General features: G+C 51.0%; 55 protein-coding genes (1 of these 55 running past the window's edge). 9 read left to right on the top strand and 46 right to left on the bottom strand.

The genetic code is table 11. The features are described 5' to 3' along the window. The 3 genes in view from gnd to rpiA are tightly spaced (at most 46 nt apart) and all read left to right on the top strand, a layout consistent with a single transcriptional unit that may run on beyond the window. On the top strand, positions 1 to 182 hold the 3' end of the coding sequence (gene gnd / locus LK536_RS41700) for an NADP-dependent phosphogluconate dehydrogenase (RefSeq protein ID WP_227794487.1). It extends 1,249 nt beyond the left edge of the window; only the last 182 of its 1,431 coding nucleotides appear in the window; the start codon falls outside the window, past its left edge; it ends in the stop codon at positions 180 to 182. Further along, positions 172 to 1,575: a glucose-6-phosphate dehydrogenase gene (zwf, locus tag LK536_RS41695; RefSeq protein ID WP_025484196.1), complete on the top strand. Its 1,404-nt coding sequence runs from the start codon at positions 172 to 174 to the stop codon at positions 1,573 to 1,575. The genes gnd and zwf overlap by 11 nt, the downstream gene beginning before the upstream one ends. A gap of 46 nt (positions 1,576 to 1,621) precedes the next feature. Next, entirely contained in the window at positions 1,622 to 2,410 is a 789-nt protein-coding gene (gene rpiA, locus LK536_RS41690; RefSeq protein ID WP_227794488.1) for a ribose-5-phosphate isomerase RpiA, read from the top strand. On the opposite strand, the gene LK536_RS41685 is transcribed toward rpiA, so the two are convergent. After that, on the bottom strand, positions 2,382 to 2,846 hold the full coding sequence (locus LK536_RS41685) for a DNA mismatch endonuclease Vsr (RefSeq protein ID WP_506092139.1): 465 nt from the start codon (positions 2,844 to 2,846) through the stop codon (positions 2,382 to 2,384). The two genes, rpiA and LK536_RS41685, sit on opposite strands and share 29 nt — an antisense overlap. 107 nt (positions 2,847 to 2,953) lie before the next feature. Between LK536_RS41685 and dcm the strand changes: the two genes are divergently transcribed. Continuing rightward, on the top strand, positions 2,954 to 4,216 hold the full coding sequence (gene dcm / locus LK536_RS41680; protein ID WP_227794489.1) for a DNA (cytosine-5-)-methyltransferase: 1,263 nt from the start codon (positions 2,954 to 2,956) through the stop codon (positions 4,214 to 4,216). Between the two features lie 72 nt (positions 4,217 to 4,288). Here dcm and LK536_RS41675 read toward each other — a convergent pair whose 3' ends face one another. From LK536_RS41675 to LK536_RS41665, 3 genes are all read right to left on the bottom strand, one after another. Beyond that, complete coding sequence (locus tag LK536_RS41675; RefSeq protein WP_227794490.1) at positions 4,289 to 5,617, bottom strand: MATE family efflux transporter; 1,329 nt, start codon at positions 5,615 to 5,617, stop codon at positions 4,289 to 4,291. 1 nt (position 5,618) lies between these two features. Then, the gene (locus LK536_RS41670; protein ID WP_227794491.1) at positions 5,619 to 6,341 is read right to left on the bottom strand and encodes a gamma-glutamyl-gamma-aminobutyrate hydrolase family protein; all 723 of its coding nucleotides are present in this window, start codon (positions 6,339 to 6,341) and stop codon (positions 5,619 to 5,621) included. 248 nt (positions 6,342 to 6,589) lie between these two features. Next, a complete protein-coding gene (locus LK536_RS41665) occupies positions 6,590 to 7,351 on the bottom strand; it encodes an arginase family protein (protein ID WP_227794492.1) in 762 nt (253 codons plus the stop codon). 177 nt (positions 7,352 to 7,528) lie between these two features. Here LK536_RS41665 and LK536_RS41660 point away from each other — a divergent pair, with 177 nt between their 5' ends. Beyond that, a complete protein-coding gene (locus LK536_RS41660) occupies positions 7,529 to 8,158 on the top strand; it encodes a flavin reductase family protein (protein WP_227794493.1) in 630 nt (209 codons plus the stop codon). 60 nt (positions 8,159 to 8,218) lie between these two features. Here LK536_RS41660 and LK536_RS41655 read toward each other — a convergent pair whose 3' ends face one another. The 20 genes from LK536_RS41655 to LK536_RS41560 all read right to left on the bottom strand — a co-directional run bounded on the left by LK536_RS41655 (position 8,219) and on the right by LK536_RS41560 (position 31,133). Beyond that, positions 8,219 to 8,938 carry a SanA/YdcF family protein gene (locus LK536_RS41655; RefSeq protein ID WP_227794494.1) on the bottom strand — a complete coding sequence of 240 codons (720 nt, stop codon included), beginning with the start codon at positions 8,936 to 8,938 and terminating at the stop codon, positions 8,219 to 8,221. A gap of 124 nt (positions 8,939 to 9,062) precedes the next feature. Further along, complete coding sequence (locus LK536_RS41650; RefSeq protein ID WP_008724229.1) at positions 9,063 to 9,431, bottom strand: RidA family protein; 369 nt, start codon at positions 9,429 to 9,431, stop codon at positions 9,063 to 9,065. Positions 9,432 to 9,592: 161 nt separating this feature from the next. Next, positions 9,593 to 10,867, bottom strand: coding sequence for a CCA tRNA nucleotidyltransferase (locus tag LK536_RS41645; RefSeq protein WP_227794495.1), 1,275 nt, complete (start codon positions 10,865 to 10,867; stop codon positions 9,593 to 9,595). Between the two features lie 69 nt (positions 10,868 to 10,936). After that, the gene (gene dsdA, locus LK536_RS41640) at positions 10,937 to 12,325 is read right to left on the bottom strand and encodes a D-serine ammonia-lyase (protein ID WP_331471973.1); all 1,389 of its coding nucleotides are present in this window, start codon (positions 12,323 to 12,325) and stop codon (positions 10,937 to 10,939) included. A 53-nt stretch (positions 12,326 to 12,378) separates the two neighbouring features. Then, positions 12,379 to 13,143, bottom strand: a complete 765-nt coding sequence (locus LK536_RS41635) for an alpha/beta hydrolase (protein ID WP_008724224.1) — start codon at positions 13,141 to 13,143, stop codon at positions 12,379 to 12,381. 88 nt (positions 13,144 to 13,231) lie between these two features. Further along, a complete protein-coding gene (locus tag LK536_RS41630; RefSeq protein ID WP_008724223.1) occupies positions 13,232 to 14,683 on the bottom strand; it encodes a Na+/H+ antiporter NhaC family protein in 1,452 nt (483 codons plus the stop codon). 205 nt (positions 14,684 to 14,888) lie between these two features. After that, positions 14,889 to 15,440 (bottom strand): helix-turn-helix domain-containing protein, encoded by a 552-nt coding sequence (locus LK536_RS41625; RefSeq protein ID WP_008724221.1) that lies wholly within the window; start codon positions 15,438 to 15,440, stop codon positions 14,889 to 14,891. A 170-nt stretch (positions 15,441 to 15,610) separates the two neighbouring features. Beyond that, entirely contained in the window at positions 15,611 to 17,332 is a 1,722-nt protein-coding gene (gene ilvD / locus LK536_RS41620; RefSeq protein WP_227794496.1) for a dihydroxy-acid dehydratase, read from the bottom strand. Positions 17,333 to 17,608: 276 nt separating this feature from the next. Further along, complete coding sequence (gene proS, locus LK536_RS41615) at positions 17,609 to 19,048, bottom strand: proline--tRNA ligase (RefSeq protein WP_008724217.1); 1,440 nt, start codon at positions 19,046 to 19,048, stop codon at positions 17,609 to 17,611. A 625-nt stretch (positions 19,049 to 19,673) separates the two neighbouring features. Next, on the bottom strand, positions 19,674 to 20,630 hold the full coding sequence (locus tag LK536_RS41610) for a nucleoside hydrolase (RefSeq protein ID WP_227794497.1): 957 nt from the start codon (positions 20,628 to 20,630) through the stop codon (positions 19,674 to 19,676). 8 nt (positions 20,631 to 20,638) lie between these two features. Beyond that, positions 20,639 to 21,553 carry a nucleoside phosphorylase gene (locus LK536_RS41605; RefSeq protein ID WP_025484207.1) on the bottom strand — a complete coding sequence of 305 codons (915 nt, stop codon included), beginning with the start codon at positions 21,551 to 21,553 and terminating at the stop codon, positions 20,639 to 20,641. A 6-nt stretch (positions 21,554 to 21,559) separates the two neighbouring features. Continuing rightward, entirely contained in the window at positions 21,560 to 22,327 is a 768-nt protein-coding gene (gene deoD / locus LK536_RS41600; protein WP_227794498.1) for a purine-nucleoside phosphorylase, read from the bottom strand. Beyond that, complete coding sequence (locus LK536_RS41595) at positions 22,308 to 23,300, bottom strand: nucleoside hydrolase (RefSeq protein ID WP_051400605.1); 993 nt, start codon at positions 23,298 to 23,300, stop codon at positions 22,308 to 22,310. The genes deoD and LK536_RS41595 overlap by 20 nt, the downstream gene beginning before the upstream one ends. A gap of 5 nt (positions 23,301 to 23,305) precedes the next feature. Beyond that, positions 23,306 to 23,716, bottom strand: a complete 411-nt coding sequence (locus LK536_RS41590) for a secondary thiamine-phosphate synthase enzyme YjbQ (protein ID WP_025484211.1) — start codon at positions 23,714 to 23,716, stop codon at positions 23,306 to 23,308. Between the two features lie 16 nt (positions 23,717 to 23,732). Further along, positions 23,733 to 24,869: an SIS domain-containing protein gene (locus LK536_RS41585; RefSeq protein ID WP_227794499.1), complete on the bottom strand. Its 1,137-nt coding sequence runs from the start codon at positions 24,867 to 24,869 to the stop codon at positions 23,733 to 23,735. Then, complete coding sequence (locus LK536_RS41580; protein WP_227794500.1) at positions 24,866 to 25,837, bottom strand: carbohydrate kinase family protein; 972 nt, start codon at positions 25,835 to 25,837, stop codon at positions 24,866 to 24,868. The genes LK536_RS41585 and LK536_RS41580 overlap by 4 nt, the downstream gene beginning before the upstream one ends. A gap of 20 nt (positions 25,838 to 25,857) precedes the next feature. Next, positions 25,858 to 27,960 (bottom strand): ADP-ribosylglycohydrolase family protein, encoded by a 2,103-nt coding sequence (locus LK536_RS41575; RefSeq protein ID WP_227794501.1) that lies wholly within the window; start codon positions 27,958 to 27,960, stop codon positions 25,858 to 25,860. Positions 27,961 to 27,989: 29 nt separating this feature from the next. Further along, positions 27,990 to 28,823: a carbohydrate ABC transporter permease gene (locus LK536_RS41570; protein ID WP_025484216.1), complete on the bottom strand. Its 834-nt coding sequence runs from the start codon at positions 28,821 to 28,823 to the stop codon at positions 27,990 to 27,992. Between the two features lie 7 nt (positions 28,824 to 28,830). Beyond that, a complete protein-coding gene (locus LK536_RS41565; RefSeq protein ID WP_227794502.1) occupies positions 28,831 to 29,706 on the bottom strand; it encodes a carbohydrate ABC transporter permease in 876 nt (291 codons plus the stop codon). 11 nt (positions 29,707 to 29,717) lie between these two features. Then, entirely contained in the window at positions 29,718 to 31,133 is a 1,416-nt protein-coding gene (locus LK536_RS41560) for an ABC transporter substrate-binding protein (RefSeq protein ID WP_227794503.1), read from the bottom strand. 341 nt (positions 31,134 to 31,474) lie between these two features. On the opposite strand from LK536_RS41560, the gene LK536_RS41555 reads away from it, so the two are divergent. Then, positions 31,475 to 32,497 (top strand): LacI family DNA-binding transcriptional regulator, encoded by a 1,023-nt coding sequence (locus LK536_RS41555; protein ID WP_034576986.1) that lies wholly within the window; start codon positions 31,475 to 31,477, stop codon positions 32,495 to 32,497. A 20-nt stretch (positions 32,498 to 32,517) separates the two neighbouring features. On the opposite strand, the gene LK536_RS41550 is transcribed toward LK536_RS41555, so the two are convergent. Continuing rightward, entirely contained in the window at positions 32,518 to 33,678 is a 1,161-nt protein-coding gene (locus LK536_RS41550; RefSeq protein ID WP_506092138.1) for an AI-2E family transporter, read from the bottom strand. 21 nt (positions 33,679 to 33,699) lie between these two features. Beyond that, a complete protein-coding gene (locus LK536_RS41545) occupies positions 33,700 to 34,404 on the bottom strand; it encodes a FadR/GntR family transcriptional regulator (protein WP_034577000.1) in 705 nt (234 codons plus the stop codon). A gap of 211 nt (positions 34,405 to 34,615) precedes the next feature. Here LK536_RS41545 and LK536_RS41540 point away from each other — a divergent pair, with 211 nt between their 5' ends. Continuing rightward, entirely contained in the window at positions 34,616 to 37,036 is a 2,421-nt protein-coding gene (locus tag LK536_RS41540; protein WP_227794505.1) for an ATP-binding protein, read from the top strand. A gap of 344 nt (positions 37,037 to 37,380) precedes the next feature. Here the strand turns inward: LK536_RS41540 and guaA are convergent, their stop codons facing one another. The 16 genes from guaA to LK536_RS41460 all read right to left on the bottom strand — a co-directional run bounded on the left by guaA (position 37,381) and on the right by LK536_RS41460 (position 54,691). After that, positions 37,381 to 38,679 carry a glutamine-hydrolyzing GMP synthase gene (guaA, locus tag LK536_RS41535; RefSeq protein WP_227794506.1) on the bottom strand — a complete coding sequence of 433 codons (1,299 nt, stop codon included), beginning with the start codon at positions 38,677 to 38,679 and terminating at the stop codon, positions 37,381 to 37,383. 231 nt (positions 38,680 to 38,910) lie between these two features. After that, complete coding sequence (locus LK536_RS41530; protein ID WP_008724181.1) at positions 38,911 to 39,513, bottom strand: cytidylate kinase-like family protein; 603 nt, start codon at positions 39,511 to 39,513, stop codon at positions 38,911 to 38,913. A 364-nt stretch (positions 39,514 to 39,877) separates the two neighbouring features. Continuing rightward, positions 39,878 to 42,487 carry a cation-translocating P-type ATPase gene (locus LK536_RS41525; protein WP_025484225.1) on the bottom strand — a complete coding sequence of 870 codons (2,610 nt, stop codon included), beginning with the start codon at positions 42,485 to 42,487 and terminating at the stop codon, positions 39,878 to 39,880. A 317-nt stretch (positions 42,488 to 42,804) separates the two neighbouring features. Further along, positions 42,805 to 44,223: an ABC transporter substrate-binding protein gene (locus LK536_RS41520; RefSeq protein ID WP_227794507.1), complete on the bottom strand. Its 1,419-nt coding sequence runs from the start codon at positions 44,221 to 44,223 to the stop codon at positions 42,805 to 42,807. Between the two features lie 33 nt (positions 44,224 to 44,256). Further along, positions 44,257 to 45,087 carry a carbohydrate ABC transporter permease gene (locus LK536_RS41515; RefSeq protein WP_025484229.1) on the bottom strand — a complete coding sequence of 277 codons (831 nt, stop codon included), beginning with the start codon at positions 45,085 to 45,087 and terminating at the stop codon, positions 44,257 to 44,259. Positions 45,088 to 45,096: 9 nt separating this feature from the next. Then, entirely contained in the window at positions 45,097 to 45,981 is an 885-nt protein-coding gene (locus tag LK536_RS41510; protein WP_227794508.1) for a carbohydrate ABC transporter permease, read from the bottom strand. Between the two features lie 18 nt (positions 45,982 to 45,999). Beyond that, on the bottom strand, positions 46,000 to 46,992 hold the full coding sequence (locus LK536_RS41505) for a Gfo/Idh/MocA family protein (RefSeq protein WP_227794509.1): 993 nt from the start codon (positions 46,990 to 46,992) through the stop codon (positions 46,000 to 46,002). Positions 46,993 to 47,038: 46 nt separating this feature from the next. Further along, positions 47,039 to 47,860 (bottom strand): sugar phosphate isomerase/epimerase family protein, encoded by an 822-nt coding sequence (locus LK536_RS41500; protein WP_227794510.1) that lies wholly within the window; start codon positions 47,858 to 47,860, stop codon positions 47,039 to 47,041. Positions 47,861 to 47,892: 32 nt separating this feature from the next. Continuing rightward, the gene (locus tag LK536_RS41495) at positions 47,893 to 49,095 is read right to left on the bottom strand and encodes an ROK family transcriptional regulator (protein ID WP_227794511.1); all 1,203 of its coding nucleotides are present in this window, start codon (positions 49,093 to 49,095) and stop codon (positions 47,893 to 47,895) included. Positions 49,096 to 49,268: 173 nt separating this feature from the next. Further along, the gene (locus tag LK536_RS41490) at positions 49,269 to 49,925 is read right to left on the bottom strand and encodes a 5-formyltetrahydrofolate cyclo-ligase (protein WP_227794512.1); all 657 of its coding nucleotides are present in this window, start codon (positions 49,923 to 49,925) and stop codon (positions 49,269 to 49,271) included. A gap of 9 nt (positions 49,926 to 49,934) precedes the next feature. Further along, entirely contained in the window at positions 49,935 to 50,276 is a 342-nt protein-coding gene (locus LK536_RS41485; RefSeq protein ID WP_008724162.1) for an arsenate reductase family protein, read from the bottom strand. A 427-nt stretch (positions 50,277 to 50,703) separates the two neighbouring features. Beyond that, positions 50,704 to 50,760 carry a DUF6783 domain-containing protein gene (locus LK536_RS41480; RefSeq protein ID WP_506092151.1) on the bottom strand — a complete coding sequence of 19 codons (57 nt, stop codon included), beginning with the start codon at positions 50,758 to 50,760 and terminating at the stop codon, positions 50,704 to 50,706. Between the two features lie 90 nt (positions 50,761 to 50,850). Next, complete coding sequence (locus tag LK536_RS41475) at positions 50,851 to 51,513, bottom strand: YczE/YyaS/YitT family protein (RefSeq protein ID WP_008724160.1); 663 nt, start codon at positions 51,511 to 51,513, stop codon at positions 50,851 to 50,853. Between the two features lie 20 nt (positions 51,514 to 51,533). Beyond that, entirely contained in the window at positions 51,534 to 53,261 is a 1,728-nt protein-coding gene (locus LK536_RS41470) for an adenine deaminase C-terminal domain-containing protein (protein ID WP_008724158.1), read from the bottom strand. A gap of 186 nt (positions 53,262 to 53,447) precedes the next feature. After that, complete coding sequence (locus LK536_RS41465) at positions 53,448 to 54,404, bottom strand: LacI family DNA-binding transcriptional regulator (RefSeq protein ID WP_353656134.1); 957 nt, start codon at positions 54,402 to 54,404, stop codon at positions 53,448 to 53,450. Between the two features lie 170 nt (positions 54,405 to 54,574). Next, entirely contained in the window at positions 54,575 to 54,691 is a 117-nt protein-coding gene (locus tag LK536_RS41460) for a hypothetical protein (RefSeq protein ID WP_420315205.1), read from the bottom strand. Between LK536_RS41460 and LK536_RS41455 the strand changes: the two genes are divergently transcribed. Next, positions 54,641 to 54,865 carry a DUF6783 domain-containing protein gene (locus LK536_RS41455; RefSeq protein ID WP_474911605.1) on the top strand — a complete coding sequence of 75 codons (225 nt, stop codon included), beginning with the start codon at positions 54,641 to 54,643 and terminating at the stop codon, positions 54,863 to 54,865. The two genes, LK536_RS41460 and LK536_RS41455, sit on opposite strands and share 51 nt — an antisense overlap. Here the strand turns inward: LK536_RS41455 and LK536_RS41450 are convergent. The 4 genes from LK536_RS41450 to LK536_RS41435 form a co-directional block, all read right to left on the bottom strand. Further along, positions 54,819 to 55,229 carry a VOC family protein gene (locus tag LK536_RS41450; RefSeq protein ID WP_008724152.1) on the bottom strand — a complete coding sequence of 137 codons (411 nt, stop codon included), beginning with the start codon at positions 55,227 to 55,229 and terminating at the stop codon, positions 54,819 to 54,821. The genes LK536_RS41455 and LK536_RS41450 overlap by 47 nt on opposite strands. Positions 55,230 to 55,308: 79 nt before the next feature. After that, a complete protein-coding gene (gene rsmH / locus LK536_RS41445) occupies positions 55,309 to 56,397 on the bottom strand; it encodes a 16S rRNA (cytosine(1402)-N(4))-methyltransferase RsmH (protein WP_331471982.1) in 1,089 nt (362 codons plus the stop codon). A gap of 45 nt (positions 56,398 to 56,442) precedes the next feature. After that, positions 56,443 to 57,057 carry a hypothetical protein gene (locus LK536_RS41440; RefSeq protein ID WP_008724149.1) on the bottom strand — a complete coding sequence of 205 codons (615 nt, stop codon included), beginning with the start codon at positions 57,055 to 57,057 and terminating at the stop codon, positions 56,443 to 56,445. 438 nt (positions 57,058 to 57,495) lie between these two features. After that, positions 57,496 to 57,600: a DUF6783 domain-containing protein gene (locus tag LK536_RS41435; RefSeq protein ID WP_506092150.1), complete on the bottom strand. Its 105-nt coding sequence runs from the start codon at positions 57,598 to 57,600 to the stop codon at positions 57,496 to 57,498. Between LK536_RS41435 and LK536_RS41430 the strand changes: the two genes are divergently transcribed. Next, positions 57,565 to 57,671: DUF6783 domain-containing protein (locus tag LK536_RS41430; protein WP_506092149.1), on the top strand; the 107-nt coding region annotated here is incomplete at its 3' end. The genes LK536_RS41435 and LK536_RS41430 overlap by 36 nt on opposite strands.

The raw sequence follows: 57,671 nt of genomic DNA, 5'->3' as shown, positions 1-57,671 counted from the left end.
TGAACGGGCTGCCCATCCCGGCGCTCTGCAATGCCATCTCCTATCTGGATGAATTCCGCGGAAAGGCCGTGGGAGCCAACCTGATTCAGGCACAGCGCGACTGCTTCGGCGCCCACACCTATGAAAGGACGGACCGGGAAGGCACATTCCATCATGAATGGAGGAAATCAAATGATAATTGACACCAATCTTACCATATTCGGCGGCACCGGGGACCTTACATTCCGTAAGCTCCTCCCCGCCCTGTATACCATGGACCTCACCGGGAAGCTGCCCGGAAACAGCCGGATCGTGATTATCGGCCGCAGGGATTTTGATAATGACAGCTACCGCCAGGCTGCCAGGGAATGGGTGGAGAAAAACTCCCGGCTTCCCTTCCAGGCAGAAAGCTATGGACATTTTTCAGAAAAAATATATTACTACCGGATGAATTTCTCAGAGCTGGGCGAGTACGAAGCCCTGGACAGGTACTACAGGCAGAATGAGATACGCTCCCACCTGTTTTACTTTGCAGTGGCCCCCCGGTTTTTCAGCGTCATCACAAAGGGCCTTAAAATGGTGGGCGGGTCTGAGGAAGGCAAGGTCATCCTGGAAAAGCCCTTTGGCGAAAACCTGGCTTCCGCCACCGTACTTAACAAAGAACTGGAAGCCCATTTCGGTGCGGAACGGATATACCGCATTGACCATTATCTGGGCAAGGAAATGGTCCGCAACATACAGGCCATCCGGTTTGCCAACCCCATCTTTACCGATGTCTGGAACTCCCGGTATATTGAATCCGTGCAGATTTCAGCGCTGGAGGATATGGGCGTGGAGACAAGGGGCGGATACTACGATGCCAGCGGCGCCCTTAAGGATATGGTCCAGAACCACCTGCTTCAGATACTGTCCATCATGGCCATGGAGGAGCCAAAGGAAATGACCCCAAAGGGCCTCCATGATGCCCAGTTGGATGTATTTGACTCCCTGCGCCAGGCAGATGAGGCATCCATCCAGGATATGCTTGTGTTGGGACAGTATGAGGGCTATCAGAAGGAACCCCTTGTCAACCCCAGGTCCCAGACCGAGACATTTGCAGCGCTCCAGCTCTTCATTGACAATAAACGCTGGAAGGGAACGCCATTTTACATCCGTACAGGAAAAAAGACCGGGACACGGGAAATCGAACTGTCGGTCATCTTTCGGAGGCCCTATTCCGGAGTAGAACCCAATGTACTGATTATCAAGATACAGCCCACTGAAGGCGTATACCTTCAGTTTAACATTAAGCGCCCCGGTGATACGGACGATATCATCCCCACGAAAATGGATTTCTGCCAGAACTGCAACCTGGTCCACCAGCTTAACACGCCCGAGGCATATGAACGCCTTATCACCGCGTGCATGGAAGGGGAGCGCTCCTGGTTCTCCCAGTGGGACCAGATTGAACGCTGCTGGAATTACATCAGCCGCCTGAAGGAGCTTTATTCCCATAAGGCCCTGCCCGTTTACCCCTATACCCCGGGGACACCGGGACCGGATGCGTCTGACCGGCTGCTGGAAAAGCACGGACATCAGTGGCTTAATCAGGGGTGAGGAACCGGGTATTGCGGGATGTTAACGAGATGATGGAGGAAGCAGGATGAACAACGAAAATGGATATCATGGAACCGAGGAACAAAAAAAGCTGGCAGCATTAAAAGCTGCCAGTGAGATACAGGACAATATGGTATTGGGATTGGGCACCGGCTCCACCGTGTATTACCTCATTCATAAACTGGCCGAACGCATCCGCGGCGGCCTTCATATCCATGCCGCCGCCACCTCTGCCAGGACAGAGGGACTGGCTGCCCATTACGGCATCCCCCTTATCCCGCTCCATCAGGCGGAACAGATCCACCTTGCCATTGACGGAGTGGACGCCATTGACCCGGACTTCTATTCCATCAAGGGCGGTGGCGGCGCGCTGTTCAGGGAAAAGGTAATTGCCTCAAAAGCCATGCGGGTTATCTGGATCATGGACCAAAGCAAGCTGGTTCCAACGCTGAACGGACTTACGCTGCCAGTGGAGGTGGTGCCCTTTGCAACGGGATTTGTGGAGGAACAGGTACGGGCCATGGGTTTTATATCCAGGCTGCGCCGGAACGGGGATGGCCTGGACGGGAATAACCCGGACAGGGATGATTCGGGCGCCAGCGCATTTCTTACCGATAACGGGAATCATATCCTGGATTTACAGGGGAAGGAAGGCGTGGACTACCGTCTGATGGCTGGAAGGCTTAAAGCTTTGACCGGAGTGGTGGAGACTGGAATATTTGGAAATATCTGTGAAAAAATCATTGTTGGGACAGAGGACGGGGTGATTGTAAAATCCTCTGGAAACCATAGTATCCCTTCACCTCTCATTCAGATATCTTCATGTCAAAAATAGTCTCTTCAATCACCCGCACACATTCATCGGTCCGTTTGAGGATGTCCTTGCCCCAGAAGTGTATGACCGTCCACCCTAAGAACAGCAGCTTCTTGTCGTTCTCGTCATCCCGCTGCTTATTCCGCTCGATTTTCTTAATCCAGAAATCCGGGTTGCTTCCCCTTGACAGCCTTGGCTTAAGGATATCCCAGTCCTTCCCATGGAAAAACTCGCTGTCGCAGAATATGGCCAGCTTGTATTTTGTGATGGCAATATCCGGGGAGCCGGGCAGTTTCTTATAATTCTTCCTGTAACGGTATCCCTTTTCCCACAATGCCTTCCGGAGCTTTATCTCAATGCTCGTATCCTTTCCCCTTATGTGGCTCATATTATCATGACGCTGTTTCCGCTTCACACCTTCATCCATAACATCACCCATTTTACTATTTGGTTCCATTGTACCATATACCGGTTGAAAGATAAAAGGGAGTTTCAAAAGTTTGTCTTGATCTAATTCCCGCAATGTGTTATAATCATAACATTACGAGATAAGGAGCAATTACAATGCAAAAAACGGTCTGTGAATTATTTGCCGGAGTAGGCGGATTCCGGTTGGGGCTGCAGCACTCCTCCCCTCAGTGGGAAACCGTATGGTTTTCCCAATGGGAACCTGGCAGGAAAAAACAATGGGCACATGACTGTTATGTGAAACACTGGGGCGATATAGATGAAAGGACCGGACAGGATATTGCATCCGTTGATAAGACAGCCATACCGGACCATACGCTTTTAGTGGGCGGTTTCCCCTGCCAGAATTACAGCGTGGCCGCATCCAAATCATCCAAGGGCATCGAGGGGGAAAAGGGGGCGTTATGGTGGTCCATCAGGGATACGCTGATTGCAAAGCGTCCTCCCTTTGTACTGCTTGAGAATGTTGACCGTCTTTTAAAGAGTCCTGCCTCCCAGCGGGGCCGGGATTTCGGCGTCATGCTGACCTGCTTTGCACAGTTAGGATACAGCGTTGAGTGGAGGGTTGTCAATGCGGCGGATTACGGCGCTGCCCAAAGGCGCAGACGAATCTTCATATTTGCATGCAATAACAGGACGCGCCATGGGGCAGCCATGGGGCTTTGCACGGCTGAGGACCTGTTGCTGCAAGACGGATTCTTCGCACATGCATTTCCCTGCACCATAGACGGAAGCCTTAGGACGGAACGTATTCCCTTCCATGATTTAAGCAATGTGAATCCCCAGACCCTTTTGACCACAGGCGATGAGGACGGCAACAATGACCTGCTGGACATATCCCGGCAGTTTGCATTTCCCTTTGAAAACTCAGGTTTCATGATGAACGGAATCATCCATACCTGCAGCACGGTCCCGGTTCATGAGCCGCCCACCCCGCTAAGGCAGATTGCGGTACAGGATGCGGACCAGCGTTACTATATCAGTGATGAGTCCATGGGGAAATGGGTGTACTTAAAAGGCGCCAAGAGAATCGACCGGGTCTCCAAATCCGGGCATGCCTATGTATTCTCTGAAGGCCCCATTGCATTCCCGGACCCCCTTGACCGGCCTTCACGCACCATGCTGACCTCTGAGTCATCCTTAAACCGCAGCACACATGTCATAGCCGATCCGGTGACCGGAAGGCTGCGGCTGCTTACCCCGGTTGAAGCCGAACGGCTGCAGGGGTTTGATGATGAATGGACCAATACCGGCATGCCGGAAAAGTTCCGGTATTTCTGTATGGGCAATGCCCTGGTGGTTCCCATGATTGAACGGATGGGTACCGTGTTAAACAAAATCATAGAGGCGGAACCATAGATTCCGCCTCTTTGTCTTATATCCCGCCATGTTTTATTTGTCTGAACCATGTCCCGCCGGCCCATGCTTATCCTACATCTCCCGCCGGACCTTTCTATAATACAGAAATCCAACCAGGTCCGCCAGCACCCATCCAATGGGCACCGCGGCCCAAATCCCGGCCACGCCGATGGCCGGAATGGCAGAAAGCACATAGGCCAGCGCCACCCTGGTTCCCAGTGAAATCACGGTGAGCACCACCGACATCCCAGGCTTCCTCACAGCCCTGTACAGTCCGTACAGCAGGAACAGGCATCCGATTCCGCAGTAAAAGGCGCCCTCTATCCGCAGATACTGTACGCCCACTGCCAGTATGCCGGTCTCCTGGGGCTGTACAAATATGAGCATCAGTTTTTCTGCAAATATCCATACCACCAGGGATATCACGATACAGAATGCAACGGAAACCATGACCGCGCTTTTAATCCCTGCCCTGATCCTGTCCTTTTTCCCTGCGCCGTAATTCTGTGCAATGAAGGTGGAAAACGCATTGCCAAAATCCTGCACCGGCATATATGCAAAGGAATCAATCTTCACCGCGGCCGCAAATGCAGCCATGACCACGGTGCCAAAGCTGTTCACCAGGCCCTGGACCATCAGGATGCCGAAGTTCATGACCGACTGCTGGGCACAGGTCAGGACTGAGAACTGGGATATTTCCCGAAGCACGTCCCTGTCCATTCCCATATCGCTTCCTGCCACCCGGAACTCCGGCATTTTCACATATGTATAGACGGCAATTCCGATTCCCGATACATACTGGGCAATGACGGTTGCCCCGGCCGCCCCGGCAACGCCCCAGTGGAGCACCAGCACAAAGACCAGGTCCAGAACCACGTTTAAGACAGCGGCAATCCCCAGGAACAGCAAGGGCACAAAGGAATTGCCCACGGAGCGCAGCAGCGAGGCAAAAAAGTTGTAGAGGAAAACAGCGATGATTCCCCAGAATATCATCCACAGATATTCCCTCATCATGGAGTATATCTCAGCCGGCACGCACAGCAGGCCCATGATGGGGTCGATGAACAGGAATACCACTCCATTGACCGCCAGCGCCACTGCCGCAATCATCACAAAGGATACGAATATGCTTTTCTTCAGCACCTTTTCATTCTTCTCACCGTACCGGAGCGAGAACACGGCTCCGCTCCCCATGCACAGCCCCAGAAGGATGGATGTGAGAAATGACATCAGCGCATAGGCGGCGCCCACCGCGGCCAGGGCATTGGCCCCCAGATACCTCCCCACGATCAGGGTATCCGCTATATTGTAAAACTGCTGCAGCAGATTGCCCAGGATCATGGGCAATGCGAACCTCAGCATGGTTCCTGTTATACTTCCCTGTGTCAAATCCCTCTGCATCTTAACTGCACCCTTTTATGAACCCTTCGAATATTTTAGCGGCGTCCGTGTCCCCGGCCCCCATGAACTCCGGATGCCACTGGACTGCCTGTATGAATCTTTTATCCGGCGCATAGACGCCTTCAACCAGCCCGTCCTCCGCCGCTGCCATTGCCCTAAGCCCCGGGGCCAGCGCCTTGATTCCCTGATGGTGATAGCTGTTGACCCCCATCTCCGTCCTGCCAAGGACCCGGCGCAGGGGTGTGTCCGGGAGGATATCCACCTGGTGGCATGCCCTGTCATAGGGCGCGCACATATGATGGTCAACCATGCCTGCATTCCCGGCACGGGCACACACGTATTGGGTGGGCAGGTCCTGGTACAGGGTACCGCCCAGGAACACATTCATGATCTGCAGTCCCCGGCAGATGCCGAATACGGCCTTATCCGTCTCCCATGCCATGTCAAATACCCGTTTTTCCAGTTCATCCCTGGCTTTGTTTATCCGGCCGCAAAGCGCGTCCGGTTCCTCCCCATACAGGTGCGGGTCCACATCGTGGCCCCCTGTAAACAGGTACCCGGCGCAGATATCATTTATCTGCCCCAAATCCTCCCCTTCGCACCAGAGCGGGACCATGAGAGGGATTCCTCCCGCCCTGCGTATTCCTTCCATATATCCCGGCACCATCCAGATGCTGTCTTTTTCCTCATCAAACAGAGGCATGACCCCGATTACTGGTTTCATACATATGCCCTCGCTTTCATATCCGGTGTGTCCCCACACTGTTTTATGACACTATATCACAATTTCCCATAAAATGGTAGATTGTTTCAATCCACGCTCGGTATATTGTCGAAGTGCGACTGCATCCTACGTAGATGCGTGGTTGACCTCATGGCAGTGGGGGATACCGATTACTCTCCGCCCACCACTGCCGTTAAGTTTGTTTTTGGCAATTCATCTCGCCACCTTAGAGGATGGGAGAATCCTTGCTAATATTTGTTGAATAAGCGATGCACCAGTACCCCGTTGGTCCTGTCATTGATGGAACAATCCCCGGCGCCATCCTCTTCCCGTTCCATTCCCTCAGGATTTTCCCCGCACACATCCACTCCAATCACGCGCCTGCAGGAAGCAGCCGCATCCATACAGGCCAGCACTGCCTGAAGGTCCCCGCTGCCCTGGTCCCAGTTGGTCCTGGCATGATCCGGTCCCAGCATGTCCTTGTCCACGGAAATGTACAGGGGAAGGCCGGAATCCCCCAGCCGTTCCCGCCAGCCATCCCCGTCCCCTGTCAGTTCTTCCGGCACACACGTAACCCGTCCCCCATACTCCCCCGCCCGGATCTCATCCGCGGCGTCTGCCGAAGGCCCTGCCAGCCACACATGCCGGATTGCGGGATTACTGTCCAGGGCGTCCTTAATCCAGCTGCCGCAGGACAGGATATCCCCGAACATGGGGGGCTGCATGTCCGTATGATGGTCCAGCACCAGCAGTTCAAACTCCTCCTCTATCTTCTCCATCCATATCTTGCTTACATAATGGTAGTTCCCGGAATCCAGGAAATGGATTCCCTCCGGCCCCAATTCCCTGATTGCTTCCCTGATTGCATTTTCCCCTTCCTCATCACAGTAGCAGTTGGTGCCCTCAATCTCCTTACAGTCCACCCACACATGTCCATAATCTTTATAGAACCCTTCCGCTTCGTACACGCCGGAAAAATTCATGATAACCAGAATCCTGCTGTCCTTCATCTCTAATCCTGTCCTATGTAAATCTTTTTATAATAATAGTAATTATTATTGATTTTATATAATTTATATGCTACAATACATTCATAATACATATTATCAAAGGAACGTGGTAAAATCAAACTATAGCGGATGGAATAAGGAATACGCATCCCATTGAGAACAGGAGGGTTATATTTTATGGATTCAAAAGCATTTTTCAAACTAAACTATGGTGTCTACATCGTATCCAGCAGCGCGGACGGAAAGGACGGCGGCTGTGTCATCAACACCATGGCCCAGGTCACTTCCTCGCCTGCAAGGCTTTCCATTGCACTGAACAAGAACAATCATACATTAAAACTGATTGAGACATCCGGCACATTTTCCGGGGTGGTCTTATCAGATGATGTGGAAATGGACCTGATTAAGCGGTTCGGTTTCCAGAGCGGCAGGGATGTGAACAAGTACGACGGCCTGCCCCAGGGACGTGACGGCCTTCATAACCCATATCCCACCCAGGGCGTCTGCGCCCGTTTTGCCTGCCGGGTCATCTCCACCCTGGATGTGGGAACCCATGTGATCATAATCGGCGAGGTAGAGGAAGCAGAAGTCATGGATGAGAAGACTCCCGGCCTCACCTATTCCGATTACCATGTAAAGAAAAACGGGTCCACACCGCCAAACGCGCCTTCCTACCAGGAAAATGCAGGCAGGACCGTGGGTTACCGGTGCAGCGTATGCGGCTACATCCTGGAATCCGATACCCTGCCCGATGATTTCATCTGTCCCGTGTGCGGCAAGGATGCCAGCTACTTTGTAAAGCTTTAATCCATGCCCCTTCCATCCCGTGTCCGGCCTTCATCATGGCCGGGCACCTTTTTAATGTCCTTACTTCCCGGATTCCGAAGCATTCTTCCCCCGGTTCTCCTCCCTGTCATTGGTCACATTGCCATCACCGCTTACAGGAATCGCATCCCCAAGATAAGTGGGCTTGGGCATCACGACGGTATAGAGCATGTCCTTGGGGCGGGCCAGCAGCTCCCGCAGGTCCCGCATCTTCTGACCGCCGTAGGTCCTGGGGTCCGAGGCCACGCCATATGCCTCCATGCCCATGGCCTGGGCCACATAAAGGGCGCGGTACATATGGTAGCGCTGGGTCACGATCACAATTTTCTTCACCTGGAAAATGTCCCTGGCCCGGTACATGCTCTCATAGGTGGAAAAGCCTGCATGGTCCATGAAAATGTTCTCGGAGGGCACTCCCCTGTCAATGGCAAACTGCTTCATCAGGTTCACTTCATCATAATTCACCTTGCCATGGTCACCACTCATGAGGAGCCGGTCAGAGACATCCTCCTTATAAAGACTGATTCCCTGGACCAGACGGTCATTCAGCATCCCTGAGGGACTGCCGTCCGGCCTGACGCCGCAGCCCAGCACCATGATGCAGTCCACGTCCTCAAAGGCCTGGGCTTCCTCCGCGGATACAATGTATTTTTCCTCTTTCCTGATGATATAAAGGTTCACCAGGAACAGGACCAGGCATCCTGCCAGCGCCAAAACCAGAAAAACCCTGACTGCTTTTCCCACAATCTTCTTTTTCTTCATACCGCAAGCCTCCTTATCAGCCGTCATGTCAGTTTACCAGTTCCTCTTCTTAATATGAACAAAGCCGCACTTCCCGTGCATGACTACAGGAAAATGCGGCTTTATGGATCTGTCAGTTCATCCCTTATTTAACAGCGATTGCTTCGATTTCACACAGCACGCCCTTTGGAAGGGTCTTGACTGCAACACAGCTTCTGGCTGGCTTGGAAGTGAAATACTTGGCATACACTTCGTTAAATGTGGCAAAGTCACCCATGTCTGCCAGGAAGCAGGTGGTCTTAAATACCTTGTCATAGCCGCTGCCTGCTGCTTCCAGGATAGCGCCCACATTCTTGCAGCTCTGCTCAGCCTGTGCTGCGATTCCTTCCGGAACATTGCCGTCCGCTGGGTTTACAGGAATCTGTCCGGATGTGTATACTACTCCGTTTACTTCAAATCCCTGGGAATATGGTCCAATTGCGCCTGGTGCTTTTTCTGTACTGATTACGTTCATTTTAAATCCTCCTTCAGTTTAGGGGAAATGCCCGTACTTTCATATATTCCCCATAATATTATTTTTCATTCTCCGCGATTACGCGAACCCCAGAATCATTATATCTAATTATTGAAAATGTTGCAATAGATAATCCCCATATCTGGACCGGGTATGGAATTTTATACAAGATGTTGGAGCAGGTATTCCTTTGTATTGCGCCCCGGCTCCTCAAGCACCATCTCCAAAAACCGCGCCAGGGCCAGCCCCACCTCTTTGCCAGGTTTTACGCCTGCCTTTATGATGTCATTGCCGCCCACTGCCAGGGTTTTCAGGCTGATGCAGTCCCCGTCCCGCCGGATTTCATCCACAAGCATTGCCGTATGCGCTAAATGCTCCTGGCACGTCTTATTTCCTTCCGATTCAATCTGCGCCAGGCACATCCTGAAATCCAGCAGATCATCGAACAGATCCGGTTCCATCCGGCTCATGGCGGTGCGGATGGAATACTTGTCCGGCCCCAGCCTATAATCCTGCCATGATACCAGCGTCCTCACCCGGTTGATTGTATCATTATCCAGTTTTAAATCCTTAAGGATCCTCACCGCCTCATCCGGCGGACACTTCCTTAAAAATGCAGCCCAGCGCATATGCCTGACAGGCGGAACCTGGGCCGGTATGGCCGGTATGGCAAAAAACATTTTCCCATCATCACGTTCCACCTGCTTCCCCTCATCCAAACCCCCGTCGTCCTCCCGGCAGTACACCTTATGGAAGGTTTCCGATACGTAAGGGCTGATGCCTGTCTCATACACCATGTTAATATGCCCGGGGTTGGGGCTTAACAGAAGCTTGGTCAGCTCCACCTGGATGCGCTCCTTGCTCACATGTACCATATTCGGGGCAATGGCGCGGATGGCCTCATATGTGCGCCCTTCAATGGTAAATCCCAGCTGGGCCGAGAAACGGATTGCCCTCAGGATCCTCAGGGCATCCTCGCTGAACCGGTCCATGGGTTCCCCCACACAACGTATGATTCCCCTGTCCAGGTCATCCATACCTCCAAACTCATCCACCAAACCAGTATTCCCATTATAAGCCATGGCGTTAATGGTAAAATCCCGGCGTTTCAGATCTTCCGTCAGGCTGGGGGTGAAGGTCACGCTGTCGGGGTGGCGTCCATCTGCATATTCCCCGTCAATCCGGTAGGTGGTCACTTCATATCCTTCATCCCCCATCATGACCGTCACCGTGCCATGCTGGATTCCCGTATCAACGGTACGGCGGAATACCTGCTTCACCTGCTCCGGCAGGGCGCTGGTGGTGATATCCCAGTCCCCCGGCTCCCGGCCAAGGATCATATCCCTGACACAGCCTCCAACCACATATGCCTCGTATCCATTATCATTCAGTTTTGTCAGAATCTCCTCTGCGGGAGCGGGAATCTTAATTTCCATTGTGTGACAGCATCCTTTTCCGGTTTATAGTACTATGGACAAAGCGCTAAACTTTCCATGTGCTCTATTTTAACAGCTTTTTGCTGCATTTTCCAGCCCCAGTTCCCTGCTCTTCCCATAATACTGCCTGCGCACCTCTTCCGGCACCAGGTTCCCTCCGGTGGCCCAGGCAATATGGGTGGCGTTCCCCATGTTCCGGTCCAGATCAAAATGCTTCAGGAACGCCCTGCCCTCCGGCGAGGAACACAGCCTTGCAGGCCCTGCAAAGGATGCGCAGGAGCTTGGCTCTATAAAAATCCCTTCCTCGTCCATCAAATCCCCCATAAAGCGGTAAAGGTTGTCATCTTCAATGGTAAATTCCCCTGCCAGCATCCGCGCCACTGTCTTTCCCACAAACTTGGACGGGCGTCCCACAGCCAGGCCGTCTGCGGCGGTCAGGCCGGAAAGGCCGATATCCTGCACGCAGATGTCATTATGAAGCCCGGTCATCACTCCCAGCAGCATGCAGGGCGCCTGTACCGGTTCCTGGAAAAAGCAGTACACAGAATCGCCAAACACCTGTTTTAAGCCAAATGCCACGCCTCCGGGCGCGCCCCCCACACCGCAGGGGATATGGACAAACAGGGGATGTTCCTCATCCACGGCCACCCCTGCGTCAGCAAGCTGTACCTTCAGGCGTTTGGCTGCAACGGAATATCCCAGGAACAGGTTAACCGAATTTTCATCGTCCACAAAGTAGCTCATGGGGTCTTCCTCTGCCAGCTTCCTTCCATTTTTCACCGCTTCGCTGTAGTCAGAGGCATATTCCATCACATGGACACCTTTCTGGCGCAGCAGATTCTTTTTCCACTGCTTTGCATCCATGGACATATGTACCGTCACATCATAGCCAAGGGCAGCGCTGATGATGCCGATGGATAATCCCAGGTTCCCGGTGGAGCCTACATGGATGGAGTGTTTCCCAAAGAACTCCCTGAATTGGGGAAGGGCAAACTTTTCATAGTCATCATCCACCGTTATCATGCCATGTTCCAGCGCCAGGTCCTCTGAATGCTTCAGTATCTCATAGATGCCGCCCCGCGCCTTGACGGAACCCGCCACTGCCAGATTGCTGTCCATCTTAAGCATGAGACTCCCTTCAAGCCCTGCCCCCCACTTGCGGTTGAGGCAGTCCTTCATCCTGTCAATCCGGCGCAGGGGCGACTCAATCAGGCCGCCCGCTGCTTCTGTTTCCGGAAACATTTTCCTGATAAACGGCGCAAAACGCGCCCATCTGTTTTCAGCGTCATCTATATCATCCATGGAAAGTGTTACGCCCTCCATGGCTGTTTTCAAGTCCGAGAGACCGGGATTCATCCATATAACCTCTTTGCCGGCTTCCATCTCTTTCATCAAAGGATATGCTTCCTTTAGCTCCTGCACATTCTCTATCATGTCAATACTCCGTCCTTTCCGCATACAGGACCGCCCCGCGGAAGGATATACCGCAGGGCCGGGCCTTTTCATTCTTTTTAATCTTCCATTATGTCTTTTACATATCTCATCGTATACTCAAGCAGTTCCTCCTGCCATGAAACCTTGTCGTATCCATGGGTGGCCCCAGGGACTACATGGCGTATTGCGCCGGGAACGGTTTCTTCATATCTTCCTGAATTATATACCGGCACATCCTTATCCCCATCGCCCTGTATCAGCCTCAGCGGTTTCCTAAAGTCCCTGATGGCTGCTAAGGGGTCAATCTCCGGCGCATCCAGTCCCACGAAGAACTCATGAGGAACCAGGTCGCCCATGAAATCCACGTCATTTCCCCGAAGCCCCTCTTCAAATATCTCCTGGCCCAGCAGATGGCGGAAGTTGCTGTACGGCTCACTGCACGGGCTCCACAGCAGGATGCCTTCAAGAGGCACCTCGCCGCACAGCACCGATGTGACAATGGCGCCCATACTGTAACCCAGAATCATGAACTTCTCCGGTTTCAGCTGTTCCTCAATCCAGTGCAGCACCACCTTTGTGTCTTCAATCTCCCCATAAATGGTTGTATAATGGCTGTCGCCCTCGCTGTCCCCTGCTCCCACGCAGTCAAAACGGCAGATGGTATATCCCTCCTGCTGGAGTCTGTGGCTTGCAGCCACCATGATGCGGTGGGGGGTTATTTTGTTTCCAAAAAAGCCATGTTTGTAGAGTATTACTTTTTTCCCGCGCACAGACGGGTCAGCGTACTCCAGCAGGCAGACCATATCCTTTCCCCTGCTCTTTAATGTAAATGCCTCAATCACGTTCAGCTTCCTCCTTTATTCCTCTGCCAGTTCTTTGGCTCTTTCTTTATCTGTCCGTCAGTCCTTTGGTTCTTCCTTTATCTGTCCGTCAGTCCTCCGGCTCCTCCTTTACAGGCTCTCCGTTCTCCCCTTCGTAGATACGGCCCCAGCCCACCAGGACGGCAAACAGCATCACAAACCACAGGATACATGGATAGAAGCAGGTAAACAGGAACGCGTTGGGTGACAGCACCTCCACAAAATCATAGGTGGTTGACAATGTCTTCATGATACCTAACAAAAGCAATACGCTTCCGCCAAAGGGCATACACGCATTAAAAGAGTCACATGCCACTGCCAGGAAATTGGCCCTGCGGTACGGATGAAGCTTGGCCTTCTGTCCAACCGCGTTAACCAGCGGTGATGCACAGATGTTGGGAATGGTGTTGATGGCGCTGATCAGCACGGAGAACACGCTGCTGAACAGGAAGATAAGCAGTTCCGCACCCCTGGTGGTCTTAATGTTCCTGCTGAGACGTTCAACCAGCTCTTCCATGTAACCGCTGGTAATCAGAAGGGAACCCATGGATACCACAACCATCAGCAGGATACACACGCTTAACATTCCGGCCACGCCGTCCGGCAGCGCGCCCATGGCGGTTCCGTTCTCAATGCGGAACAGGTCGGCAAATCCAAACAGGCCGCCTCCAATGCCCACAATGACAGCAATGATGATGCCCACTGGAAGGGTCACGAACAGGTTGTTGCCCATAACCGCCATCCCGATGACAATCACCGTGGGAATCAGCATGAGAAGACCTGCGGGATTCTGGTTCTCTGCAAGAAGTGACGCCGCCACACTGGTATCCAGCCCCTGTCCGCTCTTAGCGCCGCCGAAGATGGCATACAGTACGATGGATATGATAAATGTAACAATCACATACTTGGAACGGTCCTTTACAGCCCCGCCGATTTCAGCGCTGCCTGACTTCTTCCTATAGGTCTGGCCCGTGGTGGATACGATGGTGGTGTCGGACACAGGCGCTATGTTGTCTCCGAAAATAGCCCCTGAGATAATGGCCCCGCCAAGGACAGCCGGGTTACAGCCCATCAGGATACCGACCGGATACAGGATGTAGCTCATGGCTGCCACGGTGCCGAAGGCAGCGCCCGTTGCCAGGGCAAAGGTGGCTGAAAACAGGAAGGTTGCCACACAGAAGCCTGCGCCTGATAAATGCAGCTTAACACTGAGCCATACAAGTCCTTCTACCAGATGGCCTGACTTTAAGATGGAACCATAGATACCGACCACCAGCCAGATAAGGACGGCTGTCATCGCCATCTTATCCCCCAGCCCCTCCAGTACGATATCCCAGTACCTGGGCTTATCCTTTACAATAAGCATCCCCACAATCAATCCGATTACGCCGGAGGCTATCATCATATTAAGATCTGCCGCATTGATGAATGACAGCCCGATTGTAATCACAATGAATACAACAAAGGGTACCAGCGACATGCCATTGCCTCCATAAAACTCCAACTTCTTTTCCTTTTCCATACCTGTTTGCTCCTTTCGCTTTTGTTTAACATTTGTTAATTACAGCTTAACTATATATTAATACACACTTTACAAAAAGTAAATACTGTTTAGCTATATTTTTATTATTTTAGCATGTTTTTAACCACATTGTGTGTATTAGCAACAAAAAAGCTGCGGTCTTTGTTAACCGCAGCTTTACATCATGCTGTATAGTCCTATATGGTTAAAAGCTTGGGGGAGTGATTGCGAATATAACCTGCACAACGGTTCCTCCCTGGTTCATCCACTGGTGTGCTGTCTGGGGAGGGATACGGATGCTGTCCCCTTCTTCCAGCTGGTAGGATACACCTGCAACATTGATTTCCACGCTTCCGCGGACTACGTAGGCCACTTCCTCCCCCACATGCTCCTGTGGATTCCTGCCCGAAGTCAGACCCGGCGGTATGGACATCATGCAGAATTCAATACTGCCGCGCACATCCGGGGTCAGAAGCGTATAAGCCAGGTCCGCATCCGGATGGCCGATTGTCTTATTCTCCCCTCTTCTCACAATCATCTGCACCTGGGGTTCATCATCCTTAAAAAACTTGAACATGGGCACATCCAGGGCCTGTGCAATGGCCTTCAGCGTTCCGATGGACGGATTTACCAGATCCCGTTCAATCTGGCTTAACATGGATGCCGTAAGTCCGGACCTTTTTGCCAGTTCCCGCAGGCTCATCCCGCTTTTGTTCCGGAAATCCTGGACTTTTTTCCCTAAATTTATGTCCTCCATATAGCAAACAACTCCCTGATATTTTCTTCTCAACCGTAGGTATGGGATAATCATATCATATATCTGAACAGGCTGCCATGTTTTTTCCTAGAAACAGGCATTTCCACGGGGACGGACAGGTGTCTGCCTGACACAGGGCCTGACGGTTCCGCCCCCGACCGCTTCCAGTTTTACACCATATACCCGCCCTTCATAGGTGACACCGCATGTTCTGAGAAAATCTTAAGCACTCCCTTTTTATACTTTGCCTCTTTTGGTTTCCATGCTTTTCTGCGCTCTGCAAGAATCCGCTCCACTTCCTCTGCCGGAAGTTCCCTTCCCTTTACGCCAATGATTTCCAGGACCCGTCCCGGTATGTCAATCCGAATCAGGTCGTCTTCCTCCACCAGGGCAATGGGGCCTCCCTCTGCCGCCTCCGGTGAAACGTGTCCGATTGCCGGTCCCTTGGAGGCGCCGGAAAAACGGCCGTCCGTAATCAATGCAATGCTCTTACCCAGTTCAGGGTCAGATGAAATGGCTTCCGTGGTGTAGAACATTTCCGGCATGCCGGAGCCTTTTGGTCCCTCATAGCGGATGAATACCGCATCCCCTGGCTGTACTTTCCTGGATATGACAGCTTCGATGGCATCCTCCTCACAGTCAAACGGCTTTGCCTTCAGGACCGCCTGGAACATCTCCTTGGGAACAGCGGAGTGTTTTACCACAGAGCCTTCCGGCGCCAGGTTGCCCCTTAAGATACCCACGGTCCCGTCTGTTCCAATCGGCTCTTCAAATGTACGGATTACATCAGTCCTTTTAAGCCCCCACTTTTTCAGATACCCTTCGCACTTGTCATAGAAACCGTTGGACTTCAGTTCTTCCAGGTTCTCGCCCAGAGTCCTGCCTGTCACGGTCATCACATCCAGATGGAGCATGGATTTGATTTCCTCCATGACAGCAGGGACACCGCCCGCATAATAGAAGAACTGTGCAGGCCACTTGCCTGCGGGGCGGATATCCAGAAGATAGTGGGCGCCCCTGTGCATACGGTCAAAGGTATCCCCGTCAAGCTCAAGGCCCATCTCATGGGCAATGGCGGGTATGTGCAGCAGCGAATTCGTGGAGCCGGAAATGGCGGCATGGACCATGATGGCATTCTCAAATGACTTCATGGTAACGATGTCGCTGACCTTAATGCCCTTCCTTGCCAGTTCCATGACCTGAAGCCCTGCCTTATAGGCCACTTCTTTTAAATCCTCACAGGTGGCCGGCATCAGCGCGGAACCGGGAAGCATAAGTCCCAGGGATTCAGCCATGACCTGCATGGTGGAGGCTGTCCCCATGAAGGAGCAGGCGCCGCAGGACGGACATGCATTGTGTTTATAATAAGTAAGCTTTTCTTCTGTGATTTCCCCTCTCTGGCACATGGCGGAATAAGCCCCTATCTGCTCAAGTGTCAGAAGGTCCGGGCCTGCATCCATCACGCCTCCGGTCACCACGATGGAGGGCATGTCAAGCCTTGCCAGCCCCATGAGACAGGCGGGCACGGACTTATCGCAGCTGGCAATGAAGATGCCGCCGTCAAATCCCGTTGAATTGCCGTGGATCTCTATCATATTGGCAATCATGTCCCGGTGGACAAGGGAGTAATTGATTCCATCGTGGCCCTGGGCTATGCCATCGCAGATATCTGTTGTAAAATACCTCGCGCCCTTTCCTCCCGCGTCCGCAATCCCCCTCAATGCCTCATTGACAAACCGGTCCAGATGGGCACTTCCCGGATGGCTGTCGCCAAAGGTGCTTTCCACCATAATCTGCGGCTTGTCAAGATCCTCCACGCTCCATCCCATGCCAATCTTTAACGGGTCATTCTCCGGCGCCAGGCCCCTTACTCTCTGACTGTTCAGTTCCATAATAAAATACCTCCTAATCGTCTTATCATCTATTGTCTTTAAACATCTGACTACTTTTGATATAACTATATCATTTATCCAAAATATTATCAATACATCAGATGTATTTTTCTTCTTTTACCATAAAATAATTTCTTATGGTATAAAAAGAGAACCCCATAATGCCTTATAGGGTTCCCTTTTCATACCTTCAATGAGTATCTCTATTATTTATGATTCAATTATCCAATATCCATTATCTATATCATCTGCAAAAAACAGTCCATCTGCCGCCTTTTAATACGCACGTCCCCAGTAAACCATCTTCTTTGCTGGCTTTTTACAGCAGATACATGTATCAGACAGGTTCTCCTGTTCAAAAGGCATGCACCTGGAGGTGGCTCCTGTTTCCTCTTTAATCTTATCCTCGCACTCCTGGCATCCGCACCACATTGCCTTTACAAACCCGGGCTTATTGTTAATGGTGTCCACGAATCCATCCCACTCAACCGCTTCATAGGTGTGGGAATCCCTGTGGGCCTTGGCCTTGTCGTACATAGCCTTCTGGATGGTATCAAGCATCTCAGAAACCTTTGTCTCCAGTTCATCCAGGGAAATAAAGGATTTCTCATGGGTATCGCGGCGTACCAGGACAGCCTGGTTCTTCTCCATGTCCTTTGGTCCGATTTCCACACGCAGGGGGATACCGCGCATCTCACAGTCAGCGAACTTCCAGCCCGGGCTTTTCTCAGAATCATCTGTCTTAACAGAGAATCCGGCCTTCTTAAGACGGTCCTCCAGCTGGAATGCCTTGTCAAGCACGCCTTCCTTCTGCTGCTGTACAGGTACGATCATAACCTGTACCGGCGCAATCCTTGGCGGAAGGACCAGACCGTTGTCATCGCCATGCACCATGATCAGGGCGCCAATCATACGTGTGGTCATGCCCCAGGAGGTCTGGTGCACATACTTAAGGGTATTATCCTTGTCAGTGAACTGGATATCGAATGCCTTTGCAAAGCCATCCCCGAAGTTATGGCTGGTTCCGGACTGAAGCGCCTTGCCGTCATGCATCAGGGACTCAATGGTATAGGTTGCCTCTGCGCCCGCGAATTTCTCCTTATCTGTCTTCTGGCCCTTGATGACAGGGATTGCCAGCACTTCCTCACAGAAGGCTGCGTACACATTCAGCATCTGGATGGTCCTTGCCTCGGCTTCCTCGGCTGTCGCGTGGGCCGTGTGGCCTTCCTGCCACAGGAACTCCCTGGAACGCAGGAAGGGACGGGTTGTTTTCTCCCAGCGCACAACCGAACACCACTGGTTGTATACCCTTGGCAGATCGCGGTAGGAATGGATATCCTTTGCATAGAAATCACAGAACAGTGTCTCTGAGGTAGGTCTGACACACATGCGCTCCTGTAATGGCTCCAGACCTCCATGTGTCACCCATGCAACCTCGGGCGCAAATCCTTCCACGTGGTCCTTTTCCTTTTCCAACAGGCTCTCCGGTATGAAGATAGGCATATATACGTTCTGTACCCCTGTCTCCTTAAACCTTCTGTCCAGCTCATTCTGGATGTTTTCCCAGATTGCATATCCTGCGGGCTTGATTACCATACACCCTTTTACGCTGGCATAATCGCACAGCTCAGCTTTCTTCACCACATCCGTATACCACTGGGCAAAATCCACGTCCATGGATGTGATGGCTTCAACCATCTTCTTGTTGTCTGCCATGACTCATTCTCCTTTTCTGATTCTCTCTGTATCCTTTAGTTTTACCGAGGCAACCGCCAGGAATGGCGGGAATGTATGTTCCAACACGCCCTAATCCGGCTGATCCGCCTCCTCATCACGCAAAAAGAGCCATCCAAATCCCATGCGTTATATCTACGCAAGGGACCGAATGACTCGGCGGTACCACCCAAGTTAGCTTCCGGAATCCGTATGGCACTCCTGCATTACGCGGCGCTGCAATTCCACAAATCTGCAATTCCACAAATCTGTAATTCCATAAATCTGCACTTACGCGGAACTGCAATTCCATTGCGCTGCATCATCCATGCAGAACACATATGCCTGTACTGATCCATCCTGCTCTCTCATTATCCGTTAACGCCGGATATACGTTGCATTCATCATACAAAGCTCCAGGGCTGGTTGGGCATGTGCGGGCGTAAGGACCTTCCACCGTGAGTCCTCTCTCTGTGACGTGCACCAGGCTTACTATTCCCCTTCATCGCTGTCTGTCATCTATTCATATAACATCATGGTCCGGGCCTGTCATGGAATCCAAACACGCCCTGGGATGATTCTTTTACGTATTGTTGATTTTACGCCAGAATCATGACTTTGTCAATGCTTAATCGTGAACAACATCCGGGGTACCCGGCCCGGCAGACAGCTTTTTAAATAAATCGTAAAATAATACATCCCTGTTGATATGGTATACATATCTTATTTTATGTGCGCAGCGTTTTTCCATCCATCTTCCGTCATCCCCCGGAAGCGGGCAATGTTCCATGCGGCTCTCCATGAACCGACCGTCCACCAGCCATGCCACTGCCGTCACATCCCATATGGTCTTGCTCCAGGTGGGAAGGCAGTCCTTTCCTTCCATATAGGAACACACCGTTTCCACCAGATAATCGCACAGCGGATTCCTTCCCTTAAGCCAGTATTCCAGTTCAGGCCTTGTAAGGGAAAAACCTGACACCACGCCCTGGCAGGGAAGAAGAATGACAGGAACCCCGCTCCCCAGCACGACCCGTGCAGCGGTCACATCCTGTTCCAGGTTAAACTCCCGGTTATGGGGCCAGTGAAGCCCATTCCCTCCCAGCCACACCACAACAATCCGTTCCCTTATGGACGGGTCCATAAGAAGTGCCGATGCCACATTGGTGGCAGCCGCAATGGAGATGACATATAACGGATTGTCCGCTGAGTAAGAACAGGAAAGCCCTATCAGATGTCTGGCAGCAGCACTTTCTGCCGGATGCACGGATGAGGCATTTGAATCCCTGCCGCCGTCTCCCGCATCCAGGAAACGGTCTGCCCCCCGGTACACTGCCTCCTTCATATCCTCCCGTCCCATCAGTTCCAATATCCGGTGAATCTCCTGAAAGCTTTTCTCCATCCCATCCCCCGGTCCGCAGGAACGGCTGTTGTGGAACGGGGCCGCTGATATCCCCTTCACATTCAGCTTATCCCCGGAACACAGCATATATGCCAGGGCAAACTGGTCATCCACCTCGTTATAGGTGTCCGTGTCCAGCACCACGTCCACCATCCCTTTTGGGAAATGAAGCCGTCTATCCATAATCCTCCTCACCGGCCTTGAACCAGGTCCGGGTTCCAGAGCGTTTCTCCTGCCGCAGCCTTCTGCATATCCATCTCATGAAGCAGCGCAATCCCTTCCAGCACCAGTTCGGTGGCATCATCCGTACCTGAACCCTCCTTAAATTTCCCGCCTGTGATGATATTATCCGTAATGTGGAATACAGCCCCGCCCCGTCTGCCAAACAGGTTGCACATGGTCATGACAATGGAGGATTCCCTGTCCGTACACAGGATTCCGGCACGGTTGTAGGTCCCCAGCTTCTCAATGTTCCACGGCTGCATATAACCGCCTACGCTAGGTCTTCCATTCCCTACAAAATCACTGTCCATACAGGCAGTCACCCCCAGTTTATGTGCCTTTCCCAGGCGGCGGGCCGCCTGAATCATGGCAGTTACCACCTCATAGTGGCAGTATGCAGGGAATCCATGACCGATGTACGCCTTGGACGTACCATCCTCCCGGAATACGCCGCTTGATATGATGCAGTCCCCTATTTCAGCCTTTTCAGACACGCCGCCTGCAGAACCTACGCGGATGAATGTGCTGCAGTCCGTGTACTCCATAAAATCATTCAGCGCCAGCTCTACTTCCGGAGAACCGCTTCCCCCGCTGCACACCGATATCCGGGCGCCTTTATAAAAACCGGTATAAGTGGTGAACATGCCCGATTTACCGGCCAGCACAGGCTGATCAAGACGTTCTGCAATCAGTTCAGCCGGGTCTTTCCCGTACGCGGCCAGCGGGTCCCTTACCGTAATCAGCATATAGTCCCCAATCATTCCTTTGTCAATCTGGGTAATGGCCGGCTTTCCGTCAATGAACAGGCCTGGCTTTGGCACGTTTTCCCAATATTCATATCTTTCATGCATCAATTCCACGGATGCCCTTTTCTCATGTTCCATTGTAACCTACACCCTCCCGTCAATCTCCTGGGACACCGCTGCCTCCAGGGCCATGTGTATCATGTTCCCGAAACTCACTTCCCTCTCCTCAGGGCTTAAATGTTCCTCTGTAAATATCATATCGGATATTGTACACAATGCCACTGCCTTTTTCCCAAGCCTGGCCGCATTGGTGTACAGGGCCGCGGATTCCATTTCCACGGCCAGGGCGCCCATGTCCCGCCATGCCTCAAATACATCCTGTCCATAATGGAAGGCAGCACCCGAGAAAAGCATCCCCACCTTCACAGGCACCGACAGTTCCCTGGCAGCAGCCACCGTGCGGTTAATCAGGCCAAAGTCCGCACACGGCGCCAATGTGCCGGGAAGCTTCAGATGGTCTGCGTAACCGCTGTCCGTGGAGGACGCCAGTCCTATGACCACGTCCCCCAGCGAGAGCTGAGGGCTGAGGCCGCCTGCCGACCCCACCCGGATAATCTGCTCCACTCCGTAACAGTCATATAATTCATGGGAATAAATGCCCATGGATCCTGCGCCCATGCCGCTGGCCATAACAGAAACCGGCCTTCCCCGGTAACTGCCCGTATATGCGCAGATACGTCTTACATTGCTGACCAGACGCGCTCCGTCCAGATACCTGCATGCAATATGCTCTGCCCTCACCGGGTCCCCCGGCATCAGCACAACCGGGGCAATGTCCCCGTTACAGGCCTGGTTATGGATGGTGGGAGTCCTTCTGCCCTTTTCACCTGTCTTATGATTCTCCTGCGGCATTGCCCAGCGCCTCCACGAATACTTTCTGATACATATCGCTGTCAATGGATACCGCCGACCGGATGGTATGCAGATCCTCCCAGCGGAAATGGTCCCTTCTGTCCCAGATGGTCATTCCTCTTGTCAGCTGGCTGCCGGTATCCACAGCCACCTTGATTTCCTTTGTGGTAAGCATGTCCGGGCATAGGAACGAACACATGGCTGTTGTATCAATCGGACCGTTGATGTAAATCCCCTGTTCTTCTATGGAGTTATTCTTATCTATGTAATCAATGATTTCCAGGGCATATTTTGCCTGTGGATTCCCAATCCTCCTGATCTGTTCCAGCGTCTCGTCACTCAGGTTCACTGCCTCTGGGTTAAACGCCACATCCAGGCCGATGGTAGTGATATTCACCCCTGACTCATAGACAATTTTTGCCGCCTCCGGATCCACATACACATTCCATTCACTCATGGGATTGTCACCCGTGGCATTGGTAAACGCATAGTCCGTAAATCCATAAGATCCACCGATATGGTAAATCTCTTTAATAAGAGGGACAATCTCCGGTTTCATCATGATGGCCATGGCTACATTGGTAAGGGGCGCCGTACATACCAGGCTCACCTCCCCCGGGTATTTCATGACTTCATCAATGATTACATTAGCCGGAAACCGGTCAATGACCTTTGTGACGGGTTCCGGAAAGAAATGATTCCCCAGCCCATCCTCCCCATGGCAGTAAGGGTCTTTCGGATACTCCCTCACAAGAGGGTGAAGCATGCCCTGGGCCACCGGTATATCGGTCCTTCCCAGATGCTCCAGGATACGCAGTGCGTTGGCGGCCGTCTTATCAGAGGGCAGGTTGCCGCTCTCCGTTGTAATAGCCAGCAGTTCCACGTCCGGGTGGGTAAGCGCCATCATGATGCACACCGAATCATCGGTACCCGGATCACAGTCTAAAATAAGCTTTCTTTTATTCTCCATCATATCTACTACTCCTTATCTCCATATACTTTTATAATGCATTCCCTGTTCCTGGGTCCGTCAAATTCCAGGAAATAAATACCCTGGGAATGCCCCAGAAGAAGCTTTCCCTCCTCCACAATCAGAGTCATGGAAACGCCTATAAGGCTGGACTTCACATGACCTGCCGCGTCCTCAGGCGTATCGTGCTGATGCTTAAAATCCACCCTTGTGGGAATCAGCCGCCTGATTTCATCCTGTATGTCTTCATGACCCAGCGGATCCCAAAAAGAGGTAAGCGTGACCGCCCCCGTGGTATGTGTGGTATAGACCACGCATATCCCGTCCCTGACTCCGCTGTTTTCCACTATTTCCTTAATCTGTCCGGTCAGCTCCGTCACTCCGTTGCTTTTTGTCCTGAACCTGATGTGTTCTGCCAAACCCATTGCCTCCTGATTATTCCATTATGATTTCACGGCTGTTGACCGTGGTAAAGGAAGAGGGTGTCTCCTCCCATATCCCCTTAAACCCCCTGCTGTATTCCTCACCCAAAAGCGCAGCCGTGTACGCTGCCGCCAGCGCAGCCGGCACAAAGGAGAGGAATGGCGATAAAAGTCCACATGCCGGATCCGGGAGTGTGATTGTCACTGTCCCTTTAAGGCTGCCGTCATTTGTCACCAGAAGGAAATCCCGTCCCATCTCATTCATCCTCTGTATCATTTCCCTGGTCCTGCTGTGGGCAGGGTTATCCTTGTCAGCAAACACCATGGTCATGGTGCGTTGTGTGGCACGCAGGAAATAATTCACATGGAACCAGTTTTCCGTATCCGAGTACAGGGCCAGAAGCCCCGCGGCCTCATACATTTTTTCACTTCCGTACACAGCGCTTCCCATGTCATAACCGGAACCATAAAACTCGGCCCCCCATGCATCCTTCTTCCTCTCAATATAGGAAAATACAGCGTCTTTCCACTTATCCATGCACTCCTCAAGCCGGTCCGCCATGGTAAGGAGGCTCTGCCTGTATGTCCCGGACTGTTCCTGGGTTATCTTAAGCCGCACCTCTCCCATCCGTATTGCAATCAGGTACAGGGCCAGGAGCATAGCCATATAGGTCCTGGTTCCAGGCGCCCGCTCAAATCCGGGAACAGACATCCCAATGATTTTATCCGCATTCCCGGCCAAAGGAGACTCCTTATCCGCGGTGACTGCCAGGACCATGGAGCCGCAGCCCCTGGTCCGTTTCACAGCCTCCAAAAGCCTGGCGGCCTTTCCGGAATTACTCAGTGCAATGACCAGCGGGTCGCCGGGGGTCTCCCCCACCCACTTCATCTGATAGTACCTGGAAAGTTCCAAAGGGCTTACTACCTGTACAGGCAGCCCCAGCATCTTCTCAAACATGTTCTGCGCCGCCACGGCCGCCGCATGGCAGTCACCGCTTCCTGTCAGGACAATCTTCTTCAGCATGTATATTTCCGGTGTGGTCAGCACTGAGCGCGTCTGTTCCTCCAAATCCGGATATATGTCACGGATAAGCCGGGCAAGGCTTTCCACCTGACGGCACATGGCATTTTCATTGTTCAGATTATTCAAATCACTCCCTCATTTCCTTCTAAAATAACATCTCCCCCTGCCTCGGATGAGGTGTCCTGTGCTGTGTATCCGGCTGTCAGTCCTTCCCAGCGCCTGCGCGCCCTTTGGGCCGCTTCGGGTTCAAACCGCCTGGGCGGCCCGAACTGTTCCAGGATTACCGACGCGGACGCGGCTCCCATGGCCCCGCACCAGGCAGGACTCAATCCCTGGCTCCATGCATACAGCACTGCTGCAGAAGAGCTGTTGCCTCCTCCTGTGGGGTCCACTACCTGGAGATCAGCCACACTTGGGCAGAATACCGTCCTTTTATTGGCAATCATGTAAGCCCCCCGGCTTCCCTGGCGGAAAAATACAGCACACCGGTATCCTTCCATCCTCCGGCATATTTCTTCCATGTCATGGGTTCCGTATAGAACAGACGCCTCATACCGGTTGATGGAGAACAGGTCTGTCTTCTCCAGGTAATATTCAATCTCCTCCAGATGTTCCGGTATCGCTGCATCTTCTGATATTTCCCATAATGTCCTGCAGCCATAGCGCTCCCTGATTTGGGCCATGCCGGACAGGAACTCCCTGTCCAGATGCTTGAAAAAATAAATCCCTTTGGTATCATCCCCGCACAGCCGCCCTACTTCCTCCAGGTCAGGGTCCAGCTTCCTGAATTCCCACAATCCCATATCCGGCTGGTCCGTACGGTCATCCTCCTGTCTGTAATCCACACATGACACTGCGTCCACGCTGCTTCTCACCACCAGGCCCTCCATGGATAATCCATTTTCCCTATACCAGCCTCCGTGGCGTTCCACATATTCCCGGCTCACACCGCCAGCCACGGCCACATGGGGCGTCCACAGGCGGATTCCGGCCAGCGCATAAATCCCTGCGCCCCCGGGCAGGCCGTCCATCCTGGTGCCGTCAGCCAGACAGATATTATCCGTGCCAACGCTGGATGCAATCACATATTCCATTTCCCCAGACCTCCGCTTCCTTATATACGTTCCAGACAGAAGCCCTTTATGAACATGGAGCCGGTATCCACCAGGAAACCCGCGCCTCCGGCGGTATACGGCCCGTCGCTGTCATGACAGGCCAAAAGACGCTTTTTGTCTACCAGCAGTTCCAGTTCCTGGCCCTTAACCCTGAATGTCATTTCATATTCCCGGAACTCTTCATAATCAAATCCCGCTTCTCCAAGGATTGTCAGTTTATCATCACACCGTTTGACAATACGGACTTTATCCATCCCCGTCATCACGGCCGCATAGAACCTTCTATGCCCCTTACTCCTTGCAACCAGCCCTGCCTTGTCATGAAGGCTCATCTTAAGGGTGGAGGTGACCTGATAATCCGTAAAATCGCCGGTCCCTATGGTTGCCAGACCTTCTCCCTCATCATGGCTGATACAGTACGTACAATTAAGGTTGGGGGAGAAATTCCTTGCACTGGCGACAAACGCCTGTGACCAGAACGGATTTAAGTCCCACATATCCTTCATAAGGATTCCTTCCTGGCAGAAGCGTCTCGGGGTATTACTCCAATCCGCACTGCGTATCACCACATAGGAGCTGTATCTGTATACACTCCCAAACTCATAGCCGAACCGGCATACCGGCATACCGCCTGTGTCAGGCACTTCCCACTCCAGTACATTGTCCCCCTTCTTCAGACAGAACGCAGGACTGTACATCACCTGCATCTTATCCACCGCATCCACATAGTGCACGCACAGGCGCACATACGGCGCAGTCCCATCAGGCGCAAATATAACTGTTTTCACGGTCTGTCCTGAATACAGGGTTGGGGACACGTATGTCTCATAATTGGAATAAACCTCATGGTGGTTCAGGAAGGTAGCCACGCTTACATTGGCCGGCGCCCCCTCTGCCAGGGCATTAAAATCCACCCTCAGCCCCGGCCGGTTTCCAAAACTGCTGTCATTGGACACCTGGATCCGTCCTGCCCTGTCTGCAAACAGGGGACAGGCCATAAATCCCTGAAGGCTTCCCCTCTGTTCAAATGCGTACCTCTGCGCAGGCAGCTCAGCCTCCTCCCGACACCGGGCCATGGCTGCCTTAATGATTTTTCTGGATTCCGTCACTGCGTCCGTCACTCCCGCACCGCCGTCAGAGGTGATGATATAGAGCCTGTCAGCCACAGGAGTGCGAAGGTCGGCGCCCTTGTCCATTGCGTCCAGCCCAAGCCTGATTCCATTAAAGCAGCCCACATTACCTGCGTTACAGTCCGTATCCCAGGCAGACGTGGTGGCTATCTTAAGTGATTTCTGGAAATCATCCCCGCCCAGAAGGATGGAGGCAAGAACCATGGCGTGATTGGACATCACGGGACATGGACCATAGAAATTCTGATACCCATAATGCTCTTCCAACCACTGGTGCGCCTGCAGATAATCCCCTGTGCCGGCACACAGGTTCCTCACATCGTGCAGCAGGCGGCGGATGTCCTCTGTCTGTATGAACCGCTGGCAGTCATCCATGATTTTATCCACATCCTGCTCGTCAAACGCCATGCTCTCCATGGTTCCCAAAAAGCGGGCGGCATCAACGGCCAGTCCGTCATGGGATACCCTTGCACACTGTTCTACATAATAGGCTGCTGCCTCAGGGTCCCCCGGACACATCATGGCATAGGCATCCATGAATATCTGGGCCCCGATCTGTTCGGACATCACCCTGCCGATATTGGAGGCAGCCCCGCTGAAAGGAGCCTTGATCCCCTTTTTCAGCATAAGGTAGGCACTGTGTTCCGTGGAATTGCCCAGTCCGCCCCACCACAGGATGGACCGGTTCTCAATAATATAGTTCAGCCAGCTGTTGCCAATATCCTCTGCCGTCACCTTCCTCCCGGCGCAGTCCTCCACAGCCCTGAAAAATCCAAAGGTACCTGATAAATCATCATCAGCCACAATCAGAGGCAGGTTCAGCCTGTCATGTATATAATAGGAAATCTCCCCAAAGGTCTCCCTGATTTTCTCATAGGACCAGCCTTCCACGGGCCTTCCAAGGTAAACTCCCAGCAGTTTTCCGGTCACCCCGGCATATATCTTTTCCGCATATTCTTTTTTCCAGACCATATATTGCTCCTTTTCCAAATTATACTCAACTAGCCTTTTACCGACCCGGACACAATGCCGTCTATAAACTTCCTCTGTATTAATAGGAAGAATATGATAATGGGACCCACCAATGTCACCGTGGCTGCCAGGTTCAGGCCGTAATTCTGTGTATTCTGCCCATTGATGGCCAAAAGGGCCAGCATGGCTGTGAAATTCTTCTCTCCTATAAGGAAGGTGGATGACACCAGGAATTCATTCCACGTGTTAAGGGCCACAATGATGGATACCGTGATAATCCCTGGCGATATTACAGGTAAAATAATGTAGCGTATCACGGACAAGGTTCCCGCGCCGTCCATCCTGGCCGCCTCCTCAAGCTCCGTAGGGATACTCAGGAAAAATGTCCTGAGGAGGGTTATGGCAAGGGGCAGGTTGGTAGCTGCCTGTATGACGCTGACCGCAACCAGATTCCCCAGAAGCCCAAGTTTTGCATAGGTTTTGTAAAGGGGCACCAGAAACAGCTGTACCGGAACCGTCATTGCAAACATGAAATACATCATTACAAGTCCGGTCCCCTTTACCTTCCTGCCTGCCAGCACATATGCCGCCAGTATGGAGCAGAACAGGACAATCAGCACCGCTGACGCCGTATACACCAGGCTGTTCAGGATGGTATGTGAAAAATTGGCCGCCCTCCAGGCATCCATGTAATTACCCACGCCCGCCGTGAACTGAACCATCAGGGGACTCCGGACAATATCCTTATGTTTCTTGAAGCTGTTTATCAGCACCATGACAAATGGAAGCAGACAGATAAGTGCCAGGCACAGCAGGATAAGATGGGCTGTTAATTTACCGCGTATTCGTTTCTTCACCTTCATACCTCCCCTAAGACTGTTCTTCATTTTTATTCAGGCGCACATAGAAAATGGAAGCAATCATACCGAACAGGGACATGATCAATGCCACAGTGGAAGCCTTCCCCAGTTCCATCATATTAAATGCATACTTATAAGAAACAACCCCCAGCATCTCAGTAGCCTTGGCCGGACCGCCATTGGTCAGAAGATACACATAATCAAAATTCATAAAGGACTGTATGACAATGAGGATGGCCATCAGCACAAAGGTTGGCTTGATGCACGGAAAATACACAAACTTAAACAGCTGCCATCCGCTGCAGCCCTCCACCTTTGCCGCCTCAATCTGGTCTCCGGGTGTCTGGCGAAGGGCTGAAAAATAAATAACTGCCAGGAACCCCCAGTAATGCCAGATATCCACTGCCGCCACACCTGCAAGGGCCGTACGTGTGGAGGACAGGGGCGAGGATACTGCCAGGCCCAGCTTCTTCAACACGCTTACAATCCCGGTAAGGGGGCTGTAAATCATGCTCTGCCATATAAGCGCGTTGGCAATCGGTGCAATCACGTAGGGAAGCAGGTAGATGATCTGGTAAGCATTCCTGCTTCTGCTTCTTCCTACCAGGAAAAAGGCTGCCGCCATTCCCATGGCCACCGGTACCACAAGATACATACACATCCATTTTACATTGTTGAAAATAACCTTCCAGAAACCCGGATCCGTAAACAGCGCTTTATAGTTTGCAAACCCGATAAAATTCATATCCTCTGCCAGTCCGTTCCAGTCCGTAAAGGAGGTAATGACCGTCCTTACGGCAGGAACCAGGATTACGCTGAAGCTGAGCAGGAGCGCGGGAAGCAGAAGTATATAATACTGCCATGTTTTTTTCAGGCTCTTATTCAAGATATCCCCTCCTATTTGCCCTGCGCCGGAACAGGGGGAACCAGTCCGGACGAAAGCTCTCCTTCAAAGACCGCATCCGCCTTATCAAGCATGTCGGATGCACTGTACTCCCCGAACCATACTCCATCAATGGCCACGAATTCCTCAAACGTCTGAGGTGGTATGTAGGAAGAGCAGTAGTAACCGAAATTCCCTTCATCAATGGCCTTGCAGGCCTCGCTGATTCCGCTGAGGAAGGATTTTGTCAGCCCTTCATATTGGGAAGCATCAATCTCATTCAGGGTGGTCAGGGGTACGCCCCAGTATCCGGGCCAGTCCACGGATATCCCGCTTACAAAATCATTGGTCAGCATCATATCCAGGAACTCGGCGCACACATCTTTGTGTTCAGAACTGGCGTTGATGGCCAGCAGACCGGTGGCACCGATGGTATAGGTAGGATCCACTCCCTCCCGTCCTGCCGGGAATACCGTAAATCCAAAATCATCTTTATGTTCATCCACAGCATAGGCCGACAGGTTCTGGACGAATTTAAGCGGTCCGAAGAAAAACGGCGCGCCTCCCTCCCCCAGTATGGAAGCTGCCTCCCCCCAGCCAAAATTGGTATAGTCCGAACACAGATATCCCTTCTTATACCACTGGGAAGATGTTTCTATGGCGGACAGCATGGCGGGTGTATTCCACTTCTGCTCTCCTGTAAGGCACTTATAGACCTCGGACGGGCCGGCAAAGCTGTTAATGAAAAGAGAGGCGTAATCCTCGTTGGTCTCCCGCCATCCTGCCGCACCTGTGACGGAACCATAAAGTCCCTTCTCCATGGCCTGGTCCATGACAGAGGTTAACTCCTCCAGCGTGGAGGGCACACTCCATCCGTTATCCTCCAGGACACGCCTGTTATAGACCATTCCAATCACATTCAGACCCATAGGTATACTGTAAAGCCTGCCCTCAACCGTGGAACTGTCGTACATGGGTCCTATGATACGGTCCTTCCATCCGTATTGTTCCGAATATCCGCTTAAATCCGCATACTTTCCCGCCTGTATGTAAGACATGGCCAGGGACGGGGAAGATTCGTATACAATATCCGGTCCCTCATTGGCTGCCAGGGCCACCGCCATATCCTTATTCACAGAGCCCCTGTATTCCACCGTCAGTTCATATTCAGGATGGGCCGCATTAAACTTGTCAATCAGCACCCGCTGAAGAGTCGCCTGCTGTTCTTCATTGGAACTCCAAAACCACATGGTAAGCGGAATCTTTCCCCCCGTCCCCTGGGTATCCTTTCCATCTGCAGCTTTTCCGGTCTGGACAGCACCCCCATCAGCCGCAGTGGATGATGCGTTTCCTGAACCACCGCATCCAGCCAGCAGCCCTGCCGCCATGGCAGTGGCAGCCAATATACTCAATATCTGCTTCTTCATCATCGAACTTCCTCCTTCTTGAACCATTGATTCTTTACTTGATAAAATCCCCATATGAAAAATTGGTAATTTGTGGATTATCATGTGATAAAGCGCTTTATCACATTAATAATTCCCTGTTTTTGCTTGTTCGAGCTGGTTATGCTTAAATTATTATACGATTTGTACATGTTTGTCAAGATATTTTTTAAAATTATTCAGCATTATTTTTTACTTTTCACTTTTATCAAAATAAATATTGACATTTTCCATTAAATCTCCCATAATATCTATAGGTTATCCGCTTTACCAAGCGTATTACACATTGCTGGAAAACCAGAATTTAAGATAAATGAGGGATTTGCATGATAACAACAAAGGACATTGCCGAACTTGCGGGGGTATCCCCCACCACGGTTTCCCTGGTGCTCAACAACAAGAAGCACCGCATCTCACAGGAGACCTGTGACCGTATCCTGCGGATTGCGCAGGACCTGGGTTATACGCCCAACCAGATTGCCGTATCGCTGGCCACCAGGAAGACCAACACCATTGGGCTTATACTGCCCGACATTACCAACATGTTCCTGTCCACCATAACACACAGTGTGGAGCGCACCGCCTATAACCACCATTATGGCGTATTCCTGTGCGATGCGGACAATGATGTGGATAAGACCCTGTACTATATTGACGTACTGCAGAAGCGCTGCGTGGACGGCATCATCATCATACCGCCTGCAACCATCAACGAGGGGGATTATCCCAAACGCTGCTCCGATATCCTGAACCGGTGCCAGATTCCCTATGTACTTCTGGAATACGCCATCCATGATATTTTCCATGACTTCATTACCCTGGACAATGAGATGGGGGGATACATGGCCACAAAGCATCTGCGCGACATGGGCCATACCAGGATCGGATGTATCACCGGTCCCATGTCAGAATACGGGGCCAGGCGCCGTCTCAATGGTTATAAGCAGGTGCTGGAGGAAAGCCGCATTGCCTACAACCCGGACTATGTTAAATACGGCACCTTCCAGTATGATTCCGGTTACCAGCTTGCCCAGGAGCTGCTGGCTACTGATATAACGGCTATGTTTGTAAGCAATGACATGATGGCCATCGGGGCTTATAACGCCCTGGAACGGAAAGGCGTGCGTATACCGGAGGATATTTCCATTGTGGGATTTGACAACATTCCCCTGCTGGAAACCATGAACATTCCCTTAACGACCGTCAACCAGCCCCATGCAGCCATGGGCAAGAAGGCATTCGAGGTGCTGCTGGGACGGATTGATGACCCGGATAAGCCACACAGGGATTACTATTTTACCCCCAGTCTGGTGGAGCGCACATCCGTATTGAATCTGGATCCGCAGTAAACATCCGTGATTGTCCTGCATCACCCGTCCGTCTCCCTGGTCCAGACCTCCACCAGGTCCTCAACCAGCAGCAGCCCCAGCGGCCCAAGGATAAACCCGAAAAATCCAAACAGCTCCAGCCCCACATACACGCTTGCCAGGGTTTCCAGGGGGGACAGGCCCACCTGGCCTCCCATCATGCGCACCTCCAGTATCTGGCGCACGAAATAGCAGACCAGGTAAAGGCCTGTCAGTATGACCGCCTGTTTCCAGTCCCCTGTCAGCAGTTCCAGGAAGGCCCACGGGATGAGCACGGTGCCTGTGCCGAATATGGGAAGGGCGTCCAGGATCCCGATGCCGATACCTGCCATGATATAGTATGGATTGCCGATTATGAACATACCTGCAATGCACAGTCCTGTGGTGATGAACAGGATGATGCCCTGGCTTTTAAACCAGGCTTTTCCCGTCTGTACCAGCCGCCCCCCAATGAGGTTGAATTCCTTCCTGAAGGTTGACTGGTCCCGCCTCGTCCTCAGGTCCTCCATTTCCTGCAGGCTCAGTATGGCTGCCAGGAACACCACCAGGCTGATGATGGCCCATTTTGCCAGACAGGCAATGATGGTCAGCGAGTTGGTCATCAGGAACGGCATGGCAGCTGTCTTTCCCGTGTCCACCAGCTGATAAAGCATTTCCCCGGCCAGGTCCGCCACACAGTCATATCTCAGGCCAAAGGCAGTTTCCACACGGTGGCAGCTTCCGGTCAGCCATATATCAAAACGGTCTATCCACGCAGGAAGGTGCATCATCAGCATTTTCCCTTCCGCACACAGCTTGACAGCCCCCATATACAGTCCTGTCCCCAGAATGGATATAAGTACCAGAAACTCTGCGCCCCCAATGACCCCGATGGGCATATGGAAGGTCTTTCCCTTTACATGGATCCGCATCCTGTATGCCAGGAAACGGGCGGAGGGACGCAGGAGAAGGGCGAATATATAACCCGCTAAAAAAGGAGCCACGAGGGGCAGCAGGTATCTAAACCCAGCATACACCGCTCCCGTGGTTCCTGTTATGATTAATAATTTCTTCAGTTTCTTACCCGGCTTTTCCATGGACTCACCTGTTTCTGATTCGTACTTCCTTTGTACCCTCTTAGTATGAGCCGATGGTTGGAAAATATACCAGCTGATTTTTCTCAAAATCTGGATGGATATCCTGCATTAATTCTCATTATTTTTAATCATTTCCTTTATCATGTTCCTGTTAAATGTCATATGCATCATCATGGCTGACTTTGCTCCCATGGGATCCTTTTCCTCTATGGCGTCCGTCACGGCCCTGTGGGTCATGATGGTTTCCGCTGTCAGCCTTCTGTGGGTCACATTCACGAACATCATGACCGCCGTATCAATCAGGGGTATCAGCTGTTCCACCACCTTGTTGCCCGAACATCTGGCAACCCCGGTATGGAATGCAATATCCTCTTCAATATAATTTTCGTCATTCTCAATCTTATATTCAATGATACGGCAAAGCTCACGAAGCCGTTCCACATCCTCCTGGCTGGCATTGAGGGCAGCCATCTCGGCAATTCCCGGTTCCAGTATCATACGGACATTCACCAGGTCCAGGGCCAGGGCCATCTTGTCCTCCATCGCCCCCAGCCCCAGAGGATCCATGTCCACAGGCGTGGTGCTTACCACATAGGTGCCGGACCCCCTGCGCACCTCCAGGATTCCCCTGGAAACAAGAAGCTTCACAGCCTCCCTGACCGTGCTTCTGCCTACCCCGAACTTTTCTCCCAGTTCAAATTCATTGGGCAGCCGGTCCCCTAAGGCAACCGGTGTGTTTAATATATACTGGAATATCTGTTCCTGAACCTGCTCTGCAAGCAGTTTTCCCTTTAAATTAACTGAATCATCCATGTCCTTACCCCCGCGGTGCAGGATCGGCAGCTGCTGCTTCCTGCATTTTTCTGTGATAATTGTATCAAAAATCACAGCTGTATACAAGTGCGGCATCCATTTCAAGAAATTCTTCCTATTTACCCCATGCCGATGTATAATAAACGTGAAATATCTCTTTAACCGTTAATACTTTGAAAGCCATTGAATGTAGGAACGAGGAGAAACAGCCATGACTGCTGATAATTTAATCAACCTGCTGGATGCGCTGACCGAAACCAGCATTTATGTGATAGAAGAAGATTCCCACCGTCTCCTTTACTTTAATAAGCGCTGTCAGGAAACCGGGCGGCTGAAGGCAGGACTTGGCAGCCCATGCCACCAGGTGTGGCCTGAGCACTGTGACAATTGCCCATTAAGCGCGTTGGGCGATGGACGGTCCAGCCATATATTATCCTATGATCCCCTTCTTAAAACAACGGTTGATGTCACTGCCAACCGGATTATCTGGGATGGCCATATCAACGCAGTTGTCATAACAGCCACGCCCCACCGGATGAGCTTAAAAGAGGAACAGGGGCTTTGGAGGTTCAGCCGGATATATGCCCAGAGCCTTGTAACTGTTTTCGGGGAATGTATTATTGTCAACCTGACCGCGGACTATTATGTCAACTGTCAGAAGGATGCAATGTGGACCGATATTCCGGAACACGGTAATTTCGATTCGGAGAACCGCAGATATTCCAGGCAGGTCCTGCACCCGGATGACCTGGAGCAGTTTGAGCAGTATTTTACGCGGGCATCCATGCTGCGTATATTCGGGACCGGAAAAAAACAGATTACCAGGCGCCTGCGCCGTCTGACCAAGGACGGCACCTATCATATCGTGGAGTTTACCGCCGCCAAGGTGGAGCCTCCGGCTGAAACAGGCTGCTGGTGTGTCCTGGTTTACCGGGATATCCAGGACGAATACATGCTGGAGCAGCGGCGCAATGTCGAAATCAGCCAGCTGGCAACAGCGGCCCGCACAGCCTACCAGATGCTGATTGCGGTCAATCTGACCCGCAACACCTATGATATGCTGGAATATAACCGTTATCCTGTCAGTAAACCGGCTGAATCCGGTTATTTTACCGACCTGATAGCTGCCGAATATGAAACAGTGCACCCTGATTATCAGAAGGAATTCATGGACAAATTCTCCCGCCAGTCATTGATGGACGCATACAGGGGCGGCCAGCATATCGTATCCATGAAAATACCCCACAGAGGCACGGACGGCCTCTACCACTGGAGCCATACCGAGGTAGTCCACGTGGAAAGCCCTGACACGGATGACCTGATTGAGATTACCCTGTCCCGCAGCATCGACGAGGACCGCAGGATACAGGAGGCTGCCATTGAGAAGGAACGCCAGGCCAAACAGCTTCTTGAGGAAGCGCTGCAGAAGGCGGAAAATGCCAACCATGCCAAGAACGATTTCCTTTCCAAAATGAGCCATGACATCCGGACTCCCATGAACGCAATCATCGGAATGACCCAGCTGGCCCGGCTGCATACAGGGGAGGAGGAGCGGCTGAAGGATTACCTTGAGAAGATAGCCAATGCCAGCACCCATCTCCTAAGCCTGATTAATGAAGTCCTGGATGTGAGCAAGATTGAGAGCGGCACCGTGAAACTGGAAGAGAACGAATTTAACCTGAACCATCTGCTGGAGGATGTGGTGGAGATGGTGCGTATTTCCCTTGACCAGAAATGCCAATCCCTGTCCGTCCATATAGAAGAGGGGCTTCATCCCCAGGTACTGGGCGATGAGCGGCGGCTGAAACAGATACTGGTCAATATCCTGGACAATGCCTCCAAGTACACACCGGAGGATGGCAGGATTTCCATACGGCTGAATGAACTTAACAAAATGACCCAGACCATGGGGACCTACTGCTTTATTATTGAAGATACCGGAATCGGCATGAAGCCGGAGTATATTGAACACATATTTGAGCCCTTCAGCCGGGCGGACGACAGCCGGACCAGCAAGACCGTGGGGACCGGGCTTGGCATGACCATTGTGAAAAACCTGGTTTCCATGATGGGCGGTGATATCCAGATAGAAAGCGAATATGGAAATGGCACCCGTTTCCTCATTACACTCACATTGACCAAATGCGGCGCCCCGCCTGTCATTCCCGGTAAAAAGCCCAATCTGCCTGAAACATTTCCCGGACTGCGCGTCCTGCTGGCAGAGGACAACGAAATCAACCAGCAGATAGCCGTGGAAATGCTGAGTCTTTTGGGCGCCACGGTGGATACCGCTGAAAACGGCCGGGTGGCGGTTGATATGGTCCTCTCCCATCCGCCTTTATACTATGATATTATTTTCATGGACATACAGATGCCGATAATGAACGGGTACGATGCAGCCCAGGCAATCCGCAGCAGCCAGATGGAGTACATCCAGGAGCTGCCCATCATTGCCATGACGGCTGACGCCTTTGCCGAGGATGCCAAGCGCGCCCGGCTTTCCGGAATGGACGGACATCTTGCCAAGCCGGTTTCCATGGACCAGCTTAAGAATGCGCTTTCCAGCTGTCTTCTCTGGAAGGAGAAGAACCAGCGCAAGGAGGCTGCGGGGGATGGATGTCAGGAGGATTGATGCGGGGGATGGAGCGGGGTTGGCAATGGTTGGTATGATTGCCTTTAAAATGGTTCTTTCTGAAAAGCAATACACTGCTTTTCAGAATTAAATAGAAGGATTGTTCAATGAATTGTCTTCTAAGCTAACTACTATTCCTATTAGCAAAATTCGTAGTATGATACTATTTTAATCACATATAATATGATTGAACGTACCTTGATAACCTACGTGGCTCAAGGGCATGACTTTTAGAGGAACTGGTTTAGTACCGGTTCCTCTATTATTTTAATCTAATATTGTACTCAAAAAGCAGGATAGGTGTGGGAACCCAGCAATCATGCTGGGTTCCCACGTTATTTTCATTATTCCCACTCAATCGTAGCCGTTGGCTTCGGGCTTATATCATAGCATACCCGGTTCACATTCTTAACTTCCTTCAAAATCCTGTCCGTAATCTTCTGCAGCACGTCATAGTCAATGCGCTCAATGGTGGCTGTCATGGCATCCACCGTATTCACGGCCCTGATAATCACAGGGTAGTCAAAGCAGCGCGCATTGTCCCTTACGCCCACTGACTTAAAGTCCGGCACAATGGTAAAATACTGCCAGACCTTCTTGTCCAATCCGGCATTGGCGAATTCCTCGCGCAGGATGGCATCGGATTCCCGGACTGCTTCCAGACGTTCCCTTGTGATAGCGCCAAGGCAGCGTACTCCCAGGCCAGGGCCGGGGAATGGCTGACGGTATACCATGTCATAAGGAAGCCCCAGTTCCAGGCCGCAGGCCCGCACCTCATCCTTAAACAGCTGTCTCAGCGGCTCAACCAGTGTGAAGTCCAGGTCCTCGGGAAGCCCGCCTACATTGTGGTGGGATTTGACTACCTTGGCTGTCTTGGTTCCGCTCTCAACAATGTCCGGGTAAATGGTTCCCTGTGCCAGGAAGTCGATTCCCTCCAGCTTCCGTGCTTCTTCTTCAAACACGCGGATGAACTCGGCGCCGATGATCTTGCGCTTCTGCTCCGGGTCAGCCACGCCCTCCAGTTTGCCAAGGAAACGCTCCACGGCATCCACATATACCAGGTTGGCATCCATCTGGTTTTTGAATACTTCGATTACGCTCTCAGATTCACCTTTTCTCATAAGGCCGTGATTCACATGGACACAGGTCAGCTGCCTGCCGATTGCCTTAATCAGAAGGGCCGCAACAACGGAACTGTCCACGCCTCCTGACAGGGCCAGAAGCACCTTCCTGTCCCCTACCTGTTCACGGATCAGTTCTACCTGGTCAGATATGAAGTTCTTCATATTCCAGTTGGCCTGGGCACCGCATGTATCAAAGACAAAGGAACGGAGTACCTGGGCTCCATCCCCATCCCAGCCGCTGATGGAACACTCACATGCCGCAGGTGCATGGTCTGCCGCCATCACAGGAAAACCAGCCTCATAAATCTCAGGCAGCACGTCAATGGAAACGCCATCCACCACATGATTGGGGCCGCCGTTGATGATGACACCCTTTACATTGGGCAGCGCCTTAAGTTCCTCCGCAGTAATATCATGGGGATAAATCTCGCTGTAAACACCCATTTCCCTGATGTCCCTGGCCAGCTTGGTGTTCTCAGAACTTCCCAGGTCCAGAATCACTATCATATCCTGTTTCATCGTTTGCCTCCTAGTTCATTTGTATTATTTTTTTATTTTCTTCATTATACTATGCCCCGGGCCTGGTTACAAGCAGGAATGTCCTGCGTGGGCGTATCCTTTGGCTGTGATGTTAAAATGGACAGGACCCTGCATTCCTGCATGACGGCCTGTTTCCATGGCCTTGGGTTCTGTCCATAATTATTCTGTGGGTTGTGCATGATTTATATGGCTGGTATATCGCTATACCTGCTATTGTGTCTCTTCTCCGAGATAAGCCAGTACCGCCCTCAGGCAGCCTTCTACGCCAACCGGGCCGCTGTCCAGGCACAGGTGGTAGTTCTGGGCCCTTCCCCATGTGTTGCCGGTGTAGTACTGGTAGTATTCTTTCCGCTTGCGGTCTACTTCACGTATACGGCGCTCCATCTCTTTCCCGTCTGACTCAGCTTCTGATTCCAGCTCCAGCATGCGCTTGATCCTGTCTTTCATTTTGGCATAGATGAACAGGTTCAGGCTGTCGGTCAGTATCATATCCGCGCAGCGCCCCACTATGATGCAGGGTCCGTGGGATGCCAGCCTGCGGATTACATTGGACTGGGCTACAAATATCTGATCGGACATGGGTATCTGGTACACTTCTGAAAATGCGTGGTAGAACTGCCTGTCCAGGGGATCGTGCACAACGATATGCTCGTCATAATGCTGGAATGCATCCTCTGCAATATTGATATCGTCTGCTGCCATGGAAATCAGTTCCTTGTCATAAAAGGGAATCCCCAGCTTATCAGCCAGCTTTACTCCCAGTTCACGGCCTCCGCTTCCGAATTCACGGCTTATTGTAATGACCTTATCCATATAGCACCGCCCCTTTCTGTTGGATGGTTGGTTGTTGTGTGACTTGTAGGTAATGGCGATGGGGTGAGGGGATGGGGCCGGGGTGTGCGGTGGAAATGGGGCACAGGGGCCGGGATGCACGGGGACCTGGACATCCGGTGGAGCTGTGATGCGCGCTGGCCGGGATGCCGCGGCCGCTGGGTGTGGCGCGGGGGCCGGGTCCGCAGTGCGCGCTCAATTCCGCTGCGCTCCATTTCGCTCACGGGCTTCGCCCTATACAAAAAGCGAATCAGAAAATTCCTTATGTGCAAGCACAACGGGATTTCCTGTTTCTCTTTTTGTGCACTGCTCATTGCCTACGTGGACATTATACCACACTTCCCAGTTAATTCCTATGCCTAAAATCTCTTAAGATTTTGGAGGCTTGGATCAGGATGGTCGGGATTACTGCAAGCAGGCAGACGCTTCCGATCTGGGATGGGGTCAGGGGGGTGACGGAAAATAATTTCTGTAAAAATGGTACGAACATTACAAGGCCCAGCAGACAGACTCCGGCGGCAAAGGCGCCCAGGCTGTACCAGTTGCTGGAAAAGCCTAATTTGAAGATGTTGTGCCTGCTTCTGCAGTTGAAGCCGTGGAACAGCCTTGCAAGGGTCAGGGTGGAGAAGGCCATGGTGCTGGCTATGCCTGCATTTCCACTCCCCAGTCCCATATGGAAGGCAATCATGGTACAGACTGCAATGATGCCGCCCTGGGTGAGGATGGTCAGCATGAAGTCTTTTGTAAGGATTCCTGTCTTTGGATCCCTTGGCTTTTCTGACAGTAAATCCTTTTCAGCCGGCTCCATTCCGATGGCAATGGCTGGCAGGGAATCGGTCAGCAGGTTGATGAACAGCAGATGGACCGGGGCAAACGGCACCGGCAGGGCCGCCACGGAAGTGTACAGCACGGACAGGATGCCCGCCATGTTGCCGGAAAGCAGGAACTTAATCGCGTTCTTGATGTTACGGTATACATTCCGGCCATTGGCGACTGCCTTGATGATGGTTGCAAAGTTGTCATCCGTCAGGATCATGGCCGCCGCGTCCTTGGAAACCTCGGTTCCCGTGATACCCATGGCAACACCGATGTCCGCCTTCTTAAGTGCAGGCGCGTCATTGACGCCGTCGCCTGTCATGGCTGTGATGGAACCTCTTCTCTGCCATGCGTCCACGATACGGATCTTATTCTCAGGCGACACCCTGGCGTATACGGATATGCTGGTGATATCCTTATCCAGCTCCTCTTCTGTCATGGCATCCAGCTCACGGCCCGTCATGGCAATATCGCCTTCTTCAAAAATACCAATCTGCTTTGCAATGGCAGTTGCAGTAATCTTATGGTCGCCTGTAATCATCACCGGTTTGATTCCGGCCCTCTTTGCATCGGCTACCGCTGCCTTGGATTCCTCCCTTGGCGGGTCCATCATGGAGATAAGGCCCAGGAACGTGAATCCATTTTCATTATCCAGTGACAGCGTGTAATCCTCTGCCACTTCCTTGTATCCAAATGCCAGGACGCGAAGCCCTTCCTGGGAAAATTCCAGGTTCTTCTGAAGGATTGCATCCTTATCCGCCTGGGTGATTTCCCTGATTCCATCTTCCAGCCTGATATTCACCGTGCGGTCCAAAAGCACGTCCAGGGCGCCCTTTGTCAGTACGGTGGGCACATCGTGAAGTTCGTATTTTGTACTCATCAGTTTACGGTCTGAATCAAAGGGAATTTCTTCCAGACGGGGCATCAGTTCCCTGAGGAGGTTTTCATCCACAGTGGCCTTGCGCCCCATTTCCACCAATGCAAACTCTGTCGGGTCGCCGATTCCCTTTCCGTCCACAATGGACGAATCATTAGTCAGGATGGCGTCATAGAGCAGGTAGCGGTGAAGCTGGTTGCACAGGTCCAGACGGTCGATGGAAATGGTTTCATTATTAACATAGATATTCTGAACCGTCATCTTATTCTGGGTTAAGGTACCTGTCTTGTCGGAACAGATGACAGATACACAGCCCAGGCTTTCCACTGCCTTCAGTTCTTTGATGATGGCATGTTCCCTTGCCATTTTCTGCGTTCCCATTGCCTGGACAATGGTTACGATGGAGCTGAGCGCCTCAGGGATTGCCGCAACTGCCAGCGCAACCGCAAACATCAGTGAATCCAGAATTGGCATGTCGCGGTACAGGCTCAGCAGGAACACAAGCGCGCAGATTACCATGATGGCCATGGCCAGACGGCTGCCGAACTGGTCCAGGCTGATCTGCAGCGGGGTCTTTTTCTCCTTCGTGGCGTTCATGAGGGCTGCTATCTTACCGATTTCCGTTTCCATTCCAGTGGATGTCACCAGCACCACAGCCCTTCCGTAGGTCACAAGGCCGCTGGAATATACCATATTGGCCCGGTCTGCCAGGGCGCAGTCATCATGGATCAGGCCGTCGCTTTTATCCACATTGGTGGATTCCCCTGTAAGGGAGCTTTCGTTCACCTGCAGGGAATAATTTTCCAGTATCCTTCCGTCAGCAACCACCAGGTCCCCGGCCTCCAGGTACAGGATGTCGCCCGGAACCACCTGCGCCGATGGAACCTCAATCTTATGTCCGTCCCTCATCACCTTGGCGCTGGGCGAAGACAGGGATTTAAGGCTGTCCAGGGATTTCTCCGCTTTTGCATGCTGCACGGTTCCCAGGATTGCATTAAGTACGATAACGGCGATGATCACGATAGTGCTTTCCACATTGCCGCTTACCATGGATATAAGTGCGGCAATGATCAGGATTACCACCAAAAGGTCGCAGAACTGCTCAAAAAACACCTGAAGGGTGCTTTTGCGCTTACCCTCCTTAAGGACATTTTCCCCTTTCTCAGCCAGCCGCTTCCCGGCCTCCTCACCGGACAGCCCATGTTCCGTTACATGAAAATGCTCCAGTAGCTCTTCCTTTGTCTGTTGATACCATTCTTTCATATGCTTTCCTCCTTATTCAGTACATCTCCGGCGCCATCCCCGGGTACTTCAGGATGAGTGGTTCCCAAATACCCTTTGGTCTTCTGCATAAAAAAAGACTTCCATGGATGGCTTGCCAGAATATGTAACATATCTGCAAGCCACGCATAAAAGTCTTGTAACCGTATCGGCATATATTGCCAGGTTCCGTGCAGAACCGAGGTTGTTGACAATATATTTAAACTACTCCCTCTTTAGCTGTGTTGCCTTGCTTATGAAGTTTTAATGAGTTTATCCCTTTTTTGAATAAATGTCAAGGGGAAAGCGGAAAATTTTTGCTATTTCAGTAAATCCAGTACGTCGGCCTGGGCTTTGTCGCAGGCTTCCTGCGCCGTCATCTCGCCTGCCTGTGCACGTGATGCATAGCTTCCCATTATATCCAGCATCTGGTTAATCTGCTCGTGGGGCGGTGTCCACTGAAGGCCCCTCTTAACAAGGCCGTTGGCCTTCTCCAGTGCTGCCAGCTGTGCCGGATAGGACGGATTCTCCTTTATCAGCTCTTCGTTCTCATATACGGAATACCTGGTTGCAGCGCCGCCGTTCTTTACGTATTCCAGACTCTTCTCACGGCTTGTCATATACATCATGAACGCCCATGCCGCATCCGGGTTCTTGGCGCCGTTGGGTATGGAAATGTTCCAGTCTGCCAGGGCTGCCGACTCTCCTGCCGGTCCATCGGGCGGTGCTGCAAATGCTACCTTGTCGTAAACCTTTGACTTCTGCGGATCCGTAATCGCAGAAGCTATTGCGGTTGCATCCAGCCACATGGCTGTCTTGCCTGACATAAATGCCCCAAGGGCTTCCTCATGTGTATAAGTCGAAACATCTGGCGGTGCGCACTCCAGCATGTCAAGATACCATTGCAGGGATTCCACCACTCCCGGGTCGTTAATTTTAGGCTCCAGTGTTTTCTGGTCCATCATGCCGTCACAGAATGCATACATGGTGGTCAGCCATCCGGACGCAAAGTGGATTCCTCTCTGTGCCCTCAGGGCAACCCCATACAGACCATCCTCTTTGCCATTAAAGAATCTTGCCAGTTCCAGGAATTCATCCATGGTTTTAGGCGGCTCCTTGCCGTATTTCTCAAACAGGTCCGTCCGGTAGGCGAGGAACCTGGTTTCGCCTGCTATGGGAATGCCGATGGTTTCCCCTTTGTATTGGCCCAGGTCGCAGTAGGCAGGAATCAGGTCGGCTTTGTCATACCATTCCGGTGTTTTCTGAGGGTCATTCATATAATCATCAAGGGGCTGGACCACGTTCTTAGCTCCATATTCCGCATTCCAGAAACTGTCAACCATGAAGACATCATAGCTGTGCGCACCCTGGAAGTCCAGAAGCTGTTTGTTCTTAAGATAGGTCTGCTCCACCACATCCCACTCCACCTGAATACCTGTTAAATCAGTAAATTCTCCAGCCATTGTCTGGAAGGCTTCGGTTGATGGATGGGATGCCATGGATACAACAATCCTGGTACCATCATACTGTTCCTTCATCAGCTTGCCCCAGCCCTCCATGGTTGAAGCATCCGCGGCGGCTTCCGTGCCCTCTTGAGCGGCAGTATCCTGGGCTTCGGTCCCTGATTTCGAGGTGTCTGCAGGCGCGGATGAAGCAGGCGCCCCCTTGCTGGCAGAGCAGGCTGTCATTGACAATACAAGCATCAATGCTGTTGCCGTCGAATACAACTTTCTTTTCATAGCATTTCCTCCTTATTTTAAAAATTACATTTGTTAACCCTTCACTGCTCCGAATGTTAAGCCGCGTATCATATATTTCTGGACAATTATCCCAAAGAGGATTACCGGAAGACTGGAAAGTACCCCGGTCGCTGCCATCTCTCCCCATTTTGTCCCTGACACGGACAAGAAAAGCATGACAGAGGTAGGAACTGTCTTGGCATTTACACTGGTAAGGAAGTTTGCAAAGACAAATTCGTTCCAGGAATTAATAAGGCAGAATATTGCCGTTGCTGTCAGTCCGGGAAGGGACAGCGGCAGTATCAGCTCTTTGAAAACCTGAAGTCCATTGCACCCATCAATCTTACCGGCCTCCTCAATCTCCATTGGTATGTCTTCAAAGAATCCACGCATCATAAGGATTGTGAACGGTATGTTAAACAGCAGGTAACAGATTATCAGTATCACCCGTGTATCAAGAAGCCTGGCCGCCATTGCCATCAGGAAGTATGGGATTACAATGGCCATGGCCGGCAGCATCCTCTGGCTTAAGACCAGAAAAGCAGTGTTCTCCCTTTTCTTCCAGTTAAATCTTGCGAATCCATATGCTGCAAAGGAACCGATTACCAGGGATACAATGGTAGAAACCACAGATACGACAGCGCTGTTGGCAAAATAATCCAGTATATGGGCATTCTTTATGATACTGGCATAGTTCTCCAGGGTTGGCTGGAATATAAACTTTCCCGGATCAAAAATATCCACACGCGGTTTCAGGCTGATTAATACCATCCACAGATAGGGAGCTATAAAAAACAGGCATACAATGAAAAAGATAATTCCTTTTCCGATTCCCAGAAAAGCCCTTTTGTTTTTTCTGCTCATCTTCACGGCTTAGTCCCCCTTTCTCTGGTAATGGATCAGGAGCTTGCTGACCATGGTGGAGATAACCATCAGTATGATGGCATTGGCAGCCGCCCTTCCAATCAATCCGTTCTGTGCATTTGCCAGCCTGTAAATATGCAGGCTGAGGAATTCCGTAGAATTTCCCGGACCGCCCTGGGTCAGGACAAACGGCATGTCATATATCTTCAGCGAGTCTATGGTCCTGAATATCAAGGTCAGGAAAATCAATGGCCGGAGTGACGGAAGCGTTATATAGCGGAACAGCTGGAATGCGTTGCCGCCGTCAATCCTGGCCGCCTCATACTGATCCGCAGGCAATGAGCACAGTCCTGCATAGCTGATTAAAGATACAAACGGTGTCCATTGCCAGACATCCGCCAGGACGACAGATGTGAATGACAGATTGGCGTCCAGCCACGTTACATTTGATATGCCCACCAGATTCAGGAAATAATTTACAATTCCATATTCTGAATTCAACATTAGTTTCCAAATATTTCCAGCAATACTGGGCGTCATCACAATTGGTATGATTAATATAGCAAATACGACCGGCTTCAGCTTGAACTCCGAATCACACAGCAGCTTACCAATCATAAACCCAAGCACCATCTCAATTCCTGTTGTAATGACCATGAATTTAAGGCTGATATAGACAGCATTCCAGAAGTCAGGATCCCTGCCGGAGAACAGGCGGATGTAATTATCAAACCAGACTAGACGGATACGCCCCAGATCCCACCCCAGCTGATAATCCGTAATACTGATAAGGTACAGGAAAACTGTCGGAAATACCGTCAGTACCGTCATGATGGCCATGGCTGGTGCAATATACGGTATATATGGCTTTTTCTTAATATAACGTTTCATCATATTGCCCAATCCCTCTTTCTATTGCTCACACAGCTGTCTGGCATCGATTGAAATAAACTGCCTCGAATCCGCAGCCTCTTTCGCAGCCCATAATATTTTCATGGTACCTTCAACAGAGACCAGGTTTGACTGTTCTGGTTCCTTATGGCATTTTACACATTCCACGAAATATTTAAGTTCTTCTTCATACCCGTCCTCATGTTCCAGATTGATGCACTGCTTTTCGTTTCCGCGGATCAATTCCAGACAATCTCCTCCGGAATATGTAATCATCCCGGTGTCCCCCACAATCTCCAGCAGGGATTCCAGGCCCCCGTCATGGAATCCTTCGGGCATTCCCCAGGAACCCACCACATTGGCACAGCAGCCGCCGTATACTATGTTGAGGATTCCATGAAGGGTTGTCTCCTCCCTCTCCACGATTTTACAGGACACCTGTTCCGGTGTTCCCAGCAGCCAGTATAGATAGTCTATATCATGTATGCACAGATCCATCAGCAGCCCGCCGCTCTGTCTGTTGTCCATAAGCCAGTTTCCCTTTGACCAGGAAGGCATCTTCTGTCTCCTGAAACATGTAATCAGCCTTGGTTTGCCAATCACGCCGTCAAGTACCATTTCCCTGGCCTTCACATACCCATTCCAGAACCTAAGGACCTGGCCCACCATCAGATGGCATGTCTTTGTATCTGCAATGCGGCAGAGTTCATAATAATCATCCTTTGTAAGGCATACCGGCTTTTCGCAGAATATATAGTCACATATGTCCATGGCCTGCTCAATGGCTTCCCTGTGCAGATACGTTGGAAGGCATATGTCAATCACATCTACCTGTTTTCCCTCCAGCCCGCTCAGGCTGTCTACGGCCCTGCACCGGAACCTCTCAGAAAATTCAGCCGCCTTTCCCACATCCCGTTCAACTATATATGCTATCTCAACATCGTTTCCCATCCCTTTATAGGCCTGGCCATGAACCTGTCCCATCTTCCCGGCACCCCATATAGCCACCTTCATAAATAACCTCCACAATCATGTCCGTTGGAATATGCTGTCAAAATCCTTACAATATGCTCTCTAAATATTCCTTTCCATCGATAATCTCCTGCTTTTGTCTCTCATTGCCGGCTTCTATCTCATATTCCACGGAAATAGGACCGTTATATCCAATCTCCTTCAGCTTCCTTATGAACCTGGGGAAATCCACCTTACCTTTTCCAATGGGATATTCACATCCTAGCTCATATCCTTTTTCAGGATAGCTTCCATCCTTTGCATGTACACTGCGCACATATTGTCCCAATACGTCCAGGCCATCCACCGGATTGGCATTGCCATACATCATGAGGTTGGCGGGGTCATAATTAACAAACAGATTGTCGCTTCCCACATCCTCAATCAGGCGCCGGAGCACGATTGGCGGTTCCTGCCCTGTTTCCATTAAGAAATTCTGCCCATGCTTTTTCAGTTCCGATGTAATATATCTCAGCGCACTTACCACACCTGTGTAATTCACGTCCCTGCAGTTAGTAGGAACAAAACCAAGGTGGGTAATGATATCCCTGATTCCGAGTATCCTGGCATATTCTGCCCCATCCAATAGGTTCTTCACACGGGATGACCTGTATTCCGGCGGAACAATTCCCAGAATGGAAGGGCCTTCGGCAAAGTCCCATTTAACCGGACCGTGCCAGCCGCACCACAGTCCGGTTGCCTCCATATCTAATTGTTCCAGAAGTTCCTTAACATACCCTGCATGTTCCCTGCACAGATGGGACATATCCCAAAGCTGCAGCTGGCAGTTATGAAAACCGCTGTCCTTTGCCCAGCGGAGGGTCTCCTTAAGGTCTTCCCCCATAATGACTGCAATTCCCAATGGTTTCATAGGCTTCCTCCTTTACCTGTCAATCCACATCATTATCCGCAAAACAGCTGCGAAGGTTCCATGTCATTGAATTTAAAATAACGGTTAATATAGTATTTGGCAGCTCCCCTGACAACCGATGCCTCCCCCAGCTTTGTGTAAACCACATCCACATCCGATACGAACTGGCGGAAACCAAACTGCCGCATCTTTCCCTTCAGCAATTCCAAAAAACGGTCTCCCAGCTTGCGTCCTATTCCTCCAATAATGACCAGCTCCGGATGGAACAAGGTAATGGCATTGCAAAGGGCATATGCAAAATCCTCTGCCATATAAGACATGAGTTTTAACGCGTCCTCATCCTCTGCCCGCACCAGGGCCGCCAGGTCTTTGAACAGCAGCTTTTCCCCGGATGATTTTGGCACATCAAGACCAAATTCCTCAAACAGCCTTGGAAGCGCCAGTTCTCCAATCTGGTTCTCAAGACATCCCCGATTGCCGCAGGCGCAGGGGTATCCATTCCGGTCCACTGAAAAATGCCCAAACTGTGTTGCCATCCCGCTGGCCCCGCTAAGAAGATGGCCGTCGTGGATAATGGCCGCACCAACCCCGTCATTGATGTTAATATAAATGTAGTTCTCCCCATCTAGCTTCCCAAAGGCCGTTTCCGCGTAGGCAAAACATGCCGTGTCGTTTAAAATGGCCAGGGGATACCCGTCCAGCATACTCCTCAACCGGCTGATCTTATAATTTCCCTGGCTTTCCGTGGGCAGTACCACGGATATGATTTCATCATGTTTTTCATCAATCATCCCGGGTACAATCACGCAGACGCCCATTACATGGATATCCACACATTGCGCTTCCCTGAATTCCTCAAAATATCCTTTTAATTCTGCCAGGGCATCTCCTGTGTTCTTCATGTCGTATTCCCTGCACAGCACAATATTCATGGCCGAATCCACCAGGGCAATCTCAAGGTTATCTTTATGCCAGTTTAAAACAATCACATAATTGGTACTGTTATTGACAGTAAGGCTGTTCGGCTTTCTTCCCTGACGGTTGCTTTCTGATGCGCCTTCATCTATTACAAACATTTCCTGCATCATCTCATCCACCAGGGCCGAAACCGTTGTCTTGCTGAGTTTGAGCTGTTCCGCAATCTGTGTCCTGCTGATTCCGGGAAAATCCTCTATGAGCTGGTATATCTGTTTTTTATTGTTATCTTTGATTAGAAGCTGGTTATATTTTTTCACCAAATCTCCCCCTCCATTAATTTGTTCAGTGACATTACTAAATATCTTGAGTATAGCATACAGTTGTTTATTTCGCAATACCCAAATGCAAAAGAACATGATGCAAACGAATTTGAAAAAGGACCGCTTCCCTGCATCCCGCAAAGCCGTGGTCCTCAATCATCCCTATGTCATCATGTCATCCTCCAGGTTCCACCCTCCGATATGACCATATCCACCGCCTGGTCATGTTCTTCCACCGGTATGTCATCCCGCATGATCCTTTCCCTGCATATGACCGCCTTCATTCCTTCCACACGCCCCAGATAACGGTCATAATACCCGCCTCCGTACCCCAGGCGTTTGCCCGTATGGCTGCATGTACAGCATGGGATGACCGCCAGGTCAATCTCCTCCGGCTGCACCCTCACCGCATCATTCCCCGGCTCTTGAATGCCGTAACTGCCCGCCTCCAGATTGTCCAATGAATCAATCAGGCACGCTTCCATCACTCCCTTTGATATACATTTCGGAACGGCAACCCGCTTTCCCTGCTTTAATGCATCGGTAATTATGGGCCTGGTATTAATTTCCTCCTGGGTTCCCACAAAGATGAACACCGTCCGCGCCTCATGATATTCATCCAGCCCAGTCACCGTCTGGCAGATGGCCCGGTCTGCCTGTATACAGTATTCTTGGCTCAGGCCGGAAACCTGGAGCCGCACGAGTTTCCTCAATTCCTGCTTCCTGTTTTCCTGCCTTTTCCTACTATCTTCCTGTTTCCTTCCCAGTTCTTTTTTACTAGTCAGTTCTTTTTTCCTATCCTCTTCCTTTTTCCTATTCCCATCCATTCCCGGCACTCACTCCCACGTCTTCCACACATCCGGCTGATACCCCACCGTTGCTTTGGCTCCATTCCTCACAATCGGTGTCTTTAACACTTTCTGATTCTCCAAAACCTTCCCGTCCCTGTCCTCCGCCGCGATATACTGAATCAGTGCCAGAAGGTCCTTATCCTTACACTCCTTATCAATCATAGCGTCCAGCCCCCCGACCGCCTGTTTTACCCGGTTGAATTCACCCTTGCTCATGCCCTTTTCATTCAGGTTGATGGACTGGAACCGGATTCCCCGTTCCTTAAAATACCGCTCTGCTTTCTTTGTATCAAAGCACTTGGATTTTCCAAATATCTGTATGTTCATATCCGCTCTCCCGTGGTCACATCCTGTTTGGGCATTTCACCATTTTACCGTGTAAATGGCGCAATGCCTGTATTTTATACCACATTATAACAGACGGGACGGTATCCATCAATTGATTTCATTGATAATGCCATCATGCCTGATAATCCTTGCCTGACAGCCCATATCTAGCAGCCCTTGCCTAGTACCCCACTTCTGGCAGCCCTTGCCTAGTAACCCACACCTAGCAGTCCTTGCCTAGTAACCCACACCTAGCAGTCCTTGCCTAGTAACCCACACCTAGCAGCCCTTGCCTAGTAACCCACTCCTGGTAGCCCTTACCTAATAGCCCATACCCAATAGAAACCCGGAAACCACAAAAGTCCTGCCCCGGCCATCAAACGGCACCGGGGCAGGAGCTTTCCTTCGTCAGGACATTATGGCCTGTTTAAACATTCATTCCTGCCATCTGTACATCCCACTTCGCGGCATATCTGGTCTCAATTCGGTCAACGCAGCCCGCGCCTCCCTCATCGGAACAGATTTCCTACAAAACAGGGCGCACATCTGACAGAACGCACGTTTCAAACACGCCCTAATTAACTACAGCTTCAGGAACGCTTTTTTTTAAATGGTTGAAAATCCAGGTATGCATTTTTATGAACTGACCGCAGATAATGGCATTAATCAGGGTGCCTTCACGTATGAACATGATCTTTCCTAAGAATACCAAGCCGATGACAGCGGATATGACAAGCAGGCCGCAGTCCACCATGGATTTTACATTTCCCCACTTCATGCGGGTCCTCTTCACCACCACACTGTTGAATGCATCGGCGGGCATCAGGATTAAATCAGCTTCAATCATAAGGTACAGGCCAAGGGCCAGGACCGCGCATCCCAGTACCAGGAGGCAGAGCCTTAATACATAATTCTCCACTGTCAGGAAGCTGAACAGATACAGGTTGGCGTCCAGGAATATGCCGGAAATCATGGCCGGAATCAGCTGTGTGAAGTTCTTCAGCCGGAAATCTTTTGGCAGTACCACAAATTCCCCAAAGAACATGACAAAGTTCAGGAGGAAGGAATATGTGCCCTGGGTAAGCGGAGGATACACCACGGTCATGACCCTTGTAAGGCTGCTGATGGGAGAGAGGCCCACTCCCGCCCGTATGGTAAGGGCGATACCGGTGTTCATGATGAAAATGCCTGCCAGATAGCTGAGCCAGCGGCTCAAAGGGATATTTTTCTTTTCCATAAAGATTCCTCTCCTCCTGATTATTCCATGAAACGGAAGCGGTGCAGGGAAATGAACAGGCTTAACAGCTTATTGACAACCGGCTCTCCCTCGTTGTGATTGCCCAGCTTCTCAAGTTCAGCATCAATCTCATCTGCATGTGAGGTCAGCTCGTCAATGGTCATATTGGCCATCATCCCGTAAATCTCAATAGGCATTACGGATTTGATTTCCTGATTATCGGTCACAATGCATGCGCCGGAGTATTTATCTACTTCCTTTGCGCAGAAGCACATTTCCTCACTGTCATTTCCAACAATGACAAGATAGGGGACAGGAGCCGGGAAGGAGGTGCACACAGCCCCGCTGTCAACGGTCACGCCCTTGAACAGGCCATTGACAATATGGCGGCTGCCGTCCGCGTAACGGCGTACCACGGACAGGCGGCTCAGCCTTTGTCCCTCATACTCGGGAATGATTTTCCCATCCTTCATGGGCACCCAGATTTCCTGATAGAATTTGGCATGGCCCCTGCCGTACACATCAAACAGGTATACCTTTGCCTGGGTCTTATCTTCGGATACCTCCATGGGCACAAGGTCAAGCTGCTGTGGAGTCAGGTCATCCAGCCCGGCAACGCCCTTGGTCACCATGCAGGAGTAATCATTGTCAGCATTTTTCAGAAGCTTCTTATCCTTGGCAATCAGCTCGCCATCCTTGAATACGAACAGGGGATTGATTTTGGATAAGCTGTCTGTCAGCACGATATCTGCAAAACGGCCGGGAGTAAGGGAACCGATCTGGTCATCCATGTGGTAATATCTGGCTGCGTTAAGGGATGCCATCTTGATGGCCTTGATTGGATTCAGGCCCATCTCGGCGCACAGGGACACAATCCAGTCCATATGGCCCATTTTCAGCAGACGCTCAATGGAAATGTTATCGCAGCACAGCGTGAAGTTCTCAGTGGGGAACTTGCGGTCCACAATGGCGCGGATTAATGTCTTTATTACCTCATTGCTGCCCACGCCGAATTTAATCTGGGTGCAGAAGCCGTAGCGGATGCTCTTTGCAATATCATCCCCGTTCCACACATCATGGTTGTTGGTAACGCCGATTGCAGGAAGATAATTAAGGGTCATCTGCGGGAGCGCGGTCAGGCCCCAGTGTCCATTGATGAATCCGCCTTTTTCCCTTACCCATGCAGCCTTCTGGAAATCATCCTCATCCCCTGCGCTGTATGTAAAATGTTCAAATTCACCCAGCCCGATGACCGGTTCCATATCAAGGACCGCTTTTGTCACGGATGCATCCGTTTTCTTTCCCGGTGCAAATGCAAAGAGGCGGTATGGAAGCTTGTCATAGTCATGGAACAGATCCTTTGCTGCCTGGATGCCGTCTTTGCCCGCTGAACTGAGGATATCAAGACATTCCGCGAAAATCGTGGTTGTGCCGCAGGGCACCATGGCCTCTGCAAGGGCCACCGGATTTGCCAGCTGTGATTCAAAGTGGAAATGGCAGTCAATCAGTCCCGGGATTGCATACAGCCCCTGTCCGTCAAACACCTCTTTTGCCTTGACAATGCTCTCATCCGGATTTAACGCCACAATCCTTTTGTGGTAAATTAAAAGGGAACCGCTGTAAACCGTCTCACCGTGGACATCCAGTATGTTCAGGTTCTTCATTAGTAAATCTGCTTCTTTCCTGCCGTGCAGCACATCAAAGATTGCGTGTACTTCCTCCAAATGGTTCATTGTTGCTTTCATCATAATTCCTGTCTCCTTTTATCATTTTATTCTATATAAGCAGGGCCCCCACCCTGGTCTTATCCTGATTTTATTTTCATGTTTTATGTAAAGTGAAACGTTTAACTAAATGAGAAAATATTCAATCCTTAAAATCAGGTTACATGGTAATTTTAAGGATTGCATTATAATTGCGGCTACGCTACCCGGTCACGTTGATTCCCGCTCTACCAATCTCACAGGCAGCACGGTTACCGGTTCAACTTTTTTCTTATGTATCTGGCTTAGGATCAGCTCTGCGCCTTTACGCCCCATCTCCTTATCCCCAAAATCCAGACAGGTCAGTTCCGGTGTGGAAATCTCAGATATAAGGGAATAACCAAAGCCAATGGCTGCAATATCCTCTGGTACACGGACGCCTCTTTGTATCAGGCGCTTTGTCAGGTTCGCTGTCAGAAGCTCACTGAGGACAAACACACTGTCCGCCTTTTCCTCCAGGAGCCGGTCAACACACCGGTCCATATCCATATACCCGTCCAAATCAATCATGATCAGTTCATCTGATTCCGGGTATGCATCTTTGTACGCATTAATATTGGATTGTATGAACTCGCTGCTTTTATTCTTATAGACAAATGCCGTCCTCTTCCTTCCCTTCCCGCGAAGATGCTCCGCTGCCAGGCCTCCTGCCTTCATGAAGTCCGGGTAGATGAGGGGATAGCCGTTATACGGGATCTGGCGGTTCATGTACACCACAGGGATGTTCCAGTCCAGCAATATCTGTATGCTGTCCTTAAAGGACATGTCATAAGAAAGGCCGATGAATATGACGCCTGCCACCATGTTCTCCCGCATCAGCTGCAGCACCTCCCGCTCATCCAAGTTCAGGTGGTTCACCTCATAGATGAACAGATTGTAATGGTGGTTTCCTAATATCTCGCCAATACCCGCTGTCATGGCTGCATAATATAGATTATCAATCTTTGGCAGGATGACGGCCACGTTGGTGGTCTCATTGCGCTTCAGGGACTTGGCAACCACGTTCGGGACATATCCCAGTTCCTTAATGGCCTGGCGGATACGCTCTTCTGTCTCCTTCTTGATAACGATATCGCTGTTAAGATATCTGGACACAGTGCATACACTGACATCTGCCAGCTTCGCTATATCTTTCAGAGTTGCTATGACTTTCTCCCCTTTCTTTCCTATTCAGTTAAACGTTTAACTGATTGTTTAAATTAACAAGTTGAAAACTCGCTTTCAACTATGGTCATACTATAGCATAAACAATTAGAGCTGACAAGTGGTTTTATTATTTTTGTATATCATGATAAATTTTATATGCTTTTGTTGTACACCATGCACAAAATTCTCGAGTCGGAATGAATTTGAAGGAAATGTGTTTGAAAAATTCTTTCCGTCAGCTGTTCATCCCACTTTGTGGGAAATCCGATTCTGACGCGGAAAGCGTTGCAGGTTTCATTGACCGGATCAAGGCTAAATCCAGGTCAGGCTATAAAAAAGAAAACGGGGCCTCATATGCCAGAAGCATGGAAGGCCCCCAATCATCCAATCCTCTTACTAAGAGATTATCCCGGTCCGCCACCCGGACATGGTATCCTCCCTGAGAAGGAACTGGTTCCCATCCATATCCTCGAACTGGAACATATTTCCATAAGGCATCCTCTTAATCTCACCCACGCTGACGCCCTTTTCCAACAGTTCTTTATAGGCCTCCTCAATATTATCCGTACTCATCATGACAGAGGGGTGGCCTACATTGACCTTTGGGTTCTGGGCCTCCATCAGCTTCTTATCGTACAGTACAAATACGGTTCCGTCCCCTTGGGCAGGCCCCACTTCAATCCACTTCATATCCGGCCCCATCTGCTCCTCAGCCCGTACCTCAAATCCGGCCTTTTCAGTCCAGAAAGCCTTGGCTTCTTCCTGATTGTTAACATAAAGTGTGATTTTAGATATTGCATGAATCATCGCCATTTCTCCATTTCTGCCTTTCATTCTCAATCTGTTATTCAGAATGCCCTGGAAATGGGATTTTCATGCAATGTTATCACGACTTAATGGCCCAGCGCATCTTGGTGGACCTGGCGCGGCTGTTCATGCTGCACTCTTCTGCGGACGGGCGGATCACATCCCCGGCAATCTCACTGTAAATACCCTGCCGGTACAGATCCTTAAATGATTTTTTAACAATCCTGTCTTCCCCGGAGTGGAAGGTCAGGACAGCCACACGTCCGCCCTTTGCAAGCACGCCCGGAAGCTTTTCCAGGAACTGGTACAGAACCTCAAATTCACTGTTAATATCAATGCGCAGGGCCTGGAATGTCCTCTGGCAGGATTTCTTAACCGCCTCCTTCCGGTCTGATTCCGGAATAAATGAAAGCGTCTGTTCGATTGTTTCCCTGAGCTGGGTCGTGGTGTCAATCCCGTCCCCCCGCTTAATCCGGTTCACAACCGCCCTGGAAATCTCCTCTGCATATGGCTCGTCTGAATTCTCGATTAGCATTCCCGTCAGTTCTTCCCTGGAAATATGTCTCAGCCGCTCCGATGCAGGTATGCCACGGCTGGAATCCAGACGCAGATCCAGGGGACCGTCCTTCTTAAAAGAAAATCCCCGCTCCGGGTTATCTATCTGCATGGAGGATACCCCCAGATCGGCCAGCACAAAGTCAAAGGGACCTGTTTCAGCCGCCAGCTGGTCAATATCCGCAAAGTTCAGCTGCCTGATGGTCAGTATCTCCGGGCCGTATCCCAGTTTCCCAAGACGCTCCCTGGTCTTGGCCATCTCTATGGTGTCCACGTCCAGGGCATGAAGATGCCCCTGGCCTTGCAGGCACCTGAGCATTTCCTGGGTGTGACCGCCATATCCAAGGGTGGCGTCCAGTCCGGTCTGGCCCGGCTGGATCTGCAGGAAATCCAGGATTTCCTTTACCATGATGGAAATGTGCATGCCCACCGGGGTGCTTCCCTTGCTGATTACCTTTGCAACGGTTTCCGGATATTTCTCCGGCTGTAATTCTTTATATTTTTCATTGTATTTCCTGGGGTGTGTGCCCTTGTAGCGGACACGCCTCCTGTGCTCCTGGGCCTGATGGCCCTGGCTTTCCTGGGTCTGGTTCTCCTGTCCTCTATTTTCCACGTTTTCCTCCCGATGAATTATCATTTCTTTTATTACACGTATTTATCACTGTTCCTCTGCCGCCTGCTTCATCAGACGCCCGATCCCCTCTTCGGGATAAGACAGCAGCCGTCCAAATTCCACTGCAAGGTCATGGCGCGCCTGCTGTGTGTAGGCATCATCCTGTATCAGGCGCTTCTGCCTCTCCTTTAAACCCAGGTATTGTTCCAGCACATCCTCCGTACGGTAAAAGAGGTAGTTAAATTTATCCTGATTCGCCTTTGCAGGGAACAGGTCCGTGATAAATGCCTGGTCTTCCGGGTAATAGGATATCCCATACTGGCCGCAAAGTCTCTTTACTTCGCCCAGATAGCTGTCCCGCTCCTCCCTGGTGTCACACGGATGGCTCATGGCCAGCTTCTTAAGGCCAGAAGAGACCATCTCGCAAAAGCAGTCCATTACACCGGCCTGGTATGAATATGGGTCAATGGGACGGGTATCCTTCCCATCATCCTTTACTTCCTCATACTCATCCCGGTCCAAGGACAGAGGGATTCCCGACGCGCTGGTCACATTCACCCCTCCGTACCAGGTACTGTCCACTGCAAAGATGTCTCCGGCCTGATATTCCATTGAAAATTCATCATTCTTTTTGATTATGCGGATTCTCTGTTTATCCATGGCGTATGCTCCTGATTCATTGTGATTTTGCTGTTTCTGTCTAAAACCATGACCATGATTAGAAGTATAGCACAGACTGGAAGAAATGATAAGAGGGCGTCATGGATTTCCAGGGGGAAGGAAAGACATCCATGCGTATGTTGTGGGAATCCTATAAACCCACATTAAGTCCTGGAAACAGGCATAGAAATCCTGTCCTGACTGACTTTAATCCAGACAACATCTATGATACTCTGGATTTTTCCCGTTTGATTCTCATTGCAGACAGGGGAATCAATCTGCAATTACATGAATCTTCTTCACGTCACAGACGCGGGAAACGGAAGGTAAAAGATGAAAACGACGCAGGACGGGTAAACCGTTATACAGATGAAACATACCGAAAGATTTACTTTATTTACCACAAACCTTATGATAATATAGTAATATATCACCATATTAAGAAGAAATTGATGGCGCATAGTTGTATACCTTGCTAGAGCGTGTTTGAAAATTCATTCCCGCCGTCTGCACGCCCCACTTCGCGGTATATTTGGACCCGATTCAGTCAGCGTAGCCCGCTACGCCTCCATCATCGGGACCAAATCTCCCACAAAGTGGGACGCACAGCCGAC

Source organism: Clostridium pacaense (genome assembly GCF_020709765.2).
Lineage (GTDB): Bacteria > Bacillota > Clostridia > Lachnospirales > Lachnospiraceae > Enterocloster > Enterocloster hominis.
This window is presented reverse-complemented; position numbering and strand designations above follow the sequence as displayed.

Coding starts and splice junctions, on each gene's coding strand:
- LK536_RS41540 (WP_227794505.1), top strand. CDS start 34,616: ATGACTGCTGATAATTTAATCAACCTGCTGGATGCGCTGACCGAAACC.
- LK536_RS41575 (WP_227794501.1), bottom strand. CDS start 27,960: ATGGTCTGGAAAAAAGAATATGCGGAAAAGATATATGCCGGGGTGACC.
- LK536_RS41440 (WP_008724149.1), bottom strand. CDS start 57,057: ATGGATAAACAGAGAATCCGCATAATCAAAAAGAATGATGAATTTTCA.
- LK536_RS41650 (WP_008724229.1), bottom strand. CDS start 9,431: ATGAACGTAATCAGTACAGAAAAAGCACCAGGCGCAATTGGACCATAT.
- LK536_RS41490 (WP_227794512.1), bottom strand. CDS start 49,925: ATGGATGGGAATAGGAAAAAGGAAGAGGATAGGAAAAAAGAACTGACT.
- LK536_RS41485 (WP_008724162.1), bottom strand. CDS start 50,276: ATGAACATACAGATATTTGGAAAATCCAAGTGCTTTGATACAAAGAAA.
- rpiA (WP_227794488.1), top strand. CDS start 1,622: ATGAACAACGAAAATGGATATCATGGAACCGAGGAACAAAAAAAGCTG.
- LK536_RS41560 (WP_227794503.1), bottom strand. CDS start 31,133: ATGATGAAGAAGCAGATATTGAGTATATTGGCTGCCACTGCCATGGCG.
- LK536_RS41675 (WP_227794490.1), bottom strand. CDS start 5,617: ATGCAGAGGGATTTGACACAGGGAAGTATAACAGGAACCATGCTGAGG.
- LK536_RS41530 (WP_008724181.1), bottom strand. CDS start 39,513: ATGGATAAGGTCATTACAATAAGCCGTGAATTCGGAAGCGGAGGCCGT.
- LK536_RS41555 (WP_034576986.1), top strand. CDS start 31,475: ATGATAACAACAAAGGACATTGCCGAACTTGCGGGGGTATCCCCCACC.
- LK536_RS41505 (WP_227794509.1), bottom strand. CDS start 46,992: ATGAAGGTGGCTATATGGGGTGCCGGGAAGATGGGACAGGTTCATGGC.
- LK536_RS41670 (WP_227794491.1), bottom strand. CDS start 6,341: ATGAAACCAGTAATCGGGGTCATGCCTCTGTTTGATGAGGAAAAAGAC.
- LK536_RS41470 (WP_008724158.1), bottom strand. CDS start 53,261: ATGATGAAAGCAACAATGAACCATTTGGAGGAAGTACACGCAATCTTT.
- dcm (WP_227794489.1), top strand. CDS start 2,954: ATGCAAAAAACGGTCTGTGAATTATTTGCCGGAGTAGGCGGATTCCGG.
- LK536_RS41570 (WP_025484216.1), bottom strand. CDS start 28,823: ATGAAGGTGAAGAAACGAATACGCGGTAAATTAACAGCCCATCTTATC.
- guaA (WP_227794506.1), bottom strand. CDS start 38,679: ATGAAACAGGATATGATAGTGATTCTGGACCTGGGAAGTTCTGAGAAC.
- LK536_RS41655 (WP_227794494.1), bottom strand. CDS start 8,938: ATGAAGAAAAAGAAGATTGTGGGAAAAGCAGTCAGGGTTTTTCTGGTT.
- ilvD (WP_227794496.1), bottom strand. CDS start 17,332: ATGGAACTGAACAGTCAGAGAGTAAGGGGCCTGGCGCCGGAGAATGAC.
- LK536_RS41630 (WP_008724223.1), bottom strand. CDS start 14,683: ATGGAAAAGGAAAAGAAGTTGGAGTTTTATGGAGGCAATGGCATGTCG.
- LK536_RS41520 (WP_227794507.1), bottom strand. CDS start 44,223: ATGAAAAGAAAGTTGTATTCGACGGCAACAGCATTGATGCTTGTATTG.
- LK536_RS41625 (WP_008724221.1), bottom strand. CDS start 15,440: ATGGAGGACATAAATTTAGGGAAAAAAGTCCAGGATTTCCGGAACAAA.
- LK536_RS41685 (WP_506092139.1), bottom strand. CDS start 2,846: ATGGAACCAAATAGTAAAATGGGTGATGTTATGGATGAAGGTGTGAAG.
- LK536_RS41660 (WP_227794493.1), top strand. CDS start 7,529: ATGGATTCAAAAGCATTTTTCAAACTAAACTATGGTGTCTACATCGTA.
- LK536_RS41510 (WP_227794508.1), bottom strand. CDS start 45,981: ATGATGAAACGTTATATTAAGAAAAAGCCATATATACCGTATATTGCA.
- LK536_RS41595 (WP_051400605.1), bottom strand. CDS start 23,300: ATGATGGAGAATAAAAGAAAGCTTATTTTAGACTGTGATCCGGGTACC.
- LK536_RS41610 (WP_227794497.1), bottom strand. CDS start 20,630: ATGGATAGACGGCTTCATTTCCCAAAAGGGATGGTGGACGTGGTGCTG.
- zwf (WP_025484196.1), top strand. CDS start 172: ATGATAATTGACACCAATCTTACCATATTCGGCGGCACCGGGGACCTT.
- LK536_RS41545 (WP_034577000.1), bottom strand. CDS start 34,404: ATGGATGATTCAGTTAATTTAAAGGGAAAACTGCTTGCAGAGCAGGTT.
- proS (WP_008724217.1), bottom strand. CDS start 19,048: ATGGCAGACAACAAGAAGATGGTTGAAGCCATCACATCCATGGACGTG.
- LK536_RS41665 (WP_227794492.1), bottom strand. CDS start 7,351: ATGAAGGACAGCAGGATTCTGGTTATCATGAATTTTTCCGGCGTGTAC.
- LK536_RS41645 (WP_227794495.1), bottom strand. CDS start 10,867: ATGGAAATTAAGATTCCCGCTCCCGCAGAGGAGATTCTGACAAAACTG.
- LK536_RS41525 (WP_025484225.1), bottom strand. CDS start 42,487: ATGAAAGAATGGTATCAACAGACAAAGGAAGAGCTACTGGAGCATTTT.
- LK536_RS41580 (WP_227794500.1), bottom strand. CDS start 25,837: ATGGAATATGTGATTGCATCCAGCGTTGGCACGGATAATATCTGTCTG.
- LK536_RS41500 (WP_227794510.1), bottom strand. CDS start 47,860: ATGAAACCATTGGGAATTGCAGTCATTATGGGGGAAGACCTTAAGGAG.
- LK536_RS41475 (WP_008724160.1), bottom strand. CDS start 51,513: ATGGAAAAGAAAAATATCCCTTTGAGCCGCTGGCTCAGCTATCTGGCA.
- LK536_RS41515 (WP_025484229.1), bottom strand. CDS start 45,087: ATGAGCAGAAAAAACAAAAGGGCTTTTCTGGGAATCGGAAAAGGAATT.
- dsdA (WP_331471973.1), bottom strand. CDS start 12,325: ATGCGGAAAGGACGGAGTATTGACATGATAGAGAATGTGCAGGAGCTA.
- LK536_RS41605 (WP_025484207.1), bottom strand. CDS start 21,553: ATGGAACATGAGAAAAGGGCATCCGTGGAATTGATGCATGAAAGATAT.
- deoD (WP_227794498.1), bottom strand. CDS start 22,327: ATGCCGCAGGAGAATCATAAGACAGGTGAAAAGGGCAGAAGGACTCCC.
- LK536_RS41450 (WP_008724152.1), bottom strand. CDS start 55,229: ATGATTCATGCAATATCTAAAATCACACTTTATGTTAACAATCAGGAA.